General features: G+C 63.7%; 54 protein-coding genes (2 of these 54 only partly in view). 27 read left to right on the forward strand and 27 right to left on the reverse strand.

Annotated features, from left to right (window positions below):
• Both cyoE and coxB read right to left on the reverse strand, forming a co-directional pair.
• Nucleotides 1-366, reverse strand: the 5' portion of a protein-coding gene (gene cyoE / locus ACGYK2_RS06730) for a heme o synthase (protein WP_067267787.1). Its footprint begins 570 nt before the window's first position; 366 of the gene's 936 nt are visible here — the first part of the coding sequence; its start codon is at nt 364-366; the stop codon falls past the left edge of the window.
• 60 nt (nt 367-426) lie between these two features.
• Nucleotides 427-1,344: a cytochrome c oxidase subunit II gene (gene coxB / locus ACGYK2_RS06735; RefSeq protein ID WP_271688022.1), complete on the reverse strand. Its 918-nt coding sequence runs from the start codon at nt 1,342-1,344 to the stop codon at nt 427-429.
• A 179-nt stretch (nt 1,345-1,523) separates the two neighbouring features.
• On the opposite strand from coxB, the gene tldD reads away from it, so the two are divergent.
• From tldD to ACGYK2_RS06765, 6 genes are all read left to right on the forward strand, one after another.
• Nucleotides 1,524-2,945 carry a metalloprotease TldD gene (tldD, locus tag ACGYK2_RS06740; protein WP_271688023.1) on the forward strand — a complete coding sequence of 474 codons (1,422 nt, stop codon included), beginning with the start codon at nt 1,524-1,526 and terminating at the stop codon, nt 2,943-2,945.
• Between the two features lie 99 nt (nt 2,946-3,044).
• The gene (gene dprA / locus ACGYK2_RS06745; RefSeq protein WP_271688024.1) at nt 3,045-4,199 is read left to right on the forward strand and encodes a DNA-processing protein DprA; all 1,155 of its coding nucleotides are present in this window, start codon (nt 3,045-3,047) and stop codon (nt 4,197-4,199) included.
• A gap of 243 nt (nt 4,200-4,442) precedes the next feature.
• Nucleotides 4,443-7,112 (forward strand): type I DNA topoisomerase, encoded by a 2,670-nt coding sequence (gene topA / locus ACGYK2_RS06750; protein WP_271688027.1) that lies wholly within the window; start codon nt 4,443-4,445, stop codon nt 7,110-7,112.
• Nucleotides 7,113-7,263: 151 nt separating this feature from the next.
• Nucleotides 7,264-7,851 carry a L,D-transpeptidase gene (locus tag ACGYK2_RS06755; protein WP_271688028.1) on the forward strand — a complete coding sequence of 196 codons (588 nt, stop codon included), beginning with the start codon at nt 7,264-7,266 and terminating at the stop codon, nt 7,849-7,851.
• Between the two features lie 95 nt (nt 7,852-7,946).
• Nucleotides 7,947-8,651, forward strand: a complete 705-nt coding sequence (locus ACGYK2_RS06760) for a CoA transferase subunit A (protein ID WP_271688029.1) — start codon at nt 7,947-7,949, stop codon at nt 8,649-8,651.
• Nucleotides 8,651-9,274, forward strand: a complete 624-nt coding sequence (locus ACGYK2_RS06765; protein WP_271688030.1) for a CoA transferase subunit B — start codon at nt 8,651-8,653, stop codon at nt 9,272-9,274. Before ACGYK2_RS06760 ends, ACGYK2_RS06765 begins: the two co-directional genes overlap by 1 nt.
• Nucleotides 9,275-9,319: 45 nt before the next feature.
• Here the strand turns inward: ACGYK2_RS06765 and ACGYK2_RS06770 are convergent, their stop codons facing one another.
• The gene (locus tag ACGYK2_RS06770) at nt 9,320-10,135 is read right to left on the reverse strand and encodes a lytic transglycosylase domain-containing protein (RefSeq protein WP_271688031.1); all 816 of its coding nucleotides are present in this window, start codon (nt 10,133-10,135) and stop codon (nt 9,320-9,322) included.
• 359 nt (nt 10,136-10,494) lie between these two features.
• On the opposite strand from ACGYK2_RS06770, the gene ACGYK2_RS06775 reads away from it, so the two are divergent.
• From ACGYK2_RS06775 to ACGYK2_RS06845, 15 genes are all read left to right on the forward strand, one after another.
• Nucleotides 10,495-10,689 carry a Flp family type IVb pilin gene (locus tag ACGYK2_RS06775; RefSeq protein ID WP_067267255.1) on the forward strand — a complete coding sequence of 65 codons (195 nt, stop codon included), beginning with the start codon at nt 10,495-10,497 and terminating at the stop codon, nt 10,687-10,689.
• Between the two features lie 410 nt (nt 10,690-11,099).
• A complete protein-coding gene (cpaB, locus tag ACGYK2_RS06780) occupies nt 11,100-11,960 on the forward strand; it encodes a Flp pilus assembly protein CpaB (RefSeq protein ID WP_271688033.1) in 861 nt (286 codons plus the stop codon).
• A 204-nt stretch (nt 11,961-12,164) separates the two neighbouring features.
• On the forward strand, nt 12,165-13,592 hold the full coding sequence (locus tag ACGYK2_RS06785) for a type II and III secretion system protein family protein (RefSeq protein WP_067267251.1): 1,428 nt from the start codon (nt 12,165-12,167) through the stop codon (nt 13,590-13,592).
• A 4-nt stretch (nt 13,593-13,596) separates the two neighbouring features.
• Entirely contained in the window at nt 13,597-14,271 is a 675-nt protein-coding gene (locus ACGYK2_RS06790) for an OmpA family protein (protein WP_271688034.1), read from the forward strand.
• A gap of 289 nt (nt 14,272-14,560) precedes the next feature.
• Nucleotides 14,561-15,805, forward strand: coding sequence for an AAA family ATPase (locus ACGYK2_RS06795; RefSeq protein WP_276154285.1), 1,245 nt, complete (start codon nt 14,561-14,563; stop codon nt 15,803-15,805).
• A gap of 24 nt (nt 15,806-15,829) precedes the next feature.
• On the forward strand, nt 15,830-17,299 hold the full coding sequence (locus ACGYK2_RS06800; RefSeq protein WP_271688036.1) for a CpaF family protein: 1,470 nt from the start codon (nt 15,830-15,832) through the stop codon (nt 17,297-17,299).
• An 11-nt stretch (nt 17,300-17,310) separates the two neighbouring features.
• A complete protein-coding gene (locus tag ACGYK2_RS06805) occupies nt 17,311-18,273 on the forward strand; it encodes a type II secretion system F family protein (RefSeq protein WP_276154284.1) in 963 nt (320 codons plus the stop codon).
• 10 nt (nt 18,274-18,283) lie between these two features.
• Entirely contained in the window at nt 18,284-19,261 is a 978-nt protein-coding gene (locus tag ACGYK2_RS06810) for a type II secretion system F family protein (protein ID WP_271688038.1), read from the forward strand.
• Complete coding sequence (locus ACGYK2_RS06815; RefSeq protein ID WP_271688039.1) at nt 19,261-19,860, forward strand: tetratricopeptide repeat protein; 600 nt, start codon at nt 19,261-19,263, stop codon at nt 19,858-19,860. Before ACGYK2_RS06810 ends, ACGYK2_RS06815 begins: the two co-directional genes overlap by 1 nt.
• 27 nt (nt 19,861-19,887) lie before the next feature.
• On the forward strand, nt 19,888-20,739 hold the full coding sequence (locus tag ACGYK2_RS06820; protein WP_271688041.1) for a lipopolysaccharide assembly protein LapB: 852 nt from the start codon (nt 19,888-19,890) through the stop codon (nt 20,737-20,739).
• Nucleotides 20,740-20,742: 3 nt separating this feature from the next.
• Nucleotides 20,743-21,237, forward strand: coding sequence for a prepilin peptidase (locus tag ACGYK2_RS06825; RefSeq protein WP_271688043.1), 495 nt, complete (start codon nt 20,743-20,745; stop codon nt 21,235-21,237).
• Nucleotides 21,238-21,359: 122 nt separating this feature from the next.
• A complete protein-coding gene (locus ACGYK2_RS06830) occupies nt 21,360-22,667 on the forward strand; it encodes an ATPase (protein WP_271688044.1) in 1,308 nt (435 codons plus the stop codon).
• Nucleotides 22,668-22,712: 45 nt separating this feature from the next.
• A complete protein-coding gene (locus ACGYK2_RS06835) occupies nt 22,713-25,166 on the forward strand; it encodes a ligase-associated DNA damage response DEXH box helicase (RefSeq protein ID WP_271688045.1) in 2,454 nt (817 codons plus the stop codon).
• Between the two features lie 286 nt (nt 25,167-25,452).
• Nucleotides 25,453-26,124: a ligase-associated DNA damage response endonuclease PdeM gene (gene pdeM, locus ACGYK2_RS06840; protein WP_271688046.1), complete on the forward strand. Its 672-nt coding sequence runs from the start codon at nt 25,453-25,455 to the stop codon at nt 26,122-26,124.
• Nucleotides 26,124-26,546, forward strand: a complete 423-nt coding sequence (locus tag ACGYK2_RS06845; RefSeq protein WP_271688047.1) for a PaaI family thioesterase — start codon at nt 26,124-26,126, stop codon at nt 26,544-26,546. Before pdeM ends, ACGYK2_RS06845 begins: the two co-directional genes overlap by 1 nt.
• Here the strand turns inward: ACGYK2_RS06845 and folD are convergent.
• The 17 genes from folD to ruvC form a co-directional block, all read right to left on the reverse strand.
• Nucleotides 26,543-27,433, reverse strand: coding sequence for a bifunctional methylenetetrahydrofolate dehydrogenase/methenyltetrahydrofolate cyclohydrolase FolD (folD, locus tag ACGYK2_RS06850; protein WP_271688048.1), 891 nt, complete (start codon nt 27,431-27,433; stop codon nt 26,543-26,545). The genes ACGYK2_RS06845 and folD overlap by 4 nt on opposite strands.
• Before the next feature lie 74 nt (nt 27,434-27,507).
• A complete protein-coding gene (locus tag ACGYK2_RS06855) occupies nt 27,508-29,184 on the reverse strand; it encodes a formate--tetrahydrofolate ligase (RefSeq protein WP_394374266.1) in 1,677 nt (558 codons plus the stop codon).
• A gap of 111 nt (nt 29,185-29,295) precedes the next feature.
• Nucleotides 29,296-29,880 carry an MOSC domain-containing protein gene (locus ACGYK2_RS06860; protein WP_276154878.1) on the reverse strand — a complete coding sequence of 195 codons (585 nt, stop codon included), beginning with the start codon at nt 29,878-29,880 and terminating at the stop codon, nt 29,296-29,298.
• Between the two features lie 40 nt (nt 29,881-29,920).
• Nucleotides 29,921-30,574 carry a hypothetical protein gene (locus ACGYK2_RS06865; RefSeq protein WP_271688051.1) on the reverse strand — a complete coding sequence of 218 codons (654 nt, stop codon included), beginning with the start codon at nt 30,572-30,574 and terminating at the stop codon, nt 29,921-29,923.
• Nucleotides 30,575-30,719: 145 nt separating this feature from the next.
• Nucleotides 30,720-32,636, reverse strand: a complete 1,917-nt coding sequence (gene ftsH / locus ACGYK2_RS06870) for an ATP-dependent zinc metalloprotease FtsH (RefSeq protein ID WP_067262909.1) — start codon at nt 32,634-32,636, stop codon at nt 30,720-30,722.
• A 101-nt stretch (nt 32,637-32,737) separates the two neighbouring features.
• Nucleotides 32,738-34,009 (reverse strand): tRNA lysidine(34) synthetase TilS, encoded by a 1,272-nt coding sequence (gene tilS / locus ACGYK2_RS06875; protein WP_271688053.1) that lies wholly within the window; start codon nt 34,007-34,009, stop codon nt 32,738-32,740.
• 6 nt (nt 34,010-34,015) lie between these two features.
• Complete coding sequence (gene ybgF / locus ACGYK2_RS06880) at nt 34,016-34,876, reverse strand: tol-pal system protein YbgF (RefSeq protein WP_394374279.1); 861 nt, start codon at nt 34,874-34,876, stop codon at nt 34,016-34,018.
• A gap of 73 nt (nt 34,877-34,949) precedes the next feature.
• Nucleotides 34,950-35,474 (reverse strand): peptidoglycan-associated lipoprotein Pal, encoded by a 525-nt coding sequence (gene pal / locus ACGYK2_RS06885; RefSeq protein WP_067262930.1) that lies wholly within the window; start codon nt 35,472-35,474, stop codon nt 34,950-34,952.
• Nucleotides 35,475-35,575: 101 nt separating this feature from the next.
• On the reverse strand, nt 35,576-36,919 hold the full coding sequence (gene tolB, locus ACGYK2_RS06890) for a Tol-Pal system beta propeller repeat protein TolB (RefSeq protein WP_271688056.1): 1,344 nt from the start codon (nt 36,917-36,919) through the stop codon (nt 35,576-35,578).
• A 1-nt stretch (nt 36,920) separates the two neighbouring features.
• Nucleotides 36,921-38,069, reverse strand: coding sequence for an energy transducer TonB (locus ACGYK2_RS06895; protein ID WP_271688058.1), 1,149 nt, complete (start codon nt 38,067-38,069; stop codon nt 36,921-36,923).
• A gap of 3 nt (nt 38,070-38,072) precedes the next feature.
• On the reverse strand, nt 38,073-38,546 hold the full coding sequence (gene tolR, locus ACGYK2_RS06900; protein ID WP_209218187.1) for a protein TolR: 474 nt from the start codon (nt 38,544-38,546) through the stop codon (nt 38,073-38,075).
• Between the two features lie 3 nt (nt 38,547-38,549).
• On the reverse strand, nt 38,550-39,245 hold the full coding sequence (gene tolQ, locus ACGYK2_RS06905) for a protein TolQ (RefSeq protein ID WP_271688060.1): 696 nt from the start codon (nt 39,243-39,245) through the stop codon (nt 38,550-38,552).
• A 130-nt stretch (nt 39,246-39,375) separates the two neighbouring features.
• Nucleotides 39,376-39,774 carry a YbgC/FadM family acyl-CoA thioesterase gene (locus tag ACGYK2_RS06910; RefSeq protein WP_271688061.1) on the reverse strand — a complete coding sequence of 133 codons (399 nt, stop codon included), beginning with the start codon at nt 39,772-39,774 and terminating at the stop codon, nt 39,376-39,378.
• Nucleotides 39,771-40,394, reverse strand: coding sequence for a hypothetical protein (locus ACGYK2_RS06915; protein WP_271689990.1), 624 nt, complete (start codon nt 40,392-40,394; stop codon nt 39,771-39,773). Before ACGYK2_RS06915 ends, ACGYK2_RS06910 begins: the two co-directional genes overlap by 4 nt.
• A 30-nt stretch (nt 40,395-40,424) precedes the next feature.
• Nucleotides 40,425-41,444, reverse strand: a complete 1,020-nt coding sequence (gene ruvB, locus ACGYK2_RS06920) for a Holliday junction branch migration DNA helicase RuvB (RefSeq protein ID WP_067263549.1) — start codon at nt 41,442-41,444, stop codon at nt 40,425-40,427.
• A 76-nt stretch (nt 41,445-41,520) separates the two neighbouring features.
• Complete coding sequence (gene ruvA, locus ACGYK2_RS06925; RefSeq protein ID WP_271688062.1) at nt 41,521-42,198, reverse strand: Holliday junction branch migration protein RuvA; 678 nt, start codon at nt 42,196-42,198, stop codon at nt 41,521-41,523.
• Nucleotides 42,195-42,701 (reverse strand): crossover junction endodeoxyribonuclease RuvC, encoded by a 507-nt coding sequence (gene ruvC, locus ACGYK2_RS06930; protein WP_271688063.1) that lies wholly within the window; start codon nt 42,699-42,701, stop codon nt 42,195-42,197. The genes ruvA and ruvC overlap by 4 nt, the downstream gene beginning before the upstream one ends.
• 354 nt (nt 42,702-43,055) lie before the next feature.
• Between ruvC and ACGYK2_RS06935 the strand changes: the two genes are divergently transcribed.
• Nucleotides 43,056-43,274: a DUF1127 domain-containing protein gene (locus ACGYK2_RS06935; protein ID WP_271688064.1), complete on the forward strand. Its 219-nt coding sequence runs from the start codon at nt 43,056-43,058 to the stop codon at nt 43,272-43,274.
• Between the two features lie 90 nt (nt 43,275-43,364).
• On the opposite strand, the gene ACGYK2_RS06940 is transcribed toward ACGYK2_RS06935, so the two are convergent.
• From ACGYK2_RS06940 to ACGYK2_RS06955, 4 genes are all read right to left on the reverse strand, one after another.
• The gene (locus ACGYK2_RS06940) at nt 43,365-43,709 is read right to left on the reverse strand and encodes a hypothetical protein (protein WP_271688065.1); all 345 of its coding nucleotides are present in this window, start codon (nt 43,707-43,709) and stop codon (nt 43,365-43,367) included.
• A gap of 110 nt (nt 43,710-43,819) precedes the next feature.
• Nucleotides 43,820-44,692: a 50S ribosomal protein L11 methyltransferase gene (locus ACGYK2_RS06945; protein WP_271688066.1), complete on the reverse strand. Its 873-nt coding sequence runs from the start codon at nt 44,690-44,692 to the stop codon at nt 43,820-43,822.
• Between the two features lie 82 nt (nt 44,693-44,774).
• The gene (locus ACGYK2_RS06950) at nt 44,775-46,007 is read right to left on the reverse strand and encodes an MFS transporter (protein ID WP_271688067.1); all 1,233 of its coding nucleotides are present in this window, start codon (nt 46,005-46,007) and stop codon (nt 44,775-44,777) included.
• A 260-nt stretch (nt 46,008-46,267) separates the two neighbouring features.
• Nucleotides 46,268-48,457, reverse strand: coding sequence for a primosomal protein N' (locus ACGYK2_RS06955; RefSeq protein WP_271688068.1), 2,190 nt, complete (start codon nt 48,455-48,457; stop codon nt 46,268-46,270).
• A 122-nt stretch (nt 48,458-48,579) separates the two neighbouring features.
• Between ACGYK2_RS06955 and fsa the strand changes: the two genes are divergently transcribed.
• Complete coding sequence (gene fsa / locus ACGYK2_RS06960; RefSeq protein ID WP_067263530.1) at nt 48,580-49,233, forward strand: fructose-6-phosphate aldolase; 654 nt, start codon at nt 48,580-48,582, stop codon at nt 49,231-49,233.
• Between the two features lie 63 nt (nt 49,234-49,296).
• Here fsa and ACGYK2_RS06965 read toward each other — a convergent pair whose 3' ends face one another.
• Nucleotides 49,297-50,217 carry a nitrilase-related carbon-nitrogen hydrolase gene (locus tag ACGYK2_RS06965; protein ID WP_271688069.1) on the reverse strand — a complete coding sequence of 307 codons (921 nt, stop codon included), beginning with the start codon at nt 50,215-50,217 and terminating at the stop codon, nt 49,297-49,299.
• A gap of 271 nt (nt 50,218-50,488) precedes the next feature.
• Between ACGYK2_RS06965 and ACGYK2_RS06970 the strand changes: the two genes are divergently transcribed.
• The 3 genes from ACGYK2_RS06970 to ACGYK2_RS06980 all read left to right on the forward strand — a co-directional run bounded on the left by ACGYK2_RS06970 (nt 50,489) and on the right by ACGYK2_RS06980 (nt 52,672).
• Complete coding sequence (locus ACGYK2_RS06970) at nt 50,489-51,196, forward strand: DUF484 family protein (protein WP_067263525.1); 708 nt, start codon at nt 50,489-50,491, stop codon at nt 51,194-51,196.
• Entirely contained in the window at nt 51,193-52,137 is a 945-nt protein-coding gene (locus tag ACGYK2_RS06975) for a tyrosine recombinase XerC (protein WP_271688070.1), read from the forward strand. The genes ACGYK2_RS06970 and ACGYK2_RS06975 overlap by 4 nt, the downstream gene beginning before the upstream one ends.
• Before the next feature lie 106 nt (nt 52,138-52,243).
• Nucleotides 52,244-52,672 carry a PACE efflux transporter gene (locus ACGYK2_RS06980; protein ID WP_067263523.1) on the forward strand — a complete coding sequence of 143 codons (429 nt, stop codon included), beginning with the start codon at nt 52,244-52,246 and terminating at the stop codon, nt 52,670-52,672.
• Here the strand turns inward: ACGYK2_RS06980 and meaB are convergent.
• The gene (meaB, locus tag ACGYK2_RS06985; protein ID WP_271688072.1) at nt 52,669-53,643 is read right to left on the reverse strand and encodes a methylmalonyl Co-A mutase-associated GTPase MeaB; all 975 of its coding nucleotides are present in this window, start codon (nt 53,641-53,643) and stop codon (nt 52,669-52,671) included. The genes ACGYK2_RS06980 and meaB overlap by 4 nt on opposite strands.
• 62 nt (nt 53,644-53,705) lie before the next feature.
• Between meaB and hrpB the strand changes: the two genes are divergently transcribed.
• Complete coding sequence (hrpB, locus tag ACGYK2_RS06990; protein ID WP_271689991.1) at nt 53,706-56,147, forward strand: ATP-dependent helicase HrpB; 2,442 nt, start codon at nt 53,706-53,708, stop codon at nt 56,145-56,147.
• A gap of 54 nt (nt 56,148-56,201) precedes the next feature.
• On the opposite strand, the gene msrB is transcribed toward hrpB, so the two are convergent.
• Nucleotides 56,202-56,543 carry the 3' portion of a peptide-methionine (R)-S-oxide reductase MsrB gene (gene msrB, locus ACGYK2_RS06995; protein WP_271688073.1) on the reverse strand. It continues 141 nt past the right edge of the window, so the window shows 342 of its 483 coding nt (coding positions 142-483); its start codon lies beyond the right edge, outside the window — the gene reads right to left on this strand; its stop codon occupies nt 56,202-56,204.

Raw genomic sequence — 56,543 nt, forward strand, 5'->3', positions numbered from 1 at the left:
GCCCGCCAGCAGGTTGGTCGCCAGCGCCAGCATCATCACCGACAGACCCGAGAGCGCCACGCCAAGCGTCAGCGCCTCTCCGGGCTGAACCCGGCCCGAGGGGATCGGGCGCCCGCGCGTGCGGCGCATCACCGCGTCGATATCGGCGTCCCACCACATGTTCAGCGCGCCAGAGGCACCGCCGCCTATGGCGATGAACAGGATCGCGCAAAAGCCGATGACGGGATTGACCGAAACCGGCGCGGCCAACAGCCCCACGAAGGCCGTGAAGACGACCAGCGACATGACGCGCGGCTTCAGCAGGGCGAAGTAATCCCCCAGCTGCGCGTCGTATTCACTTGTTGGCGTATTGGTGATGTCAGTCATCCCGAACCTTCCAAGGGTAAACACGGGGCACGGGCCTGTGCCCTGCCCCGTGGAACTGGCTTACTTAGAGGCGACGGTCAGCGGCTGTTCGATGCCAGCATATTCCGCCTTGGCATTGCCAAGCCATTCCGCATAGGCCTCTTCCGAAACCACTTTGACGGTGATCGGCATATAGGCGTGGGCCTGACCGCAAAGCTCGGAACACTGGCCGAAGTAGACGCCCTCTTGCTCGGCCGTGAACCACAGTTCGGCCAGACGGCCCGGCACGCCATCCTGCTTCACGCCGAAGGCGGGGATGGTCCAAGAGTGGATCACGTCGCTGGCGGTCACCTGCACGACGATGGTCTTGCCCACGGGGATCACGACGGATGTGTCGGTGGCCAGCAGGAAGTCATCGCGGCTGTAGCCTTCGTCTTCAAGCTTGGCGACCATCGCGTCATTCAGCACGAAGGGGGTCACGTCCTCATCACCGTCGCCCAGCGTCGCCGGAGCGCCGATCATGTAGCTGTCAAAGGCGATCTCTTCGTCGACATATTCATAGGTCCAGTACCACTGGTTGCCGATGGCCTTGATCGTGATGTCCGCTTCGGGGATTTCCTGCTGACGGAACAGGATCGGCAGCGAATAGGCACCGATCAGCACAAGGATGAGAATCGGCCCGATCGTCCAGGCGATTTCGATCGGAGTGTGGTGGGTAAAGGACGAGGGGTTCGGGTTCCGCTTTTTGTTGTAGCGGATCATGACCCAGATGATCAGGCCGGTCACGAAGACGGTGATCGCGGCGATGATCACCAGAATCAGGTGATCCAAAGCATGGATATCCCGCGCCAATTCGGTAACGGCGGGTTGAAAGCCTGTCTCGCCGTCAACAGGTCTGCCGATGACATCAAGCCCGTCAATGCGCAGGCTGTCCTGTGCCAATGCAGGCAGGGCGGCAAGGCTGGTCAAAAGACCGGAAAGGGGGAGTAGATGTTTCATATGTCGTCCTGATCTTGTGACCATTAAGAAGCCGATAAGCACCCCAAACCGCTGCTGCGATCCGGTGCCGTTGTAATCCTGGGTGCTTACAATCATATTCTGCCTACAAGATAAAGTCACATGCTTGCGTCATAGAGCCGCGCGAGACAGTTTTGTGACAGCAAGCAAGGATACCCCCGATGAGCCGCGCGCATTTCACCCCCTTCGAGGCCGATCTGGACCGAGAAACTGCTCTGAGCGTGCTACGCGAGGCCGTGGCCGGTGCCGATGACGGCGAATTGTTCCTCGAACGCCGCCGCTCTGAAGCGCTGGTTTTCGACGACGGACGCCTCAAAACCGCCAGCTATGATGCCGCCGAGGGCTTTGGCCTGCGCGCCGTGCGCGGCGAAGTGGCAGGCTACGCCCATTCCACCGAACTGAGCGAGGCCGCCCTGCGCCGCGCGGCGGAGACGGCGCGGCTGGCGGTGGGCGATGGTGGCGGCACATGGGCCGATGCCCCTCAGGCCAGTAACAAGCGGCTTTATACGGACGAAGACCCGATCGCGGGCCATGCCTTCCCGGTCAAGGTCGATAGCCTGCGCGAGATCGACGCCTATGCCCGAAGCCTCGATTCCCGCGTAGTACAGGTGAGCGCCACGATCGCCGCCAGCATTCAGGAGGTCGAGATTCTTCGCCCCGAAGGGCATTCGGTGCGCGACGTGCGCCCCATGACGCGGGTCAATGTCTCGGTCATCGTCGAGCAGGACGGCCGCCGCGAAAGCGGCGGTGTCGGCGGCGGCGGGCGGATCGGGCTGGACGGCATGCTGGCCCCCGAAGATTGGCAGGCGAAGGTCCGCGAAGCCCTGCGCATCGCTTGCGTGAACCTCGAAGCCGTCCCCGCGCCCGCGGGCGTGATGGACGTGGTGCTTGGCCCCGGCTGGCCCGGCATCCTGCTCCACGAAGCCATCGGTCACGGGCTTGAGGGCGATTTCAACCGCAAGGGCTCCAGCGCCTTTGCCGGGTTGATGGGCCAACAGATCGCAGCCAAGGGCGTGACCGTGCTGGATGACGGCACGATCCCCGACCGGCGCGGCTCAATCTCTGTCGATGACGAGGGCACCCCCTCGGCGCGCAATGTGCTGATCGAAGATGGTAAGCTGGTCGGCTATATGCAGGACCGTCAGAACGGGCGGCTCATGGGCAGCGCCTCAACGGGCAACGGGCGGCGGCAGTCCTATGCACATATCCCGATGCCGCGGATGACCAACACCTATATGCTGGGCGGCGAGGCGGCACCGGGCGATATCGTGGCTGATCTCAAGGACGGGATCTATGCCGTGGGCTTCGGCGGCGGGCAGGTCGATATCACCAATGGCAAGTTCGTCTTCTCCTGCACTGAGGCCTACCGCGTGCAAAACGGCAAGATCGGCGCGCCGGTCAAAGGAGCGACCTTGATCGGCGATGGGGCCACGGCCTTGCAAAAGATCCGCGCTATTGGCAACGACCCGACGCTCGACCCCGGCATGGGCAACTGCGGCAAGCAGGGGCAGTGGGTGCCGGTGGGTGTGGGCCAGCCCACTTTGATGATCGGCGGGTTGACCGTCGGCGGGGCCGCGACCTGACGGTGGCACGCTGGGGTTGAATCAAATACGCGGGGAAATCTTCATAGGTTGTTAAGCACTAAATCCTATACCTGATTCTGCAACGGACGGAGTTTCGGGATGACTGACAAGGACCTACATCCTTCTTCCACTCACCCCCCACTCCCACCCACCCAGGAAGATGAACAGTTTGCCCGGCTTCGTCTGTTGCGCTCTCGCCGCGTGGGTATTTCGACCTATCGGCGCTTGCTGGATGAACATGGCTCTGCCCAAGAGGCGCTGAAAGCGCTGCCGGAAGTCGCGCGTGCCGCCGGGATATCAGACTACCGCATCTGCCCCGAAGGGGTGGTTCAGGCGGAACTCAACGCCGCCCGCCGCGCCGGGGCCCGGCTACTGGTTGAGGGGGAGGCACCCTACCCGCGCCTGCTCAGCGACCTTCCCGATGCGCCGCCCTTCCTATGGCTGATCGGCGACCCGGCATTGCTGGGCCGTCCGATGATCTCCCTCGTGGGCGCGCGAAACGCTTCTTCGCTTGGGCTGCGCATGGCCCGCAACCTCGCCGCCGAACTGGGCGAAGCTGGCTTCGTCGTGGTCTCCGGCCTTGCTCGGGGCATCGACGCGGCGGCGCATGAGGCCGCATTGCCCCGCGGCACCATCGCCGTGCAGGCGGGCGGGGTCGACATTATATATCCCAGCGAGAACACCGTGCTGACCGGCCAGATCGCCGCGCAGGGGCTGCGGCTGTCAGAGCAACCGATGGGGCTGCAACCGATGGCCCGGCACTTCCCCCGCCGCAATCGCATCATCTCAGGCCTGAGCCGCGCGACGGTGGTGGTTGAGGCGGCGGCCCGCTCGGGCAGTTTGATCACCGCCCGCGACGCTCTCGATCAAGGGCGCGACGTGCTGGCGGTCCCCGGCCACCCGATGGACGCCCGCGCGGCAGGCTGCAACATGCTGATCCGCGACGGCGCGGTGCTGGTGCGCGCTGCCGCGGATGTGTTGGAGGTTTTGCCGGAGGGGGGAGCTCAAACCCCGCCACCCCGCAGCAAGCCCCCCGCGGCCCCGCGCCCGGAAACACCGCCGCGAAACCAAAGCACTGTCGCGAAGCTCCATGCGCAGATCCTCTCTCGTCTCGGCCATGCGCCGGTTGCGGAGGATCAGTTGATCCGCGACTTGCAAGTGCCGAGTAGCGATGTCGCCCCCGCGCTCCTCGATCTTGAGATGGAGGGGGAAATTCAGCGCCAACCCGGCGGGCTGCTCAGCCGCTCTGCCTGACGCCGCGAAGGAGCGCGGCCCGGTCAAAGCGCCGCGAAACCGGGGACCAACCGCGGGGCAGTTGGCCGGGCCAAGCAAGCCTCGAATGCCGACCGTCGATGCCGGCGAAACGGCCCATTCGGCCCACGAAACCGCTGTGCCGTAAACCCGTGATACGCAGCAGCTGCATTGACAAACACCCCTGCAATCCCACATGAGACAGCGCAAAGCCGCCCCCGTTTTTGATCTAAGGTGCCTGTATTTATGCCCGTCGTCGTCGTCGAATCCCCAGCCAAGGCCAAAACGATCAACAAATATCTGGGCGACGATTACACCGTCCTCGCCTCTTACGGCCACGTCCGCGACCTGCCGCCGAAAGACGGCTCGGTCGATACCGACGCCGATTTCGACATGAAATGGGAGGTGGCCAGCGACAGCAAGAAACACGTCAAGGCCATCGCCGACGCGCTGGCCCAAGACAACGCATTGATCCTCGCGACTGACCCCGACCGCGAAGGTGAGGCGATCAGCTGGCACCTGCAAGAGGCGCTGACCAAGCGCAAATCGATCAAGAAAGACACGCCCGTAAGTCGCGTGGTCTTCAACCAGATCACCCAGAAGGCGGTGACCGAGGCGATGCAGAACCCGCGTCAGGTCGACATGCCGCTGGTTGAGGCCTATCTCGCCCGCCGCGCGCTGGACTATCTGGTGGGGTTCAACCTCTCCCCCGTGCTCTGGCGCAAGCTGCCGGGCGCCAAGTCTGCGGGCCGCGTGCAATCGGTCACCCTGCGCCTCATCGTCGAGCGCGAGATGGAGATCGAGGCTTTCCGCGCCCGTGAGTATTGGTCGGTAAAGGCGCTGCTCGCCACGCCGCGCGGTCAGGAATTCGAAGCCCGTCTCGTCTCGCTCGCCGGAAACAAGCTCGAACGTTTCGATCTCGCGGATGCCACACAGGCCGAAATGGCGGTGCAGGCGATCACCAGCCGGGCGCTGAAGGTGATGAACGTCGAGGCGAAACCGGCCAGCCGCAACCCCTCGGCCCCCTTCATGACCTCGACGCTGCAGCAGGAGGCCAGCCGCAAGTTCTCCATGGGCGCGCGCCAGACCATGTCGACCGCGCAGCGTCTCTACGAGGCCGGTCACATTACCTACATGCGGACCGACGGCATCGACATGGCGCCCGAGGCCGTTGCCATGGCGCGCGATGCGATCAAGGACCGGTTTGGCGCGGATTACGTGCCGAAAGAGCCGCGCATTTACAAGAACAAGGCGAAGAACGCGCAGGAAGCCCACGAATGTATCCGCCCCACGGATATGACCAAGGACGCCAAGGCGCTGAAGCTCGATGCCGATCAGGCGAAACTCTATGACCTGATCTGGAAACGCACCCTCGCCTGCCAGATGGAAAGCGCCCGACTGGAGCGCACCACCGTCGAGATCGGCAGCGACGACGCGCAGGTCGGGCTGCGCGCCAACGGCCAGGTCGTGCTCTTCGACGGCTTCCTGCGGGTCTACGAAGAAGGCCGCGACGATGTCGTCGACGAGGACGACAAGCGCCTGCCCCAGATCAGCCAAGGTGACGCGATGGACAAGCGCAGCGTCACGCCCGAGCAGCATTTCACCCAGCCCCCGCCGCGCTACACCGAGGCGACGCTGGTCAAGAAGATGGAAGAGCTCGGCATCGGCCGCCCCTCGACCTATGCCAGCATCGTCACCACGATTCAGGACCGCGAATATGTCCGCAAGGACGGCAACCGCCTGATCCCCGAGGATAAGGGCCGTCTGGTGACCGCCTTCCTTGAGAATTATTTCCGCCGCTACATCGGCTATGACTTCACCGCCGATCTGGAGGATCAACTCGACAAGGTCAGCGCCGGGGATGCCGCCTATAAGGAAGTGCTGCGCCGCTTCTGGCGCGATTTCTCGGCGGCCATCGCCGAGACATCCGAGCTGCGCATCACCGAGGTGCTGGAAAAGATTAACGAGGTGCTGGAGCCGCATCTCTTCCCGCCCACCGAAGACGGCAGCGACCCGCGGCTTTGCCCCAATTGCGAGATTGGCCGCCTGTCGATGCGCACCGCGCGCTCGGGCGGCGCCTTCATCGGCTGTTCGAACTACCCCGAATGCCGCTATACCCGCCCCTTTGGCCCGCCCGACCCGGAGGCCGAAGCCTCAGCCATCCCGCCCGACGGTAAGCTTCTGGGTGAAGATCAGGGCGACGAAATCCGCGTTTTCAAGGGCCGTTTCGGGCCCTATGTCCAGCGCGGCCCGGTGACGGAAGAGAACAAGAAACCCCCGCGCCAGTCGATCCCCAAGGATTGGGTGCCCGAGGATCTGACGCTGGAGCAGGGCGTGATGCTCCTGTCACTCCCGCGTGAGATCGGCCCTCACCCCGAGGATGGCGTTATGGTCTGGGCCAACATCGGGCGCTATGGGCCTTACATCAAGCACGCCGAAAGCACCTCGCACCGGGGCGGCACCAATGCCAATCTCGAAGGCATCGATGAGGTTTGGACCGTCGGCATGAATCGCGCGGTGCAGTTGTTGGCCGAGAAAGTCGCCAGCCGCGGTGGCCGGGGCAAGGCCGCGAAACCGATCCGCGAGATGGGCGAGCACCCGGATATGGGCGGCGAGGTCAATGTCATGGAGGGCAAATACGGGCCCTACGTCAAATGGGAGAAGGTGAACGCCACGATCCCGAAGGAGATCGAACCCGCGGATCTGACGATGGAACGCGCGGTGGAGTTGATCGAAGAGAAGCTCGCCAAATCCCCCGCCAAGCGCAAAGCGGCGACAAAGAAAGCGCCGGCCAAGAAAACGGCAGCCAAAAAGCCGGCGGCGAAAAAGACGGCGGCCAAGAAGGCTCCGGCAAAGGCGGCCACAAAGAAACCCGCGGCCAAGAAAACAACCGCGAAAAAAGCCGACAGCGCGTAAGCCGCGCCTAGGCACAGCAACCGCGCCGGGGGATCGGCGCGGTTCCGCCTGTGGCCTGCCTTTATATCCAGCATCATGAATATGTGATTTGCCATTCGCCTTCGATTTTCGGATCAGGGGCGGCGGCAAGACCACTATGAAAGGCAGATCAATGTCAGGCATGAAATTTACCCGGCGCGGGCTGATCGCCGCGAGCAGCGCGGCGCTGATGACGCCCCAGATCCTGCGCGCGCAGGAACCCGGCCAAGCGCCCCGCGAATATTCCGCCGAACCTCCGGTGTCGCGCAACACGTCGAGCTTTGCCACCCAGCGTTGGCAGGACCATTTCGACAGCCTTGGCAAAGGCGCGATCGTGGCCGACACCACCAGCCGCGCCCTGCATTACTGGAGCGCGGACGGCCAGACCTACAAGGTCTACCCCACCTCGGTGCCCGCCACCGAAGAGTTGACCAAGCGCGGCTATACCGAGATCGTGCGCAAGAAAGTCGGCCCTGATTGGACGCCCACCGCCTCGATGATGGAACGTTTCCCGCATTACAAATACATGCCGCCGGGCCCGGACAATCCGCTCGGCACCCATGCGATGTATCTTAGCTGGCCTGCCTATATCATCCACGGCACCCATGACACGCGCAAGATCGGGCGGCGGTCCTCGGACGGTTGCATCGGGCTTTACAACGAGAAGATCGAAGAACTTTTCGGCCTCTGCCCCGTGGGCACGCAGGTGCGCATCATCTGACTTTCCGGGCGGCCTTTCCTGCGTAGCACCACGTAATTGACACTGCCCCGACGCAGGGTCACATATGGCGCAGCGAAACTGTAGGGAGGTCGCCCGTGAACAAAATCTATGGATCCGCCGCCGAGGCGCTGGAAGGCGTTCTGTCGGATGGCATGCTGATCGCCGCCGGGGGCTTTGGCCTTTGCGGCATTCCGGAATTGCTGTTGCAGGCGATCAAGGAAAACGGGGCCAAAGACCTCACCTTTGCGTCGAACAATGCGGGCGTCGATGACTTCGGCATCGGCATTCTGCTGCAATCGCGGCAGGTGAAAAAGATGATCTCCTCCTATGTGGGGGAGAATGCCGAATTCATGCGCCAGTATCTCTCGGGCGAGCTGGAATTGGAATTCAACCCTCAAGGCACCTTGGCCGAGCGCATGCGCGCGGGTGGTGCGGGCATTCCGGGTTTCTACACCAAGACCGGCGTCGGCACCCAGATCGCCGAGGGCAAGGAAGTGAAACAGTTCCACGGTGAGGATTACATCCTCGAAGAAGGCATCTTTGCCGATCTGTCGATCGTGAAGGCATGGAAAGCCGACGACACCGGCAACCTCGTCTTCCGCAAGACCGCGCGCAACTTCAACCCGCCCGCGGCCATGTGTGGCAAGGTCTGCATCGTCGAGGTCGAAGAGATTGTCCCCCGCGGCAGCCTCGACCCCGACCACATCCACCTGCCGGGCATCTATGTGCATCGCATCATCCAAGGCGAGCATGAGAAACGCATCGAGAAGGTCACGACACGCAAGCGGGAGGAAGCCTAATGCCTTGGGATAGAGATCAGATGGCGGCGCGGGCCGCAGAGGAACTCGAAGACGGCATGTATGTGAACCTCGGCATCGGTATTCCGACGCTGGTGGCGAATTACGTCGGCGACAAGGACATTACCCTTCAGTCCGAGAACGGCATGCTGGGCATGGGCCCCTTCCCTTACGAGGGCGAGGAAGACCCAGACCTGATCAACGCCGGCAAGCAGACCATCACCGAGCTGAGCCGCACCGCCTATTTCGACAGCGCCATGTCCTTTGGCATGATCCGCGGCGGCAAGATCGCGGCGGCAATCCTCGGCGCCATGGAAGTGGCCGAGAACGGCGATCTGGCGAACTGGATGATCCCCGGCAAGCTCGTCAAGGGCATGGGCGGCGCGATGGACCTCGTGGCCGGTGTCCGCAAGGTCATCGTGGTGATGGACCACCAGAACAAGGCCGGTGACTCGAAGGTGCTGAAAGAATGCACCCTGCCGCTGACCGGTAAAGGCGTGGTCGACCGGATCATCACCAACCTCGGTGTGCTCGACGTGGTCGAAGGTGGCTTGAAGATCGTCGAATGCGCCGATGGCGTGACCGAGGAAGAGCTGCGCGCCGCGACCCAAGCGACCATCGTTTGAGAAAACAGCCCTCGGCGGCTTCCGCCGGGGGCATGCCCGTCGCGCTCAGTTCATCGCAGCAAAGACGCAGCCATCGCTGATCAGTTCCGGCGGTGTCAGGCAAAGCCCCTGCGCCACTTGAAACGCCGCCAACACCTTTGGCACATAGTCGCGCGTCTCGGCAAAGGGCGGCACGCCCGCATGTTTGCGCACCGAGCCCTCCCCCGCGTTATAACCCGCGAGCACGAGAATCGGATCGCGGTCGAACTCCCCCATCAGCCAGTCGAGGTATTTGACCCCGCCTGAGATATTCTCGGCCGCGACCATACTGTCGCGCACGCCAAAACGGGCGGCGGTATCGGGCATCAGTTGCATCAGACCGGCTGCGCCCGCCCGGCTGACCGCATCGGCACGCCCTGCGGACTCCACGCTGATCACCGCCAGCACCAGCGCCGGAGAGACATTGGTGCCAACCGTGGCGCGCAGGATATCCACCCCGTTGCTGCGCGCGATATCTTGCAAATGTTGCAGGCGCGGTGCGGGCACTTTTCCGCCCGAAAGCGCCGCCATCGCGGGGGCCAATCGCCCTGCCCCGCTCCGCTCAGCCGCGGGAGAGATTTTATCCCAGAACCAATCGAACTGCCCGGCGTTCAAAGGCGCGATCGCGCCGCTCGGGGTCGCGGCGACCGCGGGGCCTGTGTCCACCTCCGCCGCTGCCGCGGCGCGGGCCGCCGGATCGATTTGCACCGTGATGCGTTTGGCCCCCTTCTTGGGCGGGCCGACCCGTTTGGCCGAGAACTCAGGGAACGGTTTCGGCCCCTCTGCCATGGCGGCAGGGGCCATGAGGGCCGTGACCAGCGAGAATGCCAATATGCGATACATGCCTGCTCTACCTTGCGTCTGACGCGCCTTTGCGCGGCAATATCACACGAATCGTGGAATCGGGCCAGCGTTTGAGGCGGGGATCATGGCAATTTCGCCGCAATTGCGGTGTTCGACGGTGGGAAAGCGCAGGCGGAAGGCCCGATACAATATTTAAAACGCCATTAAACAGAGAGTTAACGTGTTTTCGCAAGAAAAGCACGGACAGTCCGGAAAAGGCACGTTTGCTGCCAAATTCGCGCCCCAATCTGACGGCTATATAGGGTCATACCAAGTCGGACAGCTTCAAATGAGAGAGCGAGGCAAACCGGACGGCGAGGTTAAGACCTTTTACTCAGTGATCCTTGGAGGGACATGACATGATGAACTTTATCAAAAACTTCCGCAAAGATGAAGACGGTGCCGTGACAGTTGACTGGGTCGTTCTGACCGCTGCGATCGTTGGCCTGGCTATTGTTGCGTTCAACACGATTGGTGACAACGTCGAAACAATGTCGGACAATATCGCCACAGACATCACTAACTTCGAAACAACAGCTGACCGCAGTAACTAATCGCTAGTTAAGCGAAATCTAATCATCAGGGCCGCACCTCCAGCCGGGAGCGGCCCCCTTTTGTCTTCAAACTAGGCACGAAGCTTCTTAGGAAAAAACCTTATGCGCCGCGCCCTTCACTATTTTTTACGCAGTCAATCTGGTGCCATCACTGTAGATTGGCTTGTCCTGACCGCCGGGTTGGTCGGCCTGGCAATCCTAGCGCTGAGCGTCTTCTCCGACAGCCTAGATGTCCTTGTTGAATATATCCGGGTAAAGCTCGCAACTTGAGCCATCGTGTGCCGCGGCGCGCTGCGCCAAACTTCACCCCATCGCCCCCGCCCAGACCAATTCTCGCCATATTCGGCAGCTAACTTGCCGGGGTGATCAAAGCGAGCCGAGATTCGCTTCCATAGCAAAGAGGTAACATCATGCGAGCCGTATTCGGATTGGTTCTTTTGGTAGGTGTCGCACTTGCCGGTGGGGCCGTTTATCTGGCGAAAGACCGGATTTCACAGTATCAAGCCGCCAATGCACAAGCGCAGGCCGCGCTGGCGCAGGTCGTGCCAACGAAAACCGTTTGGGTGGCCGACAAGCCCTTGAAATACGGGCAGCCCCTCACCCGCGAGGACGTTCGTGCGGTGAAATGGCCTGAGAATGCCATTCCCGAAGGTACATTCTTCGAAGAAACCGTATTGTTCCCTGAGAACACCAAAGAACAACGCATCGTGCTGCGCAACATCGAGAAAGATGAAGCGATCATGGCCGTCAAGGTGACCGAGCCGGGCGAAGATTCCGGTCTCACCTCCCGTTTGGCCCGCGGCACGCGTGCCTTCACCATTAAAGTCGACGTCTCTAGCGGCGTTTCGGGCTTCCTGCGCCCCGGGGACCGGGTTGACGTCTATTGGACGGGCCGCGTGAACGTGGGCAACCAATCCAGCAACGGCGATGTGACCAAGCTGATCGAATCTGGCGTGCAGCTGATCGCCATCGACCAGAGCGCCGATGCGCTGGTGATGGAAGAAGCCTCGATCGCCAAGACAGTGACGGTGGCCGTGAAACCGCAACAGGTCGCCGCCCTCGCCCAAGCGCAATCGACCGGCAAACTCTCCCTCGCTCTCGTCGGCACGAATGACGACACCGTGGCCGAGGCCATCGAAGTCGACCAACGCTCGCTTCTGGGAATCGAGGCGCAAGAGACCATCGCCGAAGTTACCAAAGAGAAGGTTTGCACGATCCGCACCCGCCGCGGGGCCGAGGTGGTCGAACTGCCGATCCCCTGCACAAACTGACCTGAAAACAACCTCTTGCTAAGTTAATGAAGGCGCCGCACTCCCATGCGGCGTCTTTCATTTTTGCAGGTATGTTGCGCATAGCCCACATGCACAGCGCCCGCGAAGAGCTTGATTCTTGCAATAAATTTGGAATTGCCGCAGAGTGTTGCCAAACGAGGGCAAAAAGACCCATCCCGAGGCGTGATCAAAAAGGCAGGTCACATGAAAATCGATAGATTTCTGAAAGCAGCCCTGCTGGGGCTGACACTGGGCGCGATGCCGATGGCATTGACCCTGCCCAGTTCAGCTGGCGCCGACACGCTGCGCGTTGTCAAACGCGGCACTAATTCCAGCCTCGACGTCCCGATGAACCGCGCCGTGGTGGTGGAAAGCGACATTCCCTTCGCGGAACTCAGCATCGCCAACCCCGGTATCGCGGATATCTCCTCCCTGTCTGACCGTACGATCTATGTGTTGGGCAAATCGCCGGGGCTGACCACGCTCACGCTGCTCGACGCGGCGGGACAGCTGATCACCAATGTCGATGTCCGCGTCGCGGCGGATGTCTCTGAATTCAAAGAACGGCTGCGTCAGATCCTGCCGGGTGAGAAGATCGAAGTGCGCACCGCTAATGACGGTATCGTGCTGTCGGGCATCGTCTCCTCCACGCAACGGCTGCAACGCGCGCTCGATCTTGCCGAACGCTATGCTCCGGAACGGGTCAGCAACCTGATGAGCGTGGGCGGCATCCAGCAAGTCATGATGAAGGTCCGCTTTGCTGAGATGCAACGCAATGTGTCGAAATCGCTCGGCTCTTCGCTGGCAATCAACGGCGGCTCCGATTTCAGCGCGGGGACCGGCAGCACCAATACGTCAGGCGGGGTCGCGACTTCGCTCGGCGGGTCGATCCCATCGGCGAACCAGAACGCAGGTGCAGTTCTTTTCGGCTTCAATGCAGGCTCTACCCAAGTGGGCATCCTGTTGGAAGCATTGGAGGAAAAGGGCGTCGTCCGGTTCTTGGCAGAGCCGAACCTCGTGGCGCTTTCGGGCCAAGAGGCCAAGTTCCTCGCCGGGGGCGAGTACCCGATCCCAGTCGCCCAAACCAGTGATACGGTGTCGGTGGAGTTCAAACCCTTCGGCGTAGAACTCGCCTTTATCCCGCGCGTCGTGGACAAGGATATCATTAACCTCGAGATGAACGCCGCCGTTTCGGCCATCGACGCAAGCAACAGCATTTCGTTGGGCAACGGCATTGAGATCTCCGCCTTCACCCGGCGCGAAACCTCGACCACGGTCGAAATGCGTGACGGGGAAAGCTTTGCCATCGCGGGCCTTTTGACCGACGACTTCACCGACAGCACGCGGCAACTGCCGTGGATCGGCGATGTGCCAGTGCTAGGCGCGCTGTTCCGTTCGGCGGATTACCAGCGCAGCCAGACCGAATTGGTCATCATCGTCACCGCCCATCTGGTCACCCCGACCCGTGGCGAAGCGCTGGCCCTGCCCACGGATCGCATCAAACCGCCCTCCGAGAAAGACCTGTTCCTGCACGGGCGCACGGCGGATGGCACCCGCACCCCCAGCCGCGGCGCTGCGGGCGAAGTGGCCAAGCAGGACTTCCGCGGTTCCTACGGTTATGTACTGGATTGATCCGATGACACGCAGACATATCACGTTGATCGCGGGCACCGCGGCCCTTGCCGGGCTCGCCGCCTGCGCGCCCAACAACGATCCGGTCTATACGCAGTTCTACCGCGAGGCGGGGTCGGTCGTGGACACGGGCCAATTCGGCAATGCCACATTGCACAACCGCCAAGTCATGACCGGCGAGAAGCGTGTGACCTTTGATCTGGCGAACCGTTTCTCTAATGAGGTCCGCTCGACCGTGACCTTCGCCTTCAACTCGGCCCGTCTGGACGCGAATGCGAAAGCCATCCTGCGCCAGCAAGCCAGCTGGATTCGCCAATTCCCCGAGATTCGCTTCCGGGTCTATGGCCACACTGATCTGGTCGGCTCGCAGGCCTATAACCGCGCCTTGGGGCTGCGCCGGGCGCAGGCCGTGGTGCGCTATCTCTCGACCTTGGGAATCAGCCCCAGCCGTTTGGAAGCCGTTGTTTCCTTTGGCGAAACGCAGCCGCTGATCGTGACCCAGGGCCGCGAGCGTCGCAACCGGCGCACGGTGACCGAGGTCAGCGGCTTCGTCCAGGGCCACCCGATGCTGCTGGACGGCAAATATGCGCAGATCATCTACCGCGAATATGTAGCCAGCGCCGTGCCCCCCTCTCAGCTAAGCTCCGGTGCCACCGAGGCAGGTGGCGGCGAGGAGTAAGGGTAAGCCCTTCTTTCGCATGGATAATATCCCCCCGCGCCTTCGGGCCGCGGGGGTTTTTGTCTCTGAAAAGCCATGTCCAATCGGGCGCGAATGGACGTATCGTTTCAAGATACCCAACAATAGAGGCTTTTTGGCCCCAATCTCGCCCCAGTTGGGGGTGATATTCGACGCAGAAGGATAAATGTGCCCGGCTCAAGAGCCGCGCATAAGGCAGAGGTCAGAGCGTTCGCGGCGACAGAATATCGCCGCCCTCCGGCCAAACCGTTGATGTAAAGGACAAAAGGTCATGAGCAGCACTATGCCACAACCCGAAGCAGCGCCGATCGTTGCCTGCACAATCAGCCGTGATGTACAGAACTTCGACCTCTTGATCGAAGATATGGAAGCCACTTTGGGCGAAAGCTGGGGCGATCTGGGATTCGCCGAAGCGCTGGCCTTTTTCAGCCAACCCGAAGCCGAGGCGATGGAATTCGTCGCCCTCGCCATGGATGAGACCGACGAGGACAACCTCGTTTTGATGAGTGAAATCATCACGCAGGCCAAGGCGCGCGACATCCGGGTGATCCTGATCGCCGAAGACATGACCCCCGCCGCATTGCATTCGCTGCTGCGGAAGGGGGCGGATGAGTTCGTCCCCTATCCACTGCCCGAAGGCGAATTGGCCCAGGCCATTGCCCGCGTCCGCGCCGGAGAGAACGCCCCCCCTGCCCCCGCAGCCGACAGCAGTGCGCCGCAGTTGAAGGCCGGTGCGCAAAAGGATGGCGCACTGATCGTCGTGCATGGTTTGGCTGGCGGCACTGGGGCCACGACCCTTGCCGTGAACCTCGCTTGGGAACTGGCAAATGCCGACAAGAAAAACCCGCCCTCGGTCTGCCTGCTGGATTTCGACCTGCAATATGGCTCTGTCGCGACCTTCCTTGATCTGCAACGCCGCGAGGCGGTCTATGAGATGATGTCCGACACGGAATCCATGGACGAAGAGATTTTTGGTCAAGCGCTGCAAACCTTTGAGGACAAGCTGCATGTGCTGACCGCCCCGGCAGAGATGCTGCCGCTCGATATCGTGACCAACGAAGATATCGACCGCATCCTCAACATGGCGCGCAACCAGTTCGACTATGTCATCGTCGACATGCCCTCGACGCTGGTTCAATGGTCCGAGACCGTGCTGACCAGCGCGCATGTCTACTTTGCCATGCTGGAGCTCGACATGCGCTCGGCCCAGAACGCGCTGCGCTTCAAACGGGCGCTGCAGTCTGAGGAACTGCCCTTTGAAAAGCTGCGCTATGTGATGAACCGCGCGCCGAAATTCACCGATCTCAGCGCCAAGAGCCGGGTCAAGCGCATGGCCGAATCGCTGAGCATTTCGATCGACGTGCAGATGCCCGATGGCGGCAAGGCGGTGACCCAAGCCAATGACCACGGGCTGCCGCTGGCCAATTCCGCGCCGAAAAGCCCGCTGCGCCGCGAAATCGCCAAACTGGCAAGCTCCATCCACGATCTCAAGGGCGAGCAGGCCAAAGCCGCCTGAGCCCCCTAGCGAAAGAGCGTACCGATGTTCTCGAAATACAAGAAACCAGCCTCTGCCACCCCGAAAGCCGCCGCCCCCGCGCCGGCGCGCGAGGCCAAGCCAGCCAAAGCCGCCCAGCCCGCCCCCGCGGCACCTGCGCCCGCGCCGGCGGCCAAACCGGTTTCAATGCGCCGCGCGGTCAAACCCGCCGCCGCGTCCCCCGAGGACCGTGAGGTCAAGCGCAAGCAGCGGATGAGTGAGATCAAGCTCGAACTGCACCGCGCGCTCTTGGACAACCTCAACCTCGCCGCGCTGGAACATGCCTCGGAAGCTGATTTGCGGCAGGAAATCAACGATATCGCCGTCGAGATCCTTTCGGAAAAGAGCATCGTGCTCAACCGCGAAGACCGCATGACGCTGAACTCCGAGCTTTATGACGAGGTCACCGGTCTGGGCCCCCTAGAGACGCTGCTGAAAGACGACAGCGTCAACGATATTCTGGTGAACGGCCCGCAACAGATTTTCGTCGAACGCGACGGCAAGCTGCAATTGACCGACATCACATTCAAAGACGAAAAACACCTGCTGCGGATCATCGACAAGATCGTCTCGGCGGTGGGGCGTCGGGTGGATGAAAGCAACCCTTACGTTGACGCGCGTCTCAAGGATGGCTCGCGTTTCAACGCCATGGTGCCCCCGGTGGCCGTCGATGGCTCGCTCGTGTCTATTCGTAAGTTCAAGAAAGACAAGCTGGGCATCGACGATCTGGTGAACTTCGGCGCCTTCTCGGAAGAGATGGCCGCCTATTTGCAGGCCGCCGTGGCCACGCGTCTTAACATCATCGTGTCGGGCGGTACGGGCTCGGGTAAGACCACCACGCTCAACGCGCTTTCGTCTTTCATCGACAATGCCGAACGCATTCTGACCATCGAAGACACCGCCGAATTGCAACTGCAACAGACCCATGTGGGCCGGATGGAAAGCCGCCCGCCCAACGTCGAAGGCAAGGGCGAGGTCTCCCCCCGCGACTGTCTGAAAAACGCCCTTCGGATGCGCCCCGACCGCATCATCGTCGGCGAGACGCGCGGCGAAGAGGTCATCGACATGTTGCAGGCGATGAACACCGGCCACGACGGTTCCATGACCACGATTCACGCCAACTCGGCCCGCGATGGCATCAGCCGTCTGGAAAACATGATCGCCATGGCCGGGATCGAAATGCCGCTCAAGGCGATGCGCAGCCAGATCTCCTCGGCTGTGAACCTGATCGTGCAGGCCAGCCGCTTGCAAGACGGCTCGCGCCGGATGACCTCGATCACCGAGATCACGGGCATGGAGGGCGAGGTCATCTCGATGCAAGAGATCTTCCGCTTCCAGCGCGTCGGCCTGACGCCCGAGAACAAGATCATCGGCCATTTCACCGCCACCGGCGTGCGCAGCCACTTCTCTGAGCGGTTCCGCATGTGGGGCTATGACCTGCCCGCCTCCATCTACGAACCCGTGGCGGCCCAGTAAGGATTGATGCAATGAGTGCCGAACCAATCATCTATGGCCTGATCTTCATCGGCGTTCTGGTGCTGGTCGAGGGGCTGTACCTTGTCGCATTCGGCAAATCCATCAGCCTCAACAGCCGCGTGAACCGCCGCCTTGAGATGCTGGAGAAAGGCGCCCGCCGCGAAGAGGTGCTCGATAAGCTGCGCAAGGAAATGCAGCAGCATATGAACGCCAAGTCGATCCCGCTCTACTCCCTGCTGTCAGAACGTGCGCAGAAGGCCGCGATTGCCTTCACGCCGCAGCAGTTGTTGATGATCATGGCCGGGTTGGCCGCTTTGGCATTTCTGGGGCTGACCATCGGCACCGATACATCCGTGTCGGTGCGCGCGCTGATGTCCATCGCCATGGGCGTGGGTGCGGTATTCTTCTGGGTGTCGCATAAGGCCGGCAAACGCATGGCGATGATCGAAGAACAGCTTCCCGATGCGGTGGAGCTGATGGTGCGCAGCCTGCGGGTGGGGCACCCTTTCTCCAACGCGATTTCCATTGTGTCGAAAGAAATTCAAGACCCGCTTGCCTCGGAATTTGGCGTGATCGCCGATGAGGCCGCCTATGGCCGCGATCTGGGCGAGGCGCTGAAAGATATGGCCGAACGGCTCGACATGCAGGATTTGCGCTTTCTCGCCGTCGCCGTGACCATTCAGCAGCAATCGGGCGGCAACTTGGCCGAGATCCTCGCCGGTCTGGCCAAGGTGATCCGCGCCCGCTTCCGCCTGTTCCGCCGGGTCAAAGCGATCACGGCCGAGGCGAAATGGTCGGGCAAGTTCCTGTCGGCCTTCCCGCTGGCCGCGCTGGTGGTGATCAACCTCGGCGATCCGCATTACTATGACGAGGTGCGCGATCACCCCTATTTCATTCCCGCCTGTTTCCTTGTGGGGATCTTCCTTGTGCTGAACCTTTTCGTGATGCGCATCCTTACCAATATCAAAGTCTGAGAGGCCGGTGATGGAATTTTTCAATCAGCTTAACGATCAGATCAACCAAGCCTTGGGGCCGATGGGGCTGATCATCATCATCGGCACTTTGGGCGTCGCCTTGGTGGCGATCACGCTGGTCTTGATGCTGCGCCAGCCCGAAGACCCGCTGACCAAGCTTAAGCGCACCAGCTCTGCCCCCACGGGCGACAGTTCGCGCGAAAAGCTGCGCCAATCGGATCAAAACGCCCAGTTGCAGAAATTCGCCAAGTTTCTTGAGCCTGAAGACGTGGCCGAACTCAGCGCCAAACAGTTGATGCTGCGCCAAGCGGGCTATCGTTCGCGCGATGCGGTGCGGCTTTATTACTTTGCCCAATTTGCACTCGGGATGCTCGGGCTGGTCGGCGGTCTGGTCTATACCAATGTCTTGGGCGGCGGCGAAGGGCTGACAACGCAGCAGACCATGATGTGGGCCATCGGCCCCGGCGCCATTGGTTACTACCTGCCGAAATACTGGGTCCGCCGCCGGGTCGATTCCCGCAAAGAAGAGATTACCCGGGGCTTCCCCGACGCGCTGGATATGATGCTGGTCTGCGTCGAAGCCGGGCAATCGCTGGACCAATGCATCGTCCGCGTCGCCCGCGAGCTGCGCGCCTCCTACCGCGCCCTTTCCGAAGAGTTCGAGATGGTCGCCTATGAGATGAAGGCCGGTAAGGACAAGGTATCGGTGCTCAACGATATGGGCGAACGCTGCGGCGTGCAGGATGTCTCCTCTTTCGTGACCGTGCTGATCCAATCGGCTGCCTTTGGTACCTCCATCGCCGACGCCCTGCGCGTCTATGCCGCCGAGATGCGCGACAAACGCGTGATGCGCGCCGAGGAGGCGGCAAACAAGTTGCCAACCAAGATGACCCTTGCCACTATGGGCCTTACCGTGCCGCCGCTGTTGATCATTCTGATCGGCCCCTCGGCACATGGCATCTCGCAACTGGGTCAGATGGGGAATTAATGAAAAAGGAAATTCGGCGCAGCCTTCTCCGCGCCGTTTTCATCGGGCCGATATTGGGCCTTGCTCTGGCCGCCTGTTCGACAGGCGGCTTTTCCGCGTTGCGCGGGGATCAGACACCCGAAAACCTCTATGCCCCCGGCGTGAACCAACGGGCCGAGGCTGTCGATGGGATCGAAGTGGGCCATAGGCTGATCGCGGCAGGGCAGTATGAACTGGCCATCAAATCCTTTAACCGCGCCGCGTTGGACCATGGGCTCACGGGTGAAATCCTCTCGGCCCTTGGCAGTGCCAACCTCGGGCTTGGGCGTTTGGGACAAGCCGAAACCCTGCTACGCGGCGCCGTTGAGAAAGACGCCGCCGAGCCGGAAGTCTGGAACAACCTTGGCGTCGTGCTGATGGAGAGCGGCCAGACCGCCGAGGCCGAGCAGATTTTCCGCAAAGCCTATGCGCTCGACAATGGCGAAAGTGACGCAATCCGGGACAATCTGCGCTTGGCGCTCGCAAAAACGGAAAAATCTGTTATAACAGAAGTCAATGAGCATAATTACAAATTGGTGCGGCGCGGCAGCGGGGATTACCTGATCCGTCCGACACCATGACCCGGCAGAGCAGTAAGAGGACGCAAAATGCGCCATCCAATCATTCTGGCCGTCTGCATGGCAGGCGTCACCGCCCTTGCGGGCTGCGGTGAAAAAGACGCGAACGCCACCGTTGAACGGGCCTTCAAGGACGTCAACGTGGTGGATGAGACCAACCTCTCCGACGTGATGCTGACAGTGGCCGACCCGAATGAGGCGGTGAGCTATTTCGCGCGTTCGGTCAAGGAAAGCCCCGACCGCATCGACCACCAGCGCGGGCTCGCTACGTCACTGGTCCGCGCCAAACGCACGACCGAGGCCGTGAGCGAATGGGACAAGGTCGTCAAAATGGAGGGCGCCACCCCCGAAGACCGCGTGCAACTGGCCGATGCGCTGATCCGTTCGGGCAATTGGGCGCGGGCCGAGACGGTGCTCAACGGCATCCCCCCCACCCATGAGACTTTTGCCCGCTACCGGCTTGAGGCCATGGTCGCCGACAGCAAAGAACAGTGGGACCGCGCCGACAGCTTTTACGAAATCGCCGTCGGCCTGACCACGACCCCCGCCGCCGTGATGAACAACTGGGGCTACTCCAAACTGACCCGCGGCGACTATGCCGAGGCCGAGCGACTGTTCGGCGAAGCGATCCGTCAGGACAACACGCTTTTCACCGCCAAGAACAACCTCGTCATGGCCCGCGCCGCACAGCGCGACTACACCCTGCCCGTGATGCCGATGGAGCAATCCGAACGCGCCCAGCTGTTGCACACAATGGCGCTGTCGGCGATCAAACGTGGCGACGTTGAAACTGGCAAGGGACTGCTGCGCGAAGCAATCGACACGCATCCCCAGCATTTCGAAGCCGCCGTCCGCTCTCTGCGCGCATTGGAAAACGGCTGATCCATGGCGATCTCTGCCACGGCGGCCCTGTGGTTTCTGCCCTTCGTCCTGCCGATCTGCTTCTATGTCGCCTTCACCGACATGAAGCAGATGCGCATTACCAATCAGGCGGTCTTGGTGCTGACTGCGATCTTTGTGCTGCTGGGGCTGTTTCTGCTGCCCTTTGACACCTATCTCTGGCGCCTGCTGAGCCTTGTCGTGGTTTTGGTGGTCGGCATCGCCCTGAACGCCGCCGGGGTCATGGGGGCCGGTGACGCGAAATTCGCCGCCGCCGCCGCGCCCTATATCGCATGGGGCGATCTGCGATTGCTGATGGTGCTTTTCATGGCCACCCTTCTCGCCGCCGCCGCCACGCATCGCGGGGTGAAATACACCCCCCTGCGCCGCCTCGCCCCCGATTGGCAGAGCTGGCAGGAAACCAAGAAATTCCCCATGGGCCTCGCCCTTGGCACCACGCTGGGGCTCTATCTGATCTTGGGGGCGCTCTTCGGGGTCTGACCGCCCCGCTGCAAACTCTTTTTCAGCGCGCAAATGCGTCCACATTCACGCCATATTCAAGATTTACCCTTCAGTCTGACCGACAAGCCGCACCGCCGCATGACTTTCCAAGGAAGCCATTGATGAACGCCCCGACCAGCACCGTGCTTGCCCCGCCGCCCCCCAAGCGGTTGGAGGATATGAAACTGCCCATCGTGATGATGCGCGATATCCTTCTGAAAACGATTTTTCGCAAGAACGTCGAGATGGTCAGCGATCTGGCCCAAGCGCTCTGCCTGCCGATCCCGGTCACGCAGGAGATGGTCGACCAAGCCCGCAGCCAGCGCCTGATCGAAGCCACCGGCACGCTCAGCGCCACCAGCGGCAATGAAATGGGCTATCAGTTGACCGACGCGGGCAAGGCGCGCGCATTGGATGCGCTGGCGCAGTCGGAATATTTCGGCGCCATGCCCGTCCCGCTTGAGGTTTACCGCGAGCAGGTCAAACGCCAATCCGTGCGCAATCTGCAAATCACCCGTGACCAGTTGACCGGCGCCATGGGCCATTTGGTGCTGCCCGACAGTCTGCTGGATCACCTCGGCCCCGCCGTCTCTGCCGGGCGGTCGATCCTGATGTACGGCCCGCCGGGAAACGGTAAATCCAGCATTTCCAATGGCATACGCGACGCGCTTGGCGATCGGGTCTATGTCCCCCGTGCCATCGAATACGCAGGCCAAGTCATCACCGTCTATGATCCGATCGTTCATTCCGCCGCCGAGGCCGAGGTGCAAGACCCAACCTCCCTGCGCCGGATCACGCGCTATGACGCCCGCTATGTCTGCTGCGAACGCCCCACCGTCATCACCGGCGGCGAGCTGTCGCTCGACATGCTCGATCTGGTCTACAACCCCACGGCGCGGACCTATCAGGCGCCGCTGCAGCTCAAGGCGACCGGCGGCATCTTCATCGTCGACGACCTAGGCCGCCAGAAAGAGCCGCCGCAAAGCATCATCAACCGTTGGATTGTCCCGCTGGAGGAAAGCAAAGACATCCTCGCCCTGCAATCGGGCGAGAAATTCGAGGTGCCCTTCGACACGCTGGTGATCTTCTCGACCAACTTCCACCCGAACGAGATTTTCGACCAAGCCGCCCTGCGGCGTATCTTTTTCAAGATCAAGGTCGATGGGCCGGACCAAGAGAACTTCCTCAAGATCTTTGCCATGGTCGCCCGCAAACGCGGCATGCCGCTGGATGAGGCGACGCTGGTCCATCTGCTCAAGGTAAAATACCCGACCATCAACAATGTCTATGCGAATTATCAGCCAAACTTCCTGATCGACCAGATGATCGCGATCTGCGATTTCGAAGGCATCCCCTATCAGATGAACCCCGATCTGGTGGACCGGGCATGGGCCAATATGTTCGTTCGCGACGAGGTGATCGTTAAATAGCCTCCGCCGCTGGCACCGCGCCCTGCCGATACTACATTGGGTGTCATGCGCGCCCTACCCCCCAAATTCGCCGATTGGTTCGCCCAGAACGGCTGGTCTTTGCACCCGCACCAGCAAGAGATGCTGGACCGTGCCGAGGCCCCCGCCCTGCTGCTCATCGCCCCCACAGGGGGCGGCAAAACGCTGGCCGGTTTCCTACCCACCCTCGTCGATCTGTCCGAGCATGATCACGAGGGGATGCACACGCTCTACATCTCGCCGCTGAAGGCGCTCGCGGCAGACATCAAGCGCAACCTCACCCGCCCGGTCGAGGAGATGCGCCTGCCGATCCGCATTGAGGACCGCACCGGCGACACCTCGCACGCGCGCCGCCGTCGCCAACGCGCCGACCCGCCGCATATCCTGCTGACCACGCCCGAAAGCCTCGCCCTGCTGACCTCCTATGAGGACGCCGGGCGCACCTTTCGGGGCCTCAAACGCGTGGTGATTGACGAGATTCACGCGCTGGCCGAAAGCAAACGCGGCGACCAGCTGATGTTGGCGCTGACCCGGCTGCAAGCGCTGTGCCCGGGTCTGAAACGCGTGGGCCTCTCGGCCACTGTCGAAGACCCCGCCGCCATCGCCCACCTGATGGCTTGCCACCCCGACCCCTGCGAAGTGCTCATGGCCGATCCTGGCCCCGCCCCCGACATCCAGATGCTGCGCACCGAAGAAGCCCCCCCCTGGGCCGGCGGCGGCGCCGCCTATTCGATCCCCGCGGTCCTCGAACAGGTGCGCCAACACAAGACGACGCTCATCTTCCACAACACCCGCGCGCAGGCCGAGATCTTCTTCCACAAACTCTGGCTCGCCAACGAGGACGCCCTGCCCATCGCCATCCACCACGGCAGCCTCGACCGCGCGCAGCGCGAAAAGGTCGAGGCGGCGATGGTACGAGGCGATTTGCGCGCCATCGTCTGCACCGGCACGCTGGATCTGGGGATCGACTGGGGCGACGTGGACCTCATCATCCAGATCGGCGCGCCGAAGAACGTGAAACGTCTGGTCCAGCGCATCGGCCGTGCCAACCACCGCTACAATGCGCCCTCCAAGGCGCTTCTGGTCCCCGCCAACCGCTTCGAAGTGGTGGAATGCGTCGCAGCGCTGGAGGCCGTGCTCGAAGGCGCGCTCGACGGCGACCCGCGGGGCGACGGCCCGCGCGACGTGCTTTGCCAGCACATCCTCATCGCTGCATGCGCCGGGCCTTTCGACGCCGAGGACCTCTTTGCACAAATCCGCACCGCCGGGGCCTATGCCAACCTGTCGCGCGCCGCCTTCGACGCCTGCCTCGACTTCTGCGCCACGGGGGGCTACGCGCTGCGCGCCTACGACCGTTGGCAACGGCTGCTGCAACGCCCCGACGGGCAATGGCAACTGCGTGACCCCCGCGCCGCGCAACGCATCCGCATGAACATTGGCACCATTCAGGACACCGACAAGCTCAAGGTCCGCATGAAACGCAACCGCGGCGGCAAGCCCCTGGGCGAGATCGAAGAAGGCTTTGCCGCCACGCTGACCAAAGGCGATACCTTCCTGATCGGCGGGCAAATCGTGCGCTACGAAGGGCTGCGCGAAACCGTGGTCGAGGTCAGCCGAAATGCCGCCAAAAAGCCGAAAGTGGCGACCTTCGGCGGTACGAAATTCGCCACCTCCACCCAACTCTCGGCCCGCGTGCAACAAATGTTCACACAAGACAGCTGGCCCGAACTGCCGCCCCACACCGCCGAATGGCTCAGCCTGCAACGCGAGGTCAGCCAACTGCCGCAGCCCGGCACGCTGCTGGTGGAAAGCTTCCCCCATGACTTTGCCGAACAGACGGTGTTCTACGGCTTTGCCGGACGCAACGGCCAACAAACGCTCGGCCTTCTGCTCACCAAACGCATGGAAGACCTTGGCCTACGCCCCTTAGGCTTCGTCGCGACGGACTATGCCACGCTAATCTGGGGACTCTCCCCTGTCGACGACCCCGCGCCGCTGCTTGATCCGACAGTGCTGCACGAAGGGCTCGACAGTTGGCTCGCGGGCAATGCCGTGATGAAACGCACTTTTCGCGCCGCCGCCACTATCGCCGGGCTGATCGAGCGCAACAGCCCGCAGGCGCGCAAATCCGGACGGCAAACGACCTTTTCCAGCGATATCCTCTACGACACGCTGCAGCGCTATGAACCGGACCACCTGATGCTCGACATCACCCGCGAAGAAGCCCTCAGCGGTTTGGTGGATTTCGGCAGAATCGAAGAAATGCTCGGGCGGATCGCCGGGCGGATCACCCATCGCAAGCTCTCCCGCGTGAGCCCCCTGGCCGCGCCGCTGTTTCTCGAAATGGGCCGCGTTCCGGTCGAAGGCGCCGGGCAGGATCGTCTGTTGGCAGAAGAGGCGGAACGCTTGATGGAAGCCTCCGGCCTCGCGCAACTCACCCCGCCGCCATCGGATCAGCCGCCATGGCGGGATGGTCGTTGAACTTGAGCGTTTCGCGGGCAGAGAGGTTCTGCAAGGTATTTGAAAAAGGATGAAGATAATTAAGGGTTCTTTAATTAAGGTGGCGCATCTTCCTCTCGCGGTACAGGCTGAGGAGCCGATGACCGCAAAGGATGAAGGCGCGTCTCCGGTCCGGTGACCACCCGATCGCGGGGCGCGCTTTCTGCAATTCATCCTTTCTTAAATACCTCTGCGCTGACCATTCCATCTGCGCAACCTTCGCGTTTGGCCCCTTGCCAAATCAGAGCTGATCTCAGATGAACAAAGGATGAACGGACTTGAGTTTTCATTCGCCGGGGCGGGGCTGACTGCGCTTGGTTCTGGCGCGCTTTGGTGGCGCGAAAGGGATTTGCTTTGTGTGAGCGACCTTCACTTGGGCAAGTCGGAAAGGATCGCGCGGCGCGGCGGGTCGGCGCTGCCGCCTTATGAGACGCGCGATACGTTGAACCGTTTGGCGGCGGACCTGTCTTTCACGCAAGCGCGTCATGTGATCTGCCTTGGCGATAGTTTTGATGACCTCGGCGCGGCGCAGGCGTTGCCAGAGGAAGAGCGGCTTTGGATTCTCGGCCTGCAGGCCGGGCGGCGGTGGGATTGGATCGAAGGCAATCATGATCCGGGCCCGGTTGGGTTGGGCGGTACGCATTTGGGTGAGTTGGCGCTCGGCCCGCTGACCTTTCGGCATATTGCGGCGGAGGGGACCTCCGGCGAGGTGTCGGGGCATTATCATCCCAAGGCATCGATCCGCGCGCGGGGCCGCAGCATCTCGCGTCCGGCGTTTTTGTTTGACAGCAAGCGGCTAATCCTGCCTGCATATGGCACCTATACCGGCGGGCTGCGCAGCCAGTCGCGGGTGCTTTGTGATTTGATGGGGCCAGAGGCCTGTGCGGTACTCACGGGGCCGCACCCTGTGGCGATCCCCATGCCCGGAAAGAAGCGATGATGGATGATCAGATTGAACGACGGGTGCGGGAGGGTTTTGCCAAGCAGACCATGATGCAGACCCTGGGGGCCGAGATCATCGATGTGCAGTCGGGTCTGGTCAAGGTTGCGGCGCCGGTCCTGCCGGGCGCGATGCAGCAGCAGGGTTTTGGCCATGCGGGGCTGACCTTTTCCATCGGCGATTCCGCGGCGGGCTATGCGGCCTTGAGCATGTTGCCGCCGGAGGTCGATGTCGTGACCTCGGAGATCAAGATCAACCTTCTGGCTCCCGCTCGGGGAGACCGGCTGATTGCCACGGGCCGGGTGGTGAAACCGGGCCGGCGGCTTTGTGTGGTCACGGCGGAGGTGCATGCGGAAACGCATGGCGCCGCCAAGCTCATCGCCATCCTGCAGGGCACCATCGTGCCGGTGCCAGGCGCTTAGGCGGTCAGCCCTTCGGGTTCTGCCAACCCATTGGCGCGGCAGCAGGCGGTGACCGTATTGGCCAGCAGGCAGGCGATGGTCATCGGCCCGACCCCGCCGGGCACCGGGGTGATGGCCCCGGCGCGCTGGCTGGCGCTGTCGAAGTCCACGTCGCCGACCAGTTTGGTTTTCTCGCCGGTCTCGATCCGGTTGATGCCCACGTCGATCACCGTCGCGCCCTCTTTGATCCAATCGCCGGGCACCATCTCGGGGCGGCCAACGGCGGCGACCACGATATCGGCGCGGCGCACCACCTCGGGCAGATCGCGGGTGCGGCTATGCGCGATGGTCACCGTGCAGCTATCGCCCAAGAGCAGCTGCGCCATCGGTTTGCCGACGATGTTGGACCGGCCAATGACCACCGCGTTCATACCCGTCAGATCGCCGTGATGGTCGCGCAGCATCATCAGGCAGCCCAGCGGGGTGCAGGGCACCATGCTTTTCTGCCCTGCGCCCAGTAGGCCGACGTTGGAGATGTGAAAACCGTCCACGTCCTTGGCGGGCGAGACGGCATTGACCACGCGGGTTTCGTCCAGATGATCCGGCAGCGGCAGTTGCACGAGGATGCCGTGGATCTCGGGGTCGTTGTTCAACGCGTCGATCAGCTTGAGCAGGTCGTCCTGATCGACGGTCGCGGGCAGCTTGTGTTCGACCGACTTCATGCCGACCTCGCGAGTCATTTTGCCCTTGGAGCGGACATAGACTTGGCTTGCCGGGTCTTCGCCCACCAGCACCACGGCGAGGCCGGGGGTGACGCCGTGATCCGTCTTCAGCCGGTCGACATGGCCCGCGACCTTCTCACGCACCGTTGCTGCAAAGGCTTTGCCATCGATGATTGTCGCTGCCATATCCGTCTCACTTTCGCTCGCTGCAGGTTGAACATGCTTTACATCACCGCGACGGCGGGTCATTGCAACCCGCCTTAGAACAATCCCTCCACATCGCCATCGGCGTTGAGCTTGATTGCCTCCGCTGAAGGCACCCGCGGCAGGCCCGGCATGGTCATGATCTCACCGCAGATGACGACAACGAAACCCGCCCCTGCCGAAAGGCGCACCTCGCGGATGGGGACGCTGAAACCAGTGGGCGCGCCGCGCAGGTCGGGATCGGTCGAAAAGCTATATTGGGTCTTGGCCATACAGACCGGCAGATCGCCATAGCCCTGCGCCTCCCAATCCTTCAACTGGTTGCGCACCTTTTGGTCGGCCAGCACTTCGTCGGCACGGTAGACACGTTTGGCGATGGTCTCGATCTTTTCGAACAGCGGCATCTCGTCGGCATAGAGCGGGGCGAAATTCGCGTGATCGCCATCGGCGATCTCTGCCACGCGGGTGGCCAGATCGGCGGAGCCTTCCGAGCCCAACTCCCAGTGGCGCGAGAGGATCGCCTCAGCCCCTTGGGCCGCGACATAGTCCTTCACAGCCGCCACTTCGGCATCGGTATCAGTGACGAAATGGTTGATCGCCACGACCACGGGCACGCCAAAGGATTTCACGTTTTCGATGTGGCGGCCAAGGTTGGCGCAGCCCTGTTGCACAGCCTCGACATTCTCGGTCCCTAGGTCGGCTTTCGCCAACCCGCCGTTCATCTTCATCGCGCGCACCGTGGCGACGACGACCACCACAGAAGGCGCCAGCCCCGCCTTGCGGCATTTGATGTTCATGAATTTCTCGGCCCCGAGATCGGCGCCAAAGCCTGCCTCTGTCACCACATAATCTGCCAGTTTCAACGCCGTTGTCGTGGCGATGACCGAGTTGCAGCCATGGGCGATATTGGCGAAGGGCCCGCCGTGGACGAAGACGGGGTTGTTCTCAAGCGTCTGCACGAGGTTCGGCTGCATCGCGTCTTTCAAAAGCACAGTCATGGCCCCATCCGCCTTGATGTCGCGGGCATAGACCGGGCTGCGGTCGCGGCGGTAGGCGACGATCATCGCGCCAAGGCGCTCTTGCAGATCGGTGAGGCTCTTGGCCAGACAAAGGATCGCCATCACCTCGGAGGCTACGGTGATGTCAAAGCCCGTCTCGCGCGGGAACCCGTTGGGCACGCCGCCCAGGGAGGCGGTGATTTGGCGCAGGGCGCGGTCGTTCATGTCGACCACCCGGCGCCATGTGACGCGGCGGGTATCGATCTCCAGCTCATTGCCCCAGTAGATGTGGTTGTCGATCATCGCCGCCAGCAGGTTGTGGGCGCTTGTGATGGCATGGAAATCGCCGGTGAAATGCAGGTTCATCTCTTCCATCGGCACAACTTGGGCATAGCCGCCGCCCGCGGCCCCGCCCTTCATCCCGAAGTTCGGCCCCAGCGAGGCTTCGCGGATGCAGACCGCCGCCTTTTTGCCGATCCGGTTCAGCCCGTCGCCGAGCCCGACGGTGGTGGTGGTCTTGCCTTCCCCCGCCGGGGTTGGGTTGATCGCGGTGACGAGGATCAGCTTGCCGTTCGCGCGCTCCTGCACGGAATCGATGAAGGTTTGGCTCACCTTCGCCTTGTCATGGCCATAGGGCAGCAGGTCGTCGTTTGAGATCCCCAGCTTCGCGCCGATTTCTTGAATAGGGCGTTTCGCCGCTTCGCGGGCGATTTGAATGTCGGTTTTGAAAGCCATGAGAATCCCCTGTTGCCGTTGTTGGCGATCTTTATTCTTTAGCCATAGCGCGACAAGCCCCCGACGGGGGGCCGTGTTTCCGACACTCAAAGTTCGCGAAACGGCGCGCGCTTAGCCCAGATGCGGCCAGACCGGCTGGTTCGGCACGAAAAGCCGTAGTTCGTCCCCGATGCTCAACGGCCCCTCCCGCTCGACCCATGCGGTCACGCCGCGTTTGCCTTGGGCGGCGGCTTTAAAGGTTTTGCCATGGCCGGGGGCCTCCACCTCAATCTCGCGGGCAGGCAGGTTGCAGGGGCCGTTTTCGATGTCCACGACCAAGGTGGTGCCATGCGCGTTTTGCAGCCGCGACCCCGGCGGGACAAGGGTGAAATCCGGGATCCCTTCAAGGTTGATCGAAGCGCCCAGCAGGGTCGGGTCGAGCTTGGGAAGGTCGATGGCGGCGGCGATCTCGGCCATCTCTTCGGCGGAGAGGATGGAGAGTTGACGCGTGTTGCGTATCTCCGTCCCCTTGGCATGCAGGTTGCGCACGCGCACGCAGGCGGGGCGGGTCAGCCCTGCGTGAAAATCACCTTTGATGCCCGCATAGGTCGCAAAGGCCTGCTCCACCGCGACCGAGCGGATGTTTTCGCGGTCCTGAGGGACCATGCCCAGCCAAGTGATCCGGGCGGTATGGTCTGTCTTGCGCAGTTCGGGCATGGGGCGTCCTTTGGGCTGGTTTGGCAACGCCATCCTATGCCTATTGCCGGATCAGATGCACCTTGAAACCGCCCCCGCTCAATGAGGCTTTGGCAAGGGTGCCCGCCCTGTAGACAAGCGCCATCCCAAAGGATTTGAGATAAAAGGGAGAGACATAGCCCGGCCCCATGACGACCCGGTAGGAAATATCGCAGAACACCGAAGCCCCCTCCTCTCGGCTGCTCTGCGTCGCGATCTGCACCACGCGGCGGCCATCGTAGAGCGACAGCGGCGCGGGGCAGCTTTTGCCGGTGGCAAGGGCGGCGAAAAGCTCGGGCGGGAAGAGGACACCGGCAGGCACCGCTCCGGCCTCCGACATTTTCGTCATTTCCGAAGCCGGGGTGATCGCCACCGAGGTGACCTGCCCCGCGGCCCGGTCAATCGCGATATCGCGCGTCTCGCTCCCCCGGTTGGACCCGAGATAGCTGACCGCGGTGCCACGCGACTGGGTGGCCGCCTTGAAGCTGCCGTTCTTGATGCCGAAAGGCGCGTTGTCGAGCGACAAGAGGAAGGCCGCGTTCCGGCTTTGCCCGTTGAACTGCAAGGTCCCCAGCTGCCGCCCGCCTAAAGCGACAGCATAGGTCTGCGGCTCGGCCCAGACCGGTCCGGCGGTGAAGGCGAGTAGAAGGGCGAGGGCAGAAAGGATGCGTCGCATAAGACCCGGCTTGTTCCAGAATTCCGTCCCTGTCTAACGCGATGGCGACCGTGAAGCGATAGTGGAATTCCCGCCCCGACCGGAGGGAGTGCCGAAAACGAAAAGACCCCGCCGAAGCGGGGTCTTTCAAATGTCGCAGGTCGGATCAGACCGAAGGTTCAGGTTCCATCCCGCCATCCTTCGGCGGGGTCTTCTTGCCCTTCGCCTTGGGGATCGCAGTAACGCTCGGCGCGCTGCCGGTGTCGGAGTTGTCGTCGTCGGAATCCTCTGCCGGCGGCAGGCCGTCCATGACGCGTTTGATCTCGTCGCCGGTCAGGGTCTCATACTCCAGGAGACCTTGGGCCAGACGCTCGAACTCCACCTCTTTCTCGGTGATGATCTTCATCGCGCGATCGTAGCCGTCTTGGATGAACTGCTGCACCTCTTTCTCGACCAACTCCTTGGTATTGGCTGAGACGGAGAAGCCCGCAGTGTTGCCCTGATAGCCCTGTGCGGCTTCAGAATAGTCGATATTGCCGACCTTATCCGACATGCCCCATTGCAGCACCATCGCACGCGCCAGCGCAGACGCTTGCTGGATGTCGCCCGCCGGACCGTTGGAGACCGAGTCCGGCCCGTATTTGTGGATCTCCGCCGCCTTGCCCGCCATCGCCATGGCCAGACGCTGATGGCATTCGTCCTTGAACATGTTCAGCCGGTCGATCTCAGGCAGGCTCATCACCATGCCGAGCGCGCCGCCGCGCGGGATGATCGTGGCCTTGTAGACCGGGTCGCATTTGGGCAGCGTCATGCCCACCAGCGCGTGACCGGCCTCGTGATAGGCGGTCATTTCCTTCTGCTCGGCGGTCATCACCATCGACCGGCGCTCGGGGCCCATCATCACCTTGTCTTTGGCCTGCTCGAAATCGACCATAGTGACGAAACGGCGACCGACGCGGGCGGCCATCAGCGCGGCCTCGTTCACGAGGTTCGCCAAATCCGCACCCGAGAAACCCGGCGTGCCGCGCGCGATGATGCGCAGGTCAACGTCCGGCCCCAGCGGGGTCTTGCGGGCGTGCACCGAAAGGATCTTCTCGCGGCCCTTGATGTCGGGGTTGGGCACGGTGACCTGACGGTCGAAACGGCCCGGGCGCAGCAGCGCGGGGTCGAGCACGTCGCGGCGGTTGGTCGCGGCGAGGATGATGACACCTTCGTTGCTTTCGAAACCGTCCATCTCGACCAGAAGCTGGTTCAGGGTCTGCTCACGTTCGTCGTTGCCGCCGCCGTAGCCTGCGCCGCGGTGGCGACCCACGGCGTCGATCTCGTCGATGAAGACGATGCAGGGGGCGTTCTTCTTGGCCTGTTCGAACATGTCACGCACGCGGCTGGCACCGACACCCACGAACATCTCGACGAAGTCGGAGCCCGAAATGGTGAAGAAGGGCACGCCCGCCTCGCCCGCAATCGCACGGGCCAGCAGCGTCTTACCGGTGCCCGGAGGGCCCACCAGCAGCGCGCCTTTCGGGATCTTGCCGCCGAGGCGCGAGAACTTCTGCGGGTTGCGAAGGAATTCGACGATCTCTTCAAGCTCTTCCTTGGCCTCGTCGATGCCCGCGACATCGTCAAAGGTCACCCGGCCATGCTTTTCGGTCAGCATCTTGGCCTTGGATTTGCCAAAGCCCATGGCCCCGCCTTTGCCGCCGCCCTGCATGCGGTTCATGAAGTAAATCCACACGCCGATCAGCAGCGCGATAGGCAAAAGCGACATCAGGAAGGTCTGGAAACCGGACTGTTGCTGGGGGCGCGCTTTGACGGGGATGTCGTTGTCGATCAAAAGCTGGGTCAGCTCGGCATCGCCGGGTTTAATCGTCAGATAGTCGGCACCATCCGCTTGGCGGAATCGCACCTGCTCACCATCCAATGTCACATTTCGGACATCCCCATCCTGTACGGAGGTGACGAATTCGGAATAGCTGACTTCGTTGTTTTGCAGCGACCCGCTGGACCCGCTGAACAGGTTGAACAGCGCCAGCACAAGCAACATCAGGACAACCCAGAAGGCGAGGTTACGAACATTTCCCAAGGGAATTCTCCTAAATTCACATGGCCGCGGGCAAGTCCCGCAACCCAAGGGGCGCCCGTTCGGGCAACCACCATACTAAGATAGACATGATGCGCTCATGTTCAATGCGATAATGGCGCGGTTTTGTTCCATTCCGCGCCGCTTTCGCGCCGGACATGCCATTTCTGGTCCAGCCCGGCAAGGGGCGCGGCAAGCAGCCGCGGGCCCTGCCAGATGGCCGGGGTCGACAGCAAGGCAGCACGGGGTCGCCCAAGGCTGCGCCAATCGGGGCATTGGGCCAGCCCCTCTGGGCCAAGCGCGCGCAATTCGGCCTCGGGCGGCAGCCCTTCGGGGGGGATCGCACGCCAGCGTCCGTCCCAAAGCTGATCCGCAGGCACGCGCAGATCGCGCACCGCGTTATACTCGCGAAAGATCCAGATTTCACCGCGCCGGAGCAGTGCCTGACACCCCGCCAGCGTGGCCGCCTGCCCTTCCGCTAGCCCCGCGATCAAAGCGGCCACGGGGCCGCGGCGCGGGGGGTAAGCGCCGCCGTTGATCTGCCCGAGCGCGCAAAGCATCAGGCGGCGGCGGATCTCTTCCGGCTCGGCGAAAAAGGCATCGGCCTGCATCACCTGCGCGCCCGCCTCCATACGCAGGATATCGCCCGCGGCGCGGTCGGTTTGGGCGTCCAACGCCGCCCGGGCGGTGGCCATGTTGCGCGCGACCTCGGCCAAAGTCTCTACATCGATGCCAAGCGGCGCGAGGGCATCAAGGCTTTGGCGGGTTTTGATCCGGGCATAGCGCGGGTCATCATTGCTGGGGTCTTCGACCCAGTGCAGCCCCGCCCGCCGCAGATGATCGCGCAGGGCCGCGCGCCGGGCGAAAAGCAGCGGGCGCAGCCATGTGACACCAAATCTTTCGCTGCGCGGCGCCATGGCCGCAAGCCCATCGACCCCCGACCGGCGCGCCAAGCGCATCAGCACCGTCTCGGCTTGATCGTCCGCCGTATGGCCAAGGGCCACGACGGGAAGCCCGCGCCGCGCGGCCCAATCGGCCATCAGGCGATAGCGCGCCTCACGCGCGGCGTTTTGAAGATTCCCCTGCCCGTCCCAATCGCGCCAGTGCAGTGTTTCATGGGCCAACCCCAGTCGGGCGGCATGGCGCGCGACCATGGCGGCCTCTTCCGCCGCTTCCGGGCGCAGCCCATGGTCGACGGTCACGGTCTCGAGATGGCTGCCCTTCGCCGTCGCCAGCCCATGCAGGAGCGACAGCAGGGCCATGGAATCGCCCCCGCCCGAGACGGCGACGCCAAGGCGGGGCGGCAGCGCGCCGCCCAAGCCAGAAAGCAACCCCTCGGTCAGCCCTGCATCAGCCGTTGCGGCGGGTGCAGTCATCTGCGGTCAGGAACAACCCAGCGTCTGGCGCTGCGCCTCGGCTTGGCTGACCTGCGGGGCGTTCGGAAAGCGCACGGCGACTTCCGAAAGGGTCACGCAGGCTTCTTGGGTCTGTTCCAACACGCCAAGAGCGCGGCCCAGCGCGAAGAGCGACCGCGGGGCCACCGGCCCTTCGGGATCGGTGCTGAAGGCCGCAAGATAGGCGCGCGCCGCTTCGCGGTTGTCGCCCAGACCGGTCAGGGCTTCGCCCCGGCGCATCTCGGCCTCGGCGGCTAGCGGACCGCCGGGGTAGGTCGTATTGAAGGACGCAAAGAGATCGGCGGCGCTGCGAAAGTCACCCGATGCGAGCGCCTCCTGCGCCCGCTCGAAATCGGCCTTCTCGCTGACCGCCAGCTCTGCTTCGTTGATCGGAGTGATGATGCCGCCAGATGTACCTGCGCCACCGCTGCCGGGGGTCACTTCGACAACCTCGCGATCTGCCTCGGGAGCGGGGGCCGCCACGGCAGGCGCCTCCCCTCCGCCGAGGGTCGAAGTCTCACCCAAAGCGCCCAGATCGCCGCCTTCAAGCTCGACCAGACGGTATTCCAGATCCCCGATCCGGTTGGTGCCATCGGCGACGATCCGGTTGATCCGGTTCTCCATCTCCTCGGTCTTGGAGGTGAGGCGCTGCAACTCGCTCTCCATGGTGCTGACCCGCTCCAACACCGAATTGCCGCCGGTCTCGACCGAGGCGCCGCCGGTGGTCGACAATTCGCGGCGCAGCTTTTGCACCTCGACGTTGAGCACGGTCAGCTGCTGGCGAATGTCCGCCAGCGTTTGATCGTTGTCCTGCGCCATAAGCGCGGCGGGGGCGGTCATCAGCCCCATCGCGGCCACGAAGATATATCGCTTCAGCACATCGGCCTCCTTGGATTGGTCATTGCTTGGGCAGTTGCCGCGGTCAGCTGGTCAGCGCGCCGCCAGCCAGCACGGTCACCGCGCGGCGGTTCTTGGCATAGCAAGCCTCGGCCGAGCAGATCTCGATCGGGCGTTCCTTGCCATAGCTGATGGTCTTGAGCCGCGAGGCCGCGATCCCGCGCGAGATCATATATTCACGCACCGCGTTGGCGCGGCGACCCCCAAGGGCGATGTTGTATTCGCGGGTGCCCTGCTCATCGGCATGGCCTTCGATCACGGCTTGGTAGTCGGAATTGGCCTGGAGCCATGCGACCTGCCCGTCAAGCGTGGCGCGACCTTCGTCGGTCAGAGTGGATTGGTCTACAAGGAACAGCACCCGGTCGCCCACGGCCTGCTGGAAATAGGCGGTGGAGGTCGGGTCATTCGCGCTGCCCGGCACCACGCCGGCGTTGACCCCGGCCCCTGCATTTGCCCCGCCCATGCCATCGGCACCAAAGCGGTCAGGGTTGGTACAGGCCGACACGGCCAATGCGGAAATCAAAAGCGTGCTGGTCAGAATGCGTTTCATGGGGTCTGCCTTCTATGTGGTGGCGTTATCGTTGCTGGTATTAACACAGGCGCGGGATCATTGGAATTGCCCGCACCCGTGGGTGGTGGCATGGGGAAACCTTAGTCTTGCAGCGGTGACCACGAGGGGTCAGAGCCGCCTTCGGGCGTGCGCACAGGCTTGAGGTTGCGCCCCGAAATATCGACGGAATAGAGCGAGGAGGATCCGCCCGCCCCTTGGGTTTCGCGCGCAAACATGATCACCCGCCCATTGGGGGCCCAAGTCGGACCTTCATCAAGGAAAGAGGCGGTCAGCAGACGCTCTTCCGAGCCATCCAACCGCATGACACCGATGTGGAAGCGGCCCTTGTTCTGCTTGGTAAAGGCCACCAGATCCCCGCGCGGCGACCAGACCGGCGTGCCGTAACGCCCCTCGCCAAAGGAAATCCGCGTCGCCTCTCCGCCGGTGGCGGGCATGACGTAAAGCTGCGGGCTGCCGGAACGGTCACTCTCAAAAACGATCTTGCTGCCATCGGGCGAGAAGCTCGGCGCCGTCTCAATCGCAGGGGTGTTGGTCAGGCGCACCGACTGGCCGCTGTTGATGTCCATCGAATAGATATCCGTGTTGCCGCCTTGGCTCAACGAATAGACCACCGTCTGACCGCTGGGCGAGAACCGCGGCGCGAAAGCCATGGAGCCTTCCGCGCTTTGCAGCGCGCGGCGTTGGACGGTGCCGATATCCAAGACATAGATGCGCGGGAAGCCACTTTCATAGCTGGTGTAAAGCACACGGTCCCCGCTGGGCGAGAAACGCGGCGCCAGCACGATGGAGCCGGATTCGGTAAGGTATTTCAGGTTCGCCCCGTCATAGTCCATCACGGCCAGACGTTTCTGGCGATTGTCCTTCGGCCCGGTCTCAGAGACGAAAACCACGCGGCTGTCGAAATAGCCACCCTCGCCGGTGATCCGGCTGTAAACCGCATCGGCCACCTTATGCGCCATGCGCCGCCAGCCGTCGACGGTGCCGCTGAATTGCAGACCGCCCTGCCCGCTGGCATCCAGCAACTCCTCACCCGAGAAGACGTCATAGACGCGGAACTTCACGTTCACGCTATTGCCGGTGACATTGACAGCCCCGGTGATCAGCGCCTGCGCGTTGATCGCCTTCCAGTCGGCATATTCGACCGGCGCGTTGAAGTCGCTCACGGTGGAGATATAGGCGCTGGCCGGAATCTCGCGGAACAGGCCAGTGCCAGTCAGATCGTCCGAGACGACGCGGGCGATGTCGACGGCCAATTGCCCCGCCTCACCGCTTTCGGGCTGAAAGCTGGGGACGGCAAAGGGCAAGGGTTCGATGGTCGGGTCGTCGATCACGATGCGCAACGGCTCGGCGCGCGCGGTGTCCGGGGCCGCCGCGAAGACGGTCGCGGCCCCCAGTGCCAGAAGTCCCAGAAGTCTCGTCAGCATGTTATCGGCTCCTCATTGGATCGAATGTCATCTCGATGTCTTGCCACTGGCTGTATTTTTCTTGTGGCAGGTCGTAGCCGCGGCTGCCGCAGCGGATGATTGCACGTTTGGCCGCCTCGAAGGCCTGCCTTGCTGCGGCATCGCCACCGCCCGAGGCGCTGAGCATCCGGATCGACCCGATCACCGGCGTGCCGTCCTGATTCATCTGCAGCCCCACGATCACCGTGGTCCGCGCCGCTTCGGTCGACAATGCGCCGATGTTCCAGCAGGCCGAGACCGCGACGCGCAGGCTCTCGCGCTCGCCCGACGACAGCGGCGGGCCGCTCGGCACCGGGGCCTCGGCCTCCGGCTGGCCGAGGACTTCGCTCAGCGCATCGGCGATGGCGTCTTCGGTCGTGTCCTGCGCAGGTTCCTCGGCGGGCGCCGGCGTCGGTTCGGGGGCGGCTTCCTCCTCGGGTTCCTCCGGGGCCTCGGCCACCTCGACGGGCGGCGGCGGGGCCGGACGGCGACCGGGCGGGCGGGCCGAGGCCGCCGGGGCCTGATCGGCCTCGGTCACGATTTCGGTCGTGCTGTCCTCGGGCGTCTGCGCCTCTTGCGGCTCTTCTTCGACGACGACTTCCGGCTCGGCCTCGGGTTCGGGCGCGACGGCGGGCTGTTCATCAAGGTCGGGGCGCGCTTCGGGCTCGGGCGGGGCCACAGGCTCGGGCGCCACGCGCGGGGCCTCGCGGGGGCGGGCCTCGGGGGCGATCTCGGGCACCAGAACGGCGGTGTCGCCGATGGGCTCGTTCAGTTCGGGGGCGCTGTCGTCCACTTCAGTCTGCGGCGGCAGTTCCAGCTCGGTCACCTCAGGCGGTGTGTCCTCGGGCGGGGTTTCGGTCTGCACCGGCTCGGGCTGTTCGATCTCGGCATCCGGCTCGGCGGTGACCTCGGGCGCCTCCTCGCTCGGCGCGGGCAATGCGGGCTGGGCCACCTCGGTGGTCGAGGCGGGCGGCTGCTGGGCCGAGACGAGCGCGTCATATTCCGCCGCCGAGATCACCGAGACCTCGGTCATCTCAACCGGGTCCGGCTCGGAGGTGAAAATGTTCCCGAGCAGAAGCCAGCCGATAAGACCCAGATGCCCGGCACCTGATATGTAATGCCCGGTATGCACCGCTCAGCCACCCGACGTGTCGCTGCCGTCCATCGCCGGGCCGCCGATGTCGGTCACCAGACCGATGTTGGAAAATCCGCCCGCGTTGAGCGCGCCCATGACCTCCATGACCTGCGCATAGGGCACCGCGCCATCGGCGCGCAAAAAGACCCGGTCGCTGGCCCGTTCAGCCGCGATGGCGCGCAGCTTGGTCACCAGCTGGTCGCGCGGCGTGTCGGTGGTCTGGATCTGCACCGCGCCTTGGGCGGTGACCGTGACGGTCAGCGGCTCTTCCTGCTCGGCCGGCAGGGCCGTGGCGGCGGTCTTGGGCAGCTCCACCGGAACGCCCACGGTTAAAAGCGGGGCCGCGACCATGAAGATGATCAGCAGCACCAGCATCACGTCCACGAAGGGCGTGACGTTGATCTCGGCCATCGGCTGGGCGCGGCCACGCCGCCGCCCCTTGCCGCCTTGCTTTTTCATGACACCCGCACCCATGGCTTAGCTGTCCAACTGGCGGCTGAGGATGGTGGCGAATTCGTCCGAGAAGGCCTCGTAGGTGCCCAAGATCCGGTCACTGTCGGCGCTCAGCTTGTTGTAGAAGACCACCGCCGGGATCGCGGCGAGAAGGCCGATGCCGGTCGCCAGAAGCGCCTCGGCGATGCCCGGGGCCACGACGGCGAGGTTGGTGTTCTGCTGGGCCGCGATCTCGATGAAGGAGTTCATGATGCCGAAGACGGTGCCGAAGAGGCCAACGAACGGCGCGGTGGAGCCCACGGTCGCCAGTACCGGCAGGCCCTTTTGCAGGCGCTCCGCTTCTTTCGCGATCGCCACGTCCATCGACCGGTCGATGCGTGCGGTTGCACCGGGGATCAGCGCGCCATCCTCGCGGTGCGAGCGGCGCCATTCCGACATGCCGGCGGCAAAGATCTTCTCCGATGGCCCATCGGGGTCCGCGCCGATGGTGTCAAAGAGACCGTCCAAAGGCTCACCCGACCAGAAGGCCCGATCGAATTGCGCCGCCTCGGCACGGGCTTTGCGGTATTGGATGGTTTTCTGAATGATGATCGACCAAGACCAGAAAGAGGCCCCGATCAGCATGATCATTACAAGTTTGACCGTGACCGTCGCCTTCGCGAACAGACCCCACAGGGAGAAATCGATCCCCTGTGCCAATGCCAGCGTCTCTGCTTCCATTTAACTATGCTCTTTTACTGCCGCCCCGTCGGGGCATTCTGCCTCTGGGTTCTATCTCTGGGCCCTATTTTCCGACCTCAATTTGGAGCAAAGCTAACGGACTGCAACCTAGATTGCCAGAATTATGGTATCATCGCGCCGGATCGCCCTCCGACAGGCGGAGTTTCGCTGGCAGCCGCGTGGGTTTTCCGCCCGTTGTCATGCAAACGGCGGTAACTTTGGCACGAAAGATGACCTTGCCATCGCGCAGCACGTCTTGGTCGAACACCCAACGCACCGGCCCTTTGGCCTGATGGGTCGTCTGCACCTCCAGCCGATCGCCAAAGCGCGCGGCGCCGAGGTAATCCGCCTCCACCCGCGTCACGACAAAGACCAGCCCCTCGTCGCGCATGGCGCGTTGATCAAGGCCGATCTGTTCGACAATATCCGACCGGGCCCGTTCGATATAGCGCAGGTAGTTGGCGTAATAGACGACACCCGCCATATCGGTATCTTCATAGAAGATGCGGACCGGGAAGCTATGGCTCATGACGCCACCTGCACCCGTGCGGCAAGGCGCAGCGCGTGGCTGGCATCATTGGCGGCGGGGGGCATCACCGGGTCATAGGCGGCGCGGATCACATCCGCGACCTCGGGGCGCAGCACCAGCGCGTCATCGGCCATCGCCAGCGGGGATTGCTCCTGAAAGGCATCCTCGGACCACAAGAGGATGACCTGCACCGCTTGGCTAAGCGCCAGCACCTGCGCGGACATGTCTTGCAGGCTCTCGTCCATGCGCAGGAAGACGAAAGCCGCCTTGATCGCGCCGTTCTCGTCGAAACGGAAGAAACGGTATTGGTTCGCCCCGGCGGCCTGCAGCCGCTCGACCTGCGCGGCGAGGTCCGGCACCAGACCCTCCATCCCCGGCACATCGAGCAGTTCCGCCCAATCGGCGAAGAAGAACATCATCAGATTGCTGCCTAACTCCGGGTCGGTTTCGGCCATGTCGTGACCGGCAAGCTTGGCCACCGCTTCGAGCGCGCCTTTCACCACCGGCAGCGCCTCTTCCTCGATCCCAAAGGCCACGGGGGCGATGGGGCGGCCCCAGCGGGCAAAGGCGAACTGCCCGTCGCGGCGGGTGAAAAGGGTCTCGATCTGCTCTGCGGTCATCGTCATCTGGTCTACCTTCGCTCCGAAACGTCAGCCGAAAAGGTCGCTCTGCCCTCGGGGCGCGGCAAGCCCGAGATGGCTCCACGCCTTGGCGGCCAACATCCTGCCGCGCGGGGTACGCTGGATCAGGCCTTGCTGCAACAGGAACGGCTCAATGACCTCCTCCAGCGCATCGCGGCTTTCCGAAAGCGCGGCCGAGAGCGTTTCGATCCCCACCGGGCCGCCCTGATAATTCTCAGCCATCAGGCGCAGGTAGCGCCGGTCCGCCCCGTCGAGGCCGAGGTGATCGACACCGAGCCGCGTCAGCGCCATATCAGCCAACTCGCGCGTCACGCGACCGTCGCCCTCCACCACGGCGAAATCCACCACCCGGCGCAACAGCCGCCCGGCGATGCGCGGCGTGCCGCGGGCGCGTTTGGCAATCTCGCGCGCGCCGCCTTCGTCCGCCGGGGCGCCGAGCTTGCGGGCGTTGCGGTCGACGATGATGTAAAGCTCGTCCTCGGTGTAGAACTGCAGCCGCGTCGGGATGCCGAAACGGTCGCGCAGCGGCGTGGTCAGAAGCCCCATGCGGGTGGTGGCGCCCACGAGCGTGAAGGGCTGCAATTCGATCCGCACGGTGCGCGCGGCGGGGCCTTCGCCGATCACCAGATCGAGCTCGAAATCCTCCATCGCCGGGTAGAGCACCTCTTCGACGGAGGCGTTCAGCCGGTGGATCTCGTCAATAAACAGCACATCGCGCGCCTCGAGATTGGTGAGGATCGCGGCGAGGTCCCCGGCCTTGGCCAGCACCGGGCCGGAGGTCATGCGAAAGCCCACGCCAAGCTCGCGCGCCATGATCTGCGCCAGCGTCGTCTTGCCCAAGCCGGGCGGGCCATGAAACAGCGTGTGGTCCATCGCCTCGCCCCGCTGGCGGGCGGATTGGATAAAGACCGACAGATTCGCCCGCGCCTCCGCCTGCCCGACGAATTCGCCAAGCATCTGCGGCCGCAGCGCGCGGTCGGTGTCTTCGGGCAGCGGGTCGGGCCGCACGGTGGGGTCGATGTCGGTCATAGGGCCTCGTTATGCCGTAGGGTGCGTGGTTCTTCCAGCAGAAGGTTCACGCACCAACCGCCGCGCGCATTCGTGCTCACCCCTTCGGCGCCAGCAGCTTCAGCGCCGCGCGAATGAGCGCCTTGGTATCGGCCTCGGGCGTCTCGCCTGTCGCCTGCGCCACGGCGCCCGCCGCATCGCCCGGGGCATAGCCGAGGTTACCGAGCGCCGAAAGCGCCTCGGACTGGGCAGAGGCATTGGGGGCGGCAGGTTTCGGCGCGGGGCGCGGGGCGGCAGCTTCAATCACCGCCTCGTCGGCGGCGGCCTCAGTCTCGCCCATGGCGTCGGCCACGGTGCCGGTCATCGCCATGACGCCGGGCGCCTTGTCCTTGAGGTCAAGCACCACGCGTTGGGCGATCTTGGGCCCGATGCCCTTCGCGGCCTTCACCGCGTTCCAGTCACCAAGCGCGATGGCGCGGCTCACGCCATCCGGCCCCAGCGTGCCGAGGATCGCGAGCGAGGCCTTGGCCCCCACCCCCTGCACCGAGGTCAGTAGCCGGTGCCATTCCTTCTCCACCAGCGTCTGGAAGCCAAAGAGCTGCATCAGGTCCTCGCGCACCACGAGGTCGGTATAAAGCGCCACCGCCTCGCCCACCCCCGGGAGTGCTGCCATGGTGCGGTCGGAGACATAGACGAGGTAACCCACCCCGCGCACGTCGATCAGCACGTGATCGGCGGCGCGGTAGTCGATGCGGCCCGAAAGCTTGCCGATCATGCGCTTGCCCTCGCCACCGCTTGGGCCAAGGTGCTCGCCCCGCCGTGATGCGCGTGGCAGATCGCGATGGCCAGTGCATCGGCGGCATCCGGCCCCGAAATCTCGATCCCCGGCATCTGCATCTTGACCATATGCGCCACCTGTCCCTTATCCGCATGGCCGACGCCGACCACGGTTTTCTTGACCTTGTTGGGGGCATATTCGCCCACCGTCAAACCAAACTGCGCGGGCACCAGCATGGCGATGCCCCGCGCCTGCCCCAGTTTCAGCGTCCCGGCGCCATCCTTGTTCACGAAGGTCTGCTCAACCGCTGCCGCTTGGGGCCGCCATGCCGTCAGCACACGCGTAAGCTGCCCATGCAAGGACAAGAGCCGCGCGCCAAGGTCGTCGCCTTCGGAGTGACAGATGCCATTGGCCACATGGGCGATTCGGCTGCCCGAGACATCGATCACGCCCCAGCCCAGATTGCGCAGCCCCGGATCTATGCCGATCACCCGTATCATCTCTGCCCCTCGATAAAGTTGTTGCTTTTTTGGTGCACTAGCACGAAAGGCGAACATCGCAAAGCCCTGATGCGCGGCGGGCGCTTTGCGACAGGCGCTCTGTCGCTTTTGAACCGCGGTGTCGAATTGCGCCTCTCCATGGTTCAAAACCGACATGCCGGGCGGTAAATTTTTCCCGTAATGAGAGTGGGTTAACCCTATTTTCGACCCATGCAAAAAACGCAAGCCTCACTGTCGTTTTTGAGGGATTGCGCGGGGCGAATTTCGGGCATACTTGCCGAAAATTCCGTTCGGTAAGGAAGGTCATCCCGCCCCCCTACCGACGCAACCTGAGATCAAACAAAGGACGGCCCCATGGCAGCTTTCGACACCACCCGCACCGCTTACGGCTCCCCCTCGGCCGTCACACGCATCCTTGGCTTTTTCGGCACCTTCTTCGCTGCGGTTGAGGCTTGGCAAGACAGCCGCGCCACCCGCAAGGCGCTGTCGGACCTGACCGATCTCGAGTTGCAAGACATCGGCTTGATCCGGGGCGACATCGACTTTGTGGCGCAGAGCCACTTCGTGCGTTGACCCTACGGGATAATCACCAGCCCAATTAGAAAAAGCCGTAGCGGAGAGCCTCCGCTACGGCTTTTTCTTTACGCAAGAGGCGATGCCCCGTTACCGCATGATCGGGCCGGTCAGCTCGGCCAATGTCTGGGTCACCGGGTCGATGGCCATCATCTTGGCGCCGATCTGCTCAAGGTTCGACCCATTGGCGAGGCGTGAGAGGCGTTCGTTATAGGTCACCGGGCCGATCGCGGCGAGGGTGAAGGCTTTGAAGCCGAAGAACACTAGAACGATCAGGAAAAGCCCTGTCATCGGGAAACCCCGGCGGGCGCGTTTCGGCAAGACAGAGATCAACCCATCGCGTCCGACGCGGGTGACATATCCTCGTTCCAGCTTCCGATGCTTGCGCCCCAGAAGTTCGATCCGTTTCGCGAATTGAGCGTGTCCTTCAGCCATCACAGCCTCCGTAGCAATCCGGCCCCCACCGTTTGCTGTCAATTTGAATAAAGTCCAAATGTGGCAACAAAGCGGCAAAAGGCTCGAATGCAACGAAAATGAGGCGTGAATTATACTTTCGTTTGAAGCGTTAGTGTCGTCCAGTCACCAATACTCTCGCGGTGGGTCAGATTGATGCCGGATCGCGCATAAACCTCGATCACCTCTTCCGCCTGTTCGTTCAGCAGGCCGGAGAGAATCGCATAGCCGCCGGGTTGGAGCGCCGCCGCCATGTCGGGGGCCAGCGCCACCAGCGGTCCTTTGAGGATATTGGCAAAGACCAGATCGAAAGGCGCGGCTTCGGCCAACGCGGGATGGTCGAAACCCGCGGCCTCCACGCAGGTCACGCGGCCCGTTAGCCCGTTGGCGTCGACATTGGCCTGCGCCACCTCCACCGCGACTTCGTCGATGTCGCTTGCCAGCACGGTTTCCGGCCAGATGCGCGCGGCGGCCATGGCCAGCACCGCGGTGCCGCAGCCGATGTCGGCGACGTTGCGGCCGTGGAACCCCTCGTTCGCCAGCCGGTCGAGCGCCTTGAGGCAGCCCAAGGTGGTGCCGTGGTGCCCGGTGCCGAAGGCCATGGCGGCCTCGATCAGCAGCGGCTCGCAGTCTTCGGGCACCTTGTCTGCGTCATGGCTGCCGTAGACGAAGAAGCGGCCCGCCTCCACCGGCGCCAATTCGCGCCGGACATGGGCGACCCAGTCGGTCTCGGGCAGTTCGGAGACGGTGAACTCCTTGGCGCCCATGGCTTTGGCCAGCACGGCAAGTGCTGCGGTATCGGGCGCTTCTTCGAAGTAACCGCCGACTTCCCACAGGCCCGAGCCGTCCTCGACCTCGAAAACGCCCACGCCGGTGGGCTCAGGGGTCAGCCGCTCCATCGCCTCGCCCAGAGCATAGGCGGGGTCGCGGCCTTCGAGGGTGGTGAGGGCGGTGAAAGTGGGCATGGCGCGGTCCTTTGCTGCGGTGCGGTTGCGTTTCGCCTAGGGCCGCGCGCGCGCCGGGTCAAGCCATGCTGGGTTTTGCGCCTTATTCGGCGGCCTGCGGCAGGACACTTTGAAAGATCGTCTCATGCCCCGGCGCGGGATGGCGCGGGATCAGCAGCGACAGCATCAGCGACACAGCCGCCATGCCCGCCGCGAGGAAGAACACCGCCGCCGGCGAGGCCAGCCACAAGAGCCCCAAGAGCACCGGCAGGAAGACCGCGGCGATATGGTTGATGGTGAAAGCCACCGCCGCCGTGGGTGCGATATCCGCAGGGTCCGCGATCTTCTGAAAATAGGTCTTCAACGCCAATGCGAGGGCAAAGAACATATGGTCGATGACATAGAGCGCCGCCGCGATCACCACGCCCCAGCCGAGGTAATAGACCCCGCCATAGGCCAGAAAGACCAAGATCAGCCCGATGTATTCCACCGCCAAGGTCCGGCGTTCGCCGAAATGGCCCACGGCGCGGCCCATCAGCGGGGCAAAGAGCATATTGGCGACAAGGTTGATGAGGTAGAGCATGGTGATCTCATGCACCTCAAAGCCGAAGCGTTCGACCATCATGAAGCCCGCGAAGACCACGAAGATCTGCCGCCGCGCGCCGGACATGAATTGCAGCGCATAATAGAGCCAGTAGCGGCGGCGCAGCACCATTTTCTTGTTCTGCACCGTGGGCGCCTCGAACTGCGGATAGGCCAGCATGGCGGTGAGTGCGATGGCGACGGTAACGCCCCCGCCGATCATATAGACGATGCTGTAGCTGAGGCTCAGCGTCTCCCACAGCGCCATGATCGCGAGATAGGCCACCAACGTGGCCAGCGAGCCCGCGGCCATGAGCCAGCCGATCATGCGCGGGGCGTCCTCAATCTTCAGCCATTGCAGTTGCAGCGACTGGTTCACCGTCTCGTAGTAGTGGAACCCGATGGAGCTGAGCATGGTGATCGTCAGGATACCGCCCATGGAGGGGAAATAGGCCGTGACCGCCGTGGCCGCGCCCAGAAGCGCGAGCGAGACCAGCCCCAGCACCTGCTCGCGCATGAAGAGCAGGATGGCGATGACACCGATGGCGAAGAAGCCCGGGATCTCGCGCACCGTATGCAGCAGTCCGATGTCGGACCCGTCGAAATCGGCGACCTCGATAACGAAGTTATTGAGCAACGCCGACCATGTGTTGAAGGCGATCGGCATGGCCAGCGCCATGAGGAACAGCAGGGCCACGGGACGGCGCCAGAACGGCAGGCGCTTGGCCTCTTCGAGGGTGATAAAACGGGTCATGGCAATTCATTACGCCCAAGGCCCGGGGATGGCGAGAGAAAAGGACGATCCGGCTCAGGAGCCGGGCAGTGCCAGACCGGGGGCTGGCGCACACGAACTTTCAGGTGGGCACTTTATGGCAGCAACTCATATGAAACATGCGCAAGCCGCCACTCCGATAGCAAAAGCGCCAGACCATGGGCCGGTCTGGCGCTGCCCGGCGGGCATACGCCCTTGATTCCGGGCTGGTGCGCGAGGTGCAAACGTCTTGGCAGCCAGCTTCAATAAAAACTCTGCGGATCAATATCCACCGCCAGACGCAAATCCCCCTTGAGCCGCAGCCCGCCGACCCAGCGGCCCAGCGCCTCCTGCAGCGCCACGCCTTTATCCGCCTTCACCAACAGCCGCACACGATGCCGCCCGCGCACCCGGGCGATCGGCGCGGGCGCAGGGCCGAAAACCTGCGCCCCCATGGCACGCAAAGGCCCGTCATGCCGCGCCAGATGGTTGCCCAGATCGAACACCGCCGCCGCGTCGCTGCCGCTCAGGATGATCCCCGCCATGCGCCCATAGGGCGGCACCCCGGCTTGCCGCCGTTCCCCGGCCTCGGCGGCCCAAAAGGCCTCCTCCTCACCCGCCAAGATCGCCCGGATCACCGGGTGCTCGGGCTGATAGGTCTGCAACAGGGCCGCGCCCGGCGCCTCGGCCCGGCCCGCACGCCCCGCCACCTGCCGCATCAGTTGGAAGGTCCGCTCCGCCGCGCGCAGGTCCGACCCGGTGAGGCCAAGATCGGCGTCGATCACCCCCACCAGCGTCAGCTTGGGAAAGTTATGCCCCTTGGCCACCAGCTGCGTGCCGATGATGATATCCGCCGCCCCCTCGGCGATGCCCGCGATCTCGGCCTTGAGCGCGCGGGCCGAGCCGTACATGTCCGAGCTGAGCGTCGCGATCCGGGCCTCGGGCCAGAGCCCTGCCGCTTCTTCGCCCAGACGCTCCACCCCCGGCCCCACGGGCGCGAGCTTGCCTTCGACCCCGCATGAGGGGCAGGCCTCGGGCATCGGCTTGCTCTCACCGCATTGGTGGCAGACGAGGCGTTTCAGGAACCGGTGTTCGACCATCCGCGCATCGCATTGGTCGCAGCCGATCTGCTCGCCGCAGGCACGGCAGAGCGTCACCGGCGCATAGCCGCGTCGGTTGATGAAGAGCATCGCCTGTTCGCCGCGCGCCAGTCGCGCATCGACCTCGCGCTTCATCTCGCCCGAAATCCACTTGTCCCCCGGCAGCCCCGCCTGCCGCATGTCGATCGCGCCCATCTGCGGCATCACCGCCGGGCCGAAACGCGAGGTCAGTTCCAGCCGCCGGTACTTCCCGGCCTCGGCATTGGCCCATGTCTCGAGGCTCGGCGTGGCGCTTGCAAGCACCACCTGCGCGCCGCAGATCGAGGCCCGCAGCACCGCCATGTCCCGCGCGTTGTAGAGCACGCCGTCCTCCTGCTTGTAGGAGGTGTCATGTTCCTCATCCACGACGATCAGCCCGAGGTTCTGGAACGGCAGAAACAGGGCCGAGCGCGCGCCGATCACCAGTTGCGCATTGCCCTGCCCCACCATGCGCCAGATGCGGCGCCGCTCGGTCATGGTCACGCCCGAGTGCCATTCGGCGGGCTTGGCGCCGAAACGCTCTTCGACACGCTCCAAAAACTGCTCGGTCAGCGCGATCTCGGGCAGCAGCACCAGCGCCTGCCGCCCCGCTTGCACCGCAGCTGCCACGGCTTCGAGATAGACCTCCGTCTTGCCCGAACCGGTGACCCCGCGCAAAAGCGTGGTGCCGTAGGTCTCGGACTTGATCCCCTCGCGCAGCACTGCCGCCGCCTTGGCCTGATCCTCGGTCAGCGCCTTGCCCGGCAGCGAGGGATCGAGCGGGCGGAACGGCAGGTCGCGGGGGCTTTCCTCCTCGCGCACGGCGCCTTGGTCGACCAGCCCTTTCACGACCGAGGACGTCACCCCGGCCATCTCAGAAAGCTCCTTCAGCGTGAAGGCCAGATCGCCATATTCCTCCAGCACCGCCATGACCCTTTGCCGCGCATCGGTCATGCGCGACGGCATACCATCGCCGGCGCGGTAAATCTTGCGCATCGACGGCGGATCGCCGAGGCCCGGCGCGCGGGTCGCCAACCGCAGCATGGCGGGCAGCGGCGTGAGCGTATAGGCAGCAGACCGCAGCAAAAACTCGCGCATCTCCTCGCGCATCGGCGGCGCGTCGAGCACCCGGATCACATGGCGCACCTTGTTGATGTCGTAATCCCCGGCCCCCGGCCCCCAGACCACACCCATCACCTTGCGCGGCCCCAGCGGCACCTCGACAAAGGCCCCTGCATGGCAACCGCCCTCGGGCGCGCGATAATCCAAAGCGCGGCCCAAAGGCTGGGTGGTCATTACCGACAACAACTCACCATGGTGGTAGAATTCAGCCATACCTGCCGCATGCTCCGTGACGCTTGGGGGAATTGAGGCTTTAAGCATCGCAGATCATGCGGTAAAGCCAAGGCAACGAATTGACCCGATAGCGATCACATTCCAACCCGGAAGGAAAGCCCATGAAATTCTTCGTAGATACAGCCGAGATCGACGCCATCGCCGAACTCAATGACCTTGGCATGGTCGACGGCGTGACCACCAATCCCTCCCTAATCCTGAAATCGGGCCGCAACATCCTTGAAGTCACCAAAGAGATTTGTGACCTCGTCGACGGCCCTGTTTCCGCTGAAGTCGTGGCGCTGGAAGCCGACGCGATGATCGCCGAGGGCCGCAAACTGGCCGAAATCGCCGACAACATCACCATCAAACTGCCGCTGACATGGGACGGGCTGAAAGCCTGTAAGGTTCTGTCGGGCGAAGGTCACATGATCAACGTGACGCTCTGCTTCTCGGCGAACCAAGCGCTGATCGCGGCCAAGGCGGGCGCGACCTTCATCTCGCCCTTCATCGGGCGCCTTGACGACATCAACCTCGATGGCATGGACCTGATCCAAGACATCCGCACCATCTATGACAACTACGGTTTCGAAACGCAGATCCTCGCCGCCTCCATCCGCAGCGTGAACCACATTCTGGACGCCGCGCGCATCGGTGCCGACGTGATGACCGCGCCGCCCGAGGTGATCAAGAAACTGGCCGCGCATCCGCTGACCGACAAGGGGCTGGAGCAGTTCATGGCCGATTGGAAAAAGACCGGTCAGAACATCCTCTGATCCCGCCTTAACGCGCGAACATCAAACCCCTTCCGCCCGTGGCGGAGGGGGTTTTTCTTTGCCTTAGGCCGCACTCCCTTCGACCGTCAGGTGATCGCCCGACCACAGCCCCGGGCGCACCTCGGCCTCTGCCGCGCCTGCGCGGATGCGGCGGCACTGTCCCACGGGAATTGCGGGAGCTTCCAAGACCAAATCCATGCCCTGCGCCGCTGTCTGGGGCGGCAGGGCCGCATGCATCCCGTCCAAAGCCACCGAAACGTCGCAGGGCAGGTAAACGCTCGCCCCGCCCACGCCGGTATCCTGCTGCCACGGGGTCAGCGGCGCGCCCACCGCGCCGACACAGCAAACGGCGGTCTGCAATTCAATGGCCCGCGCCCGTGCGCAACTGAACACGCGGTTATAGCCGGTGATCATATCGGTCTTGGCGGGAATGATCACCAGATCGAGGTTCAGCTCCCCCAGTTTGGACCAGAGCGCGGTATATTCCGCATCAAGACAGATCGCGATGACACAGCGCAGCCCGTTCCACTCGAACAGGTTGATCCCCGTGCCCGCGATGGTCACGCCGCTGGCGCCATTCGCCTCAAGCGGGGTCAGGCTCAGCTTGTTCTGCACTTGCAGCCCGCCATCGGGGGTTAGAAACCACGCTTGATTAAGGTAACCTTCGGGCGCATCGACCGTAGGGAAGGCCACGGGAAAGGTGCCGGGCAGCAGGGCCACGCCGGTTTGCTCAACCATGCGCCGCATCGGGTCGAGCGCCAGCGTGGCGGTCTGCGCGAGCCAGCCAAGCTGCTCTTCCGCAGGCAGGTCGGCGGGGGCGAAACTCAGCCACTGCGCGCAGCAAAACTCGGGCATCACCAAAAGCTGCGCCTCACGCTCGGCGGCCTGTTGCAGACGCGTCTCGACACTGGCGAGCCAGCTTTGCAGCGAGTCCGGCGCGACCTGAAGGTTGGCGGCCCAAAGATCGACAGAGACATGTTCCATGTAAGATTTCCTCTCCCGGCAAAGACCTCTCCCACCGCACCCGGGGATATGCGGCAGGCTTCGATCAGGTACGCGCGGCCCTACGGCTGAAATCCGCGCGTCGACCGGGGCCAACACGTCTGCGCCGCTTTTGTTCCGCCAGGCTTCGTTCTACATCCCGGCCTGACGCAAGGCGGCAACAAAGACCGCAGGCGGCAGGACCCGTGACCAATTGGGGGCAGATCTTGACGCCCCAGCATGCTATGACACTGCAAATCAAAAAGAGACGCCCATGAGCAGCAGCCCCAAAATCGACGACGCCCTGCGGGAGGCGATCATCTCAGCGCCTGACGTCATTCTTGACGACAGCGACGTGATGCAGGCGCTGATCGCGGCGAATGAAAAGGCCATGGGCGGCAATATCGTCGACCTGCGCGGCATCGCGATGGAGCGGCTGGAAACCCGTCTCGACCGGCTGGAGGACACCCACCGCAGCGTCATCGCGGCGGCCTATGAAAACCTTGCCGGGACCAATCAGATCCACCGCGCCATCCTGCGCATGCTCGACCCGGTGGAGTTCGAGACTTTCCTGCGCGATCTCGGCGGCGAAGTGGCCGATATCCTGCGCGTCGATGCGGTGCGGCTGGTGTTGGAATCCACCCAGAACGACAATGACCCGGCGGTGCAGCGTTTGGGCGATGTGCTCAGCGTGGCCGAGCCAGGGTTCATCGACGACTACCTGAGCCAAGGGCGCGGCGGCATGGTGCGGCAGGTGACCCTGCGCGCGCTGCAAGACGGATCCGAAGCGCTCTATGGCAGCAAGGCGGGATGGATCCGGTCCGAGGCTTGTCTCAAGCTTGATTTCGGCCCCGGACGGCTGCCCGGCCTGTTGGTCATGGGCGCCGAAGACCCGCATATGTTCGGCCCGCAACAGGGCACCGATCTGCTCACCTTCTTTACCGGCGTGCTGGAGCGATCCATGCGCCGCTGGCTGTCTTGAGCGAGAAGGCAAATCCGCTGCTGATCAGCCCCGCCGCGCGGGACGCGCTTCAGACGTGGTTGGAACACCAAAGCGCGCTAAAGGATGCGGCCGAAAATACGATCATCGCCTACCGGGGCGATGTGACCGAATTCCTCACCTTCATGACGCTGCATAAGGGCGACACCCAAGGTCTGGGTGCGTTGGCGAAAATCACCATCAGCGATATGCGCGCATGGATGGCCAGCACCCGCAGCGGCGGGGCGGGGTCACGGTCAGTCGCGCGCAAGCTCTCGGCGGTGAAAGCCTTTTACCGCTGGCTGGCCGAGCGGGAGGGGTTCGAGCCCACTGCCGTTCTGCTCGCCCGGTCGCCGAAGTTCACCAAGAAACTGCCCCGCCCGCTGGCCGAAGACGCTGCCCGCGCGCTGATCGACTGTGTCGAGACCCAAGCCCGCGCGCCATGGGTGGCGGCGCGTGACGTGGCGGTGCTGACCCTGCTCTGGGGCTGCGGGCTGCGGATTTCCGAGGCGCTGGCGCTGAAAGGCGGCGATGCGCCCCTGCCTGCCAGCCTGCGCATCCTTGGCAAAGGCGGGAAGGAACGGGTCGTGCCGGTCTTGCCCGCCGCACGCGCCGCGGTCGCAGACTACCTCGCCCTCTGCCCGCACCCGCGTGAGGCGCAGGCCCCGCTGTTCCGCGCCATCCGTGGCGGTGGTTTGGGCGCGCGCGCCGTGGCGCAGGTGATGGCCGATGCGCGGATGCAACTGGGCCTGCCCGCCAGCGCCACGCCCCACGCCATGCGCCACAGCTTTGCCACCCATCTGCTCGACGCGGGCGGCGATCTGCGCGCCATTCAGGAGCTTTTGGGCCATGCGTCCTTGTCGACCACGCAGGCCTATACCGCCGTCGATACCGCGCGGCTGATGGAGGTCTATAACAACGCCCATCCCAAGGCGGGCCGCTGAGCCCCTTGCACCCCGCGCGTCAATCGCCATATTGGCCCCAAGCGAGGACGACCTCCCCCATTTGGGCAGCCACTCGGGACGACCCGACCAATACCGGGACCACCCCATGCGCAGCACCGCAGACCGCATCCGCCACGCCCTTAGTTTTGAGATCATCGCCCTGCTGATCGTCACCCCCGCCAGTGCTTGGCTCTTTGACAAGCCCATCGGCCATATCGGCGTCGTCGCCGTGGTCAGCGCCAGCATCGCGACGGGGTGGAACTATGTCTACAACCTCGGCTTCGACCACGCCCTGCGCCGGTTGCGCGGCACGGTGAAAAAGACGGTGCCGATCCGCGTGCTTCATGCCGTGAGTTTCGAGATCGGGCTGCTCTTCGTGCTCTTGCCCTTCATCGCGTGGTATCTTGAGATTTCTCTGCGCGAAGCCTTCTTGATCGACGTGTCCTTGGCGGTGTTTTACCTGATCTACGCCTTCGTCTTTAACTGGATCTACGACGTGCTCTTCCCCGTCTCGGAACCCGCAAACGCGTCTTAATCTGCCCTGAGGCGGCGGACGAATTCCGCCGCCGCTTCCGCCGGATCACGCGCGCCATCGGCCACGGCATCGCTGAGCCGCGTCAGATCGTCCTTGGCCTGTGGGGTCTCAAGCTGCGCCAAAAGCCGCTGCTTCACATCCTGCTCAAACCAATAACGCGCCTGTGCGGCGCGGGTGCGGTCCCAGAACCCGTTTTCCCGGCGCCAGTCGGTCAGTTCCTGCAAAGCGGCCCAAGTCTCCTCCAGCCCGTTTTCCTCCAGCGCTGAAACGGCGGTGGCACGCGGAAAACCCTCGGGGTCCTGCGGGCGCTTGCGCAACAGGCGCAGGGCACCGGCATAGTCAGCGCGGGTACGCGCGGCGGTGGATTTCAGATCGCCGTCGGCCTTGTTGATGACGATGAGGTCGGCAATCTCCATGATGCCGCGTTTGACGCCCTGCAACTCGTCCCCGCCAGCGGGGGCCAGAAGCAGCACGAAGGCGTCCGACATCTCGGCCACCACGGTTTCCGACTGGCCCACGCCCACGGTCTCGATCAGCACCACGTCAAAGCCCGCCGCTTCGCAAAGCCGCACCGCCTCGCGCGAGCGGCGCGCGACGCCGCCGAGATGCGTTTGGCTGGGCGAGGGCCGGATGAAAGCATTGGGGTCGCGGCTCAGCCGGTCCATCCGCGTCTTGTCGCCGAGGATCGACCCGCCCGAACGCGCCGAACTGGGGTCCACCGCCAGCACCGCCACGCGTTTGCCCTGCCCGGTCAGCATCATGCCGAAGCTTTCGATGAAGGTGGATTTGCCCACACCGGGCGTGCCCGAAAGCCCGATGCGCAGCGCCTGCCGGTCGGCTGGCAGCTTCGCCAGCAGCTCCGCCGCCGCCGTGCGATGGTCGGCGCGGCCTGATTCCACCAAGGTGATCGCCCGCGCCAATGCGCGGCGCTCTCCTGCTATGATGCCTTCGGCCAATGTCTCGATATCCATGGGGCAACTTTTGCGGGGGCGGCGTGGAATTGTCCATCCCCACCCTTGGCGCGGCGCGCGCGATGCCCGATAACCGCGCCATGTCCAACGCTGATTTCGCCCTGCCCATCGACGCCGTTTTGCCGGATGTGATCACCGCCCTGCGCAACACGGGCCGCGTCGTGCTGCAAGCGCCCCCCGGCGCGGGCAAGACGACGCGGGTGCCGCTGGCGATGCTGGAGGCCGGGCTGACGCCGGGCCGCATCCTGATGTTGGAGCCGCGCCGCCTCGCCGCCCGCGCCGCCGCCGCGCGCATGGCAGAAAGCCTTGGCGAGGAGACCGGCCAGACCGTCGGTTTTCGTGTGCGCGGCGCCTCGGCGGTGTCCAAGGCCACGCGCATCGAGGTCGTCACCGAGGGCATCCTGACCCGCATGTTGCAGGACAACCCCGACCTGCCGGGCGTCGGCGCGGTGATCTTCGACGAATTTCACGAACGCTCGCTCAACGCCGATCTCGGCCTCGCGCTGGCGCTCGAAGTTGCGGGCGCGCTGCGCGACGACCTGATGCTGGTGGCCATGTCCGCCACGCTCGACGCCGCCCCGGTGGCCGCGCTGATGGCGGCGCCGATCGTGACCTCCGAGGGGCGCAGTTTCGAGGTCGAGCCGCGCTGGCTCGACAAGCCCATGGGCAAACAACGGCTAGAGAACGCCGTGGCCGACCTCACGCTAAAGGCGCTGTCGGAATCGCCCGGCTCCGCGCTGGTCTTCCTGCCCGGCGAGGGGGAGATTCGCCGGGTCGAGGCGCTTTTGCGCCCTGCCCTGCCCGCAGATTGCACCCTCGCCCCGCTCTTCGGCGCGCTCGACTTCAAGGCGCAGCAGGCCGCCATCGCGCCCGCGCCCTCGGGTCGCAAGGTGGTGCTGGCGACCTCCATCGCCGAGACCTCCCTGACCATCGAAGGCATCCGCATCGTCGTCGATGCGGGCCGCGCGCGGCGCGCGCTCTTCGATCCGGCCTCGGGCATGTCCCGGCTGGTGACCGAGCGGGTCACCCGCGCCGAGGCCACGCAGCGCGCGGGCCGTGCCGGGCGGCTGGATACCGGGGTGGCCTACAAGCTCTGGACCCGGGGCGAGGAAGGCGCGCTGGCGGCCTTCCCCCCGGCCGAGATCGAGGCTGGCGACCTCACCGGTTTCGCCTTGGAACTGGCGCTCTGGGGCGCGCAGGCGAGCGATCTGAGCTTCGTCACCCCGCCCCACGCGGGCCGTCTGGCCGAGGCGCAATCGGTGCTGCAGATGTTGGGCGCGCTGGACGCTGCGGGGCGCATCACCGAGCATGGCCGCGGCTTGGCGAAGCTCCCCCTGCACCCACGACTGGCGCATATGGTGACCCGCGGCGGCCCTCGCGCGCCGCTGCTGGCGGCCCTTCTGGCCGAGCGTGACCCCATGCGCGGCGCGCCGGTCGACCTTGCGCTGCGGATGGACGCGCTGGCCGGAAAACGCACTGCCACGCCACCCCATGCGCCCACGCTAGCGCGCATCAAGGCCGAGGCGAAACGTCTGGCACGCGGCGCGAAGGGCGACGGGCCGGACTCCTTGGGCGTGCTGGCCGCGCTCGCCTATCCCGACCGCGTCGGGCTGCGCCGCAAGGGCGAGGCACCGCGTTATGTGCTCTCAGGCGGCAAGGGCGCGGTGCTGTCAGAGGCCGACCCGATGGCGGGCGCGCGGCTCTTGGTGGCCACCGACCTCGACGGCGACCCGCGTGAGGCGCGTATCCGGCAGGCGGCGCTGATCTCGGACGCCGAGTTGCGCGCTACCTTCGCCGATCAAATCCACTGGCAGGATGTTTGCCTATGGTCGCGCCGTGAGGGGCGTGTGCTGACCCGCAAGCAGGAGGTCTTCGGTGCGCTGGTTCTGGAGGACCGCACATGGCCCGATGCGCCCGCCGATGCTGTGGCGGTCGCGATGCTGGACGGTGTGCGGCAATTGGGGCTGAACCCCGGCAAGACGGCGGCGCTGTTTCTGGCCCGCGCCCGGCTGATGCCCGCGCCCTTCCCCGATTTCAGCGAAGCGCATCTGATGGATACGCTGGAAGACTGGCTGCTGCCGCATCTGACGGGCGTGCGAAGCAGCGCCGATTGGAAAGGGTTCGACCTCACCCCGGCGCTCAAAACCCGGCTGAGTTGGGAGCAACAGCGAGAATTGGACCGCTCGGCCCCTGCCCATTTTGAAACCCCGCTCGGGCGGCGCGTGGCCATCGACTATAGCGGAGAGACCCCCGGCATCGCGCTGCGTTTACAAGAGATGTTCGGCGTGACGCGGCACCCGACGGTGGGCGGCCAGCCATTGCAAGTTACCCTGCTGTCGCCTGCGCAGCGCCCGGTGCAGGTCACGATGGACATCCCCGGCTTTTGGGCAAGCTCATATGCCGATGTGCGAAAGGACATGCGAGGGCGGTATCCGCGTCATCCGTGGCCCGAAGACCCCACGGTGGCGGACCCGACCCTGCGCGCCAAACCGCGCGGCACCTGACGGGGCAACACGCGCCGAAAGCGGCGCGCGATCCGTTGGGGTGAGACCTATCCGTCAAGCTGCGACGAACTTCAGCGAGACGCCGTTGATGCAATGCCGCTTGCCCGTGGGCTCTGGCCCGTCATCAAAGATATGGCCCAGATGGCTGCCACAACGGTCGCAATGCACCTCGGTCCGGCGCATGAAGAAACTGTTGTCGGCCATGGTCTCAACCGCATTGTCGAGCGGCTGATAAAAGCTCGGCCAGCCGGTGCCGCTTTTGAACTTGGTCGCCGCATCATAAAGCGGTTGATCACAGCCCTTGCAGATGAAGGTGCCGGGGCGTTTCTCGTCGTTTAGAGGGCTGGTAAAGGCGCGCTCCGTGTCGCCTTCGCGCATGACCGCATATTCCAAGTC

Origin of the sequence: Sulfitobacter sp. 1A10359 (genome assembly GCF_043558145.1) — a bacterium.
Taxonomy (GTDB): Bacteria; Pseudomonadota; Alphaproteobacteria; order Rhodobacterales; family Rhodobacteraceae; genus Sulfitobacter; species Sulfitobacter faviae.

Excerpts from the sequence above, each read along its gene's own strand:
- ACGYK2_RS06860 (WP_276154878.1), bottom strand. The coding sequence starts at position 29,880 with ATGCCCGAACTGCGCAAGACAGACCATACCGCCCGGATCACTTGGCTG.
- ACGYK2_RS06795 (WP_276154285.1), top strand. The coding sequence starts at position 14,561 with ATGAGCAGCACTATGCCACAACCCGAAGCAGCGCCGATCGTTGCCTGC.
- ACGYK2_RS06805 (WP_276154284.1), top strand. The coding sequence starts at position 17,311 with ATGAGTGCCGAACCAATCATCTATGGCCTGATCTTCATCGGCGTTCTG.
- ACGYK2_RS06810 (WP_271688038.1), top strand. The coding sequence starts at position 18,284 with ATGGAATTTTTCAATCAGCTTAACGATCAGATCAACCAAGCCTTGGGG.
- ACGYK2_RS06980 (WP_067263523.1), top strand. The coding sequence starts at position 52,244 with ATGCGCAGCACCGCAGACCGCATCCGCCACGCCCTTAGTTTTGAGATC.
- ACGYK2_RS06950 (WP_271688067.1), bottom strand. The coding sequence starts at position 46,007 with ATGACCCGTTTTATCACCCTCGAAGAGGCCAAGCGCCTGCCGTTCTGG.
- folD (WP_271688048.1), bottom strand. The coding sequence starts at position 27,433 with ATGGCAGCGACAATCATCGATGGCAAAGCCTTTGCAGCAACGGTGCGT.
- tolR (WP_209218187.1), bottom strand. The coding sequence starts at position 38,546 with ATGGGTGCGGGTGTCATGAAAAAGCAAGGCGGCAAGGGGCGGCGGCGT.
- ruvB (WP_067263549.1), bottom strand. The coding sequence starts at position 41,444 with ATGACCGACATCGACCCCACCGTGCGGCCCGACCCGCTGCCCGAAGAC.
- ybgF (WP_394374279.1), bottom strand. The coding sequence starts at position 34,876 with ATGGGGCTGATGACCGCCCCCGCCGCGCTTATGGCGCAGGACAACGAT.
- fsa (WP_067263530.1), top strand. The coding sequence starts at position 48,580 with ATGAAATTCTTCGTAGATACAGCCGAGATCGACGCCATCGCCGAACTC.
- ACGYK2_RS06820 (WP_271688041.1), top strand. The coding sequence starts at position 19,888 with ATGCGCCATCCAATCATTCTGGCCGTCTGCATGGCAGGCGTCACCGCC.
- topA (WP_271688027.1), top strand. The coding sequence starts at position 4,443 with ATGCCCGTCGTCGTCGTCGAATCCCCAGCCAAGGCCAAAACGATCAAC.
- tilS (WP_271688053.1), bottom strand. The coding sequence starts at position 34,009 with ATGACTGCACCCGCCGCAACGGCTGATGCAGGGCTGACCGAGGGGTTG.
- ACGYK2_RS06845 (WP_271688047.1), top strand. The coding sequence starts at position 26,124 with ATGGATGATCAGATTGAACGACGGGTGCGGGAGGGTTTTGCCAAGCAG.
- ruvC (WP_271688063.1), bottom strand. The coding sequence starts at position 42,701 with ATGATACGGGTGATCGGCATAGATCCGGGGCTGCGCAATCTGGGCTGG.
- ACGYK2_RS06865 (WP_271688051.1), bottom strand. The coding sequence starts at position 30,574 with ATGCGACGCATCCTTTCTGCCCTCGCCCTTCTACTCGCCTTCACCGCC.
- ACGYK2_RS06765 (WP_271688030.1), top strand. The coding sequence starts at position 8,651 with ATGCCTTGGGATAGAGATCAGATGGCGGCGCGGGCCGCAGAGGAACTC.
- dprA (WP_271688024.1), top strand. The coding sequence starts at position 3,045 with ATGACTGACAAGGACCTACATCCTTCTTCCACTCACCCCCCACTCCCA.
- ACGYK2_RS06970 (WP_067263525.1), top strand. The coding sequence starts at position 50,489 with ATGAGCAGCAGCCCCAAAATCGACGACGCCCTGCGGGAGGCGATCATC.
- meaB (WP_271688072.1), bottom strand. The coding sequence starts at position 53,643 with ATGGATATCGAGACATTGGCCGAAGGCATCATAGCAGGAGAGCGCCGC.
- ACGYK2_RS06835 (WP_271688045.1), top strand. The coding sequence starts at position 22,713 with ATGCGCGCCCTACCCCCCAAATTCGCCGATTGGTTCGCCCAGAACGGC.
- coxB (WP_271688022.1), bottom strand. The coding sequence starts at position 1,344 with ATGAAACATCTACTCCCCCTTTCCGGTCTTTTGACCAGCCTTGCCGCC.
- tolQ (WP_271688060.1), bottom strand. The coding sequence starts at position 39,245 with ATGGAAGCAGAGACGCTGGCATTGGCACAGGGGATCGATTTCTCCCTG.
- ACGYK2_RS06915 (WP_271689990.1), bottom strand. The coding sequence starts at position 40,394 with ATGACCGCAGAGCAGATCGAGACCCTTTTCACCCGCCGCGACGGGCAG.
- ACGYK2_RS06910 (WP_271688061.1), bottom strand. The coding sequence starts at position 39,774 with ATGAGCCATAGCTTCCCGGTCCGCATCTTCTATGAAGATACCGATATG.
- pdeM (WP_271688046.1), top strand. The coding sequence starts at position 25,453 with ATGAACGGACTTGAGTTTTCATTCGCCGGGGCGGGGCTGACTGCGCTT.
- ACGYK2_RS06855 (WP_394374266.1), bottom strand. The coding sequence starts at position 29,184 with ATGGCTTTCAAAACCGACATTCAAATCGCCCGCGAAGCGGCGAAACGC.
- ACGYK2_RS06785 (WP_067267251.1), top strand. The coding sequence starts at position 12,165 with ATGAAAATCGATAGATTTCTGAAAGCAGCCCTGCTGGGGCTGACACTG.
- pal (WP_067262930.1), bottom strand. The coding sequence starts at position 35,474 with ATGAAACGCATTCTGACCAGCACGCTTTTGATTTCCGCATTGGCCGTG.
- ACGYK2_RS06755 (WP_271688028.1), top strand. The coding sequence starts at position 7,264 with ATGTCAGGCATGAAATTTACCCGGCGCGGGCTGATCGCCGCGAGCAGC.
- ACGYK2_RS06935 (WP_271688064.1), top strand. The coding sequence starts at position 43,056 with ATGGCAGCTTTCGACACCACCCGCACCGCTTACGGCTCCCCCTCGGCC.
- ACGYK2_RS06825 (WP_271688043.1), top strand. The coding sequence starts at position 20,743 with ATGGCGATCTCTGCCACGGCGGCCCTGTGGTTTCTGCCCTTCGTCCTG.
- ACGYK2_RS06955 (WP_271688068.1), bottom strand. The coding sequence starts at position 48,457 with ATGGCTGAATTCTACCACCATGGTGAGTTGTTGTCGGTAATGACCACC.
- ruvA (WP_271688062.1), bottom strand. The coding sequence starts at position 42,198 with ATGATCGGCAAGCTTTCGGGCCGCATCGACTACCGCGCCGCCGATCAC.
- ACGYK2_RS06770 (WP_271688031.1), bottom strand. The coding sequence starts at position 10,135 with ATGTATCGCATATTGGCATTCTCGCTGGTCACGGCCCTCATGGCCCCT.
- hrpB (WP_271689991.1), top strand. The coding sequence starts at position 53,706 with ATGCCCGATAACCGCGCCATGTCCAACGCTGATTTCGCCCTGCCCATC.
- ACGYK2_RS06945 (WP_271688066.1), bottom strand. The coding sequence starts at position 44,692 with ATGCCCACTTTCACCGCCCTCACCACCCTCGAAGGCCGCGACCCCGCC.
- tldD (WP_271688023.1), top strand. The coding sequence starts at position 1,524 with ATGAGCCGCGCGCATTTCACCCCCTTCGAGGCCGATCTGGACCGAGAA.
- ACGYK2_RS06940 (WP_271688065.1), bottom strand. The coding sequence starts at position 43,709 with ATGGCTGAAGGACACGCTCAATTCGCGAAACGGATCGAACTTCTGGGG.
- ACGYK2_RS06775 (WP_067267255.1), top strand. The coding sequence starts at position 10,495 with ATGATGAACTTTATCAAAAACTTCCGCAAAGATGAAGACGGTGCCGTG.
- ACGYK2_RS06800 (WP_271688036.1), top strand. The coding sequence starts at position 15,830 with ATGTTCTCGAAATACAAGAAACCAGCCTCTGCCACCCCGAAAGCCGCC.
- ACGYK2_RS06965 (WP_271688069.1), bottom strand. The coding sequence starts at position 50,217 with ATGGAACATGTCTCTGTCGATCTTTGGGCCGCCAACCTTCAGGTCGCG.
- ACGYK2_RS06790 (WP_271688034.1), top strand. The coding sequence starts at position 13,597 with ATGACACGCAGACATATCACGTTGATCGCGGGCACCGCGGCCCTTGCC.
- ACGYK2_RS06815 (WP_271688039.1), top strand. The coding sequence starts at position 19,261 with ATGAAAAAGGAAATTCGGCGCAGCCTTCTCCGCGCCGTTTTCATCGGG.
- cpaB (WP_271688033.1), top strand. The coding sequence starts at position 11,100 with ATGCGAGCCGTATTCGGATTGGTTCTTTTGGTAGGTGTCGCACTTGCC.
- tolB (WP_271688056.1), bottom strand. The coding sequence starts at position 36,919 with ATGCTGACGAGACTTCTGGGACTTCTGGCACTGGGGGCCGCGACCGTC.
- ACGYK2_RS06830 (WP_271688044.1), top strand. The coding sequence starts at position 21,360 with ATGAACGCCCCGACCAGCACCGTGCTTGCCCCGCCGCCCCCCAAGCGG.